General features: G+C 41.2%; 52 protein-coding genes (1 of these 52 cut by a window edge). 43 read left to right on the forward strand and 9 right to left on the reverse strand.

Going from position 1 to position 57,671, the window contains the following annotated elements; translation table 11 throughout:
* Positions 1–555 precede the first annotated feature (555 nt).
* Positions 556–1,509 (reverse strand): hypothetical protein, encoded by a 954-nt coding sequence (locus HMPREF2867_RS01620; RefSeq protein WP_070575313.1) that lies wholly within the window; start codon positions 1,507–1,509, stop codon positions 556–558.
* Between the two features lie 203 nt (positions 1,510–1,712).
* Between HMPREF2867_RS01620 and rpsF the strand changes: the two genes are divergently transcribed.
* Genes rpsF through rpsR form a run of 3 tightly spaced genes read left to right on the forward strand, consistent with a single transcriptional unit; the run spans position 1,713 to position 2,814 of the window.
* Positions 1,713–2,003: a 30S ribosomal protein S6 gene (rpsF, locus tag HMPREF2867_RS01625; RefSeq protein WP_003093185.1), complete on the forward strand. Its 291-nt coding sequence runs from the start codon at positions 1,713–1,715 to the stop codon at positions 2,001–2,003.
* A gap of 11 nt (positions 2,004–2,014) precedes the next feature.
* A complete protein-coding gene (locus HMPREF2867_RS01630; RefSeq protein WP_002891844.1) occupies positions 2,015–2,533 on the forward strand; it encodes a single-stranded DNA-binding protein in 519 nt (172 codons plus the stop codon).
* Positions 2,534–2,574: 41 nt separating this feature from the next.
* Positions 2,575–2,814, forward strand: a complete 240-nt coding sequence (rpsR, locus tag HMPREF2867_RS01635) for a 30S ribosomal protein S18 (protein WP_000068665.1) — start codon at positions 2,575–2,577, stop codon at positions 2,812–2,814.
* Between the two features lie 125 nt (positions 2,815–2,939).
* Here rpsR and HMPREF2867_RS01640 read toward each other — a convergent pair whose 3' ends face one another.
* The 3 genes from HMPREF2867_RS01640 to HMPREF2867_RS01650 form a co-directional block, all read right to left on the reverse strand.
* Complete coding sequence (locus HMPREF2867_RS01640) at positions 2,940–3,821, reverse strand: DUF4300 family protein (protein ID WP_070575316.1); 882 nt, start codon at positions 3,819–3,821, stop codon at positions 2,940–2,942.
* Between the two features lie 116 nt (positions 3,822–3,937).
* Positions 3,938–4,609 carry a DUF1129 domain-containing protein gene (locus HMPREF2867_RS01645; protein WP_070575319.1) on the reverse strand — a complete coding sequence of 224 codons (672 nt, stop codon included), beginning with the start codon at positions 4,607–4,609 and terminating at the stop codon, positions 3,938–3,940.
* 68 nt (positions 4,610–4,677) lie between these two features.
* Positions 4,678–5,622: a magnesium transporter CorA family protein gene (locus HMPREF2867_RS01650; protein WP_060972417.1), complete on the reverse strand. Its 945-nt coding sequence runs from the start codon at positions 5,620–5,622 to the stop codon at positions 4,678–4,680.
* A gap of 295 nt (positions 5,623–5,917) precedes the next feature.
* On the opposite strand from HMPREF2867_RS01650, the gene uvrA reads away from it, so the two are divergent.
* The 10 genes from uvrA (at position 5,918) to nusB (ending at position 14,311) form a co-directional block, all read left to right on the forward strand.
* A complete protein-coding gene (gene uvrA / locus HMPREF2867_RS01655) occupies positions 5,918–8,743 on the forward strand; it encodes an excinuclease ABC subunit UvrA (protein WP_070575484.1) in 2,826 nt (941 codons plus the stop codon).
* 95 nt (positions 8,744–8,838) lie between these two features.
* Positions 8,839–9,081 (forward strand): DUF3923 family protein, encoded by a 243-nt coding sequence (locus HMPREF2867_RS01660; RefSeq protein WP_037602605.1) that lies wholly within the window; start codon positions 8,839–8,841, stop codon positions 9,079–9,081.
* A gap of 174 nt (positions 9,082–9,255) precedes the next feature.
* Positions 9,256–9,405 (forward strand): hypothetical protein, encoded by a 150-nt coding sequence (locus tag HMPREF2867_RS11285; protein ID WP_171966959.1) that lies wholly within the window; start codon positions 9,256–9,258, stop codon positions 9,403–9,405.
* A 504-nt stretch (positions 9,406–9,909) separates the two neighbouring features.
* Positions 9,910–10,755 carry a thioredoxin family protein gene (locus HMPREF2867_RS01670; protein ID WP_070575321.1) on the forward strand — a complete coding sequence of 282 codons (846 nt, stop codon included), beginning with the start codon at positions 9,910–9,912 and terminating at the stop codon, positions 10,753–10,755.
* A gap of 43 nt (positions 10,756–10,798) precedes the next feature.
* The gene (locus HMPREF2867_RS01675; RefSeq protein ID WP_060971696.1) at positions 10,799–11,080 is read left to right on the forward strand and encodes a hypothetical protein; all 282 of its coding nucleotides are present in this window, start codon (positions 10,799–10,801) and stop codon (positions 11,078–11,080) included.
* 132 nt (positions 11,081–11,212) lie between these two features.
* Positions 11,213–12,274, forward strand: coding sequence for a M24 family metallopeptidase (locus HMPREF2867_RS01680; RefSeq protein WP_070575324.1), 1,062 nt, complete (start codon positions 11,213–11,215; stop codon positions 12,272–12,274).
* Positions 12,275–12,292: 18 nt separating this feature from the next.
* Complete coding sequence (locus tag HMPREF2867_RS01685; protein WP_002884736.1) at positions 12,293–12,748, forward strand: deoxycytidylate deaminase; 456 nt, start codon at positions 12,293–12,295, stop codon at positions 12,746–12,748.
* A 115-nt stretch (positions 12,749–12,863) separates the two neighbouring features.
* Entirely contained in the window at positions 12,864–13,424 is a 561-nt protein-coding gene (efp, locus tag HMPREF2867_RS01690; RefSeq protein ID WP_002891830.1) for an elongation factor P, read from the forward strand.
* Positions 13,425–13,494: 70 nt separating this feature from the next.
* The gene (locus HMPREF2867_RS01695; RefSeq protein ID WP_002884704.1) at positions 13,495–13,884 is read left to right on the forward strand and encodes an Asp23/Gls24 family envelope stress response protein; all 390 of its coding nucleotides are present in this window, start codon (positions 13,495–13,497) and stop codon (positions 13,882–13,884) included.
* On the forward strand, positions 13,877–14,311 hold the full coding sequence (gene nusB / locus HMPREF2867_RS01700) for a transcription antitermination factor NusB (RefSeq protein WP_002884506.1): 435 nt from the start codon (positions 13,877–13,879) through the stop codon (positions 14,309–14,311). The genes HMPREF2867_RS01695 and nusB overlap by 8 nt, the downstream gene beginning before the upstream one ends.
* A gap of 90 nt (positions 14,312–14,401) precedes the next feature.
* Here the strand turns inward: nusB and HMPREF2867_RS01705 are convergent, their stop codons facing one another.
* Together HMPREF2867_RS01705 and HMPREF2867_RS01710 are read right to left on the reverse strand one after the other, a co-directional pair.
* A complete protein-coding gene (locus HMPREF2867_RS01705) occupies positions 14,402–15,367 on the reverse strand; it encodes a LacI family DNA-binding transcriptional regulator (RefSeq protein ID WP_070575327.1) in 966 nt (321 codons plus the stop codon).
* Between the two features lie 8 nt (positions 15,368–15,375).
* On the reverse strand, positions 15,376–16,818 hold the full coding sequence (locus tag HMPREF2867_RS01710) for a sucrose-6-phosphate hydrolase (RefSeq protein ID WP_070575330.1): 1,443 nt from the start codon (positions 16,816–16,818) through the stop codon (positions 15,376–15,378).
* 189 nt (positions 16,819–17,007) lie between these two features.
* On the opposite strand from HMPREF2867_RS01710, the gene HMPREF2867_RS01715 reads away from it, so the two are divergent.
* The 14 genes from HMPREF2867_RS01715 to HMPREF2867_RS01780 all read left to right on the forward strand — a co-directional run bounded on the left by HMPREF2867_RS01715 (position 17,008) and on the right by HMPREF2867_RS01780 (position 32,480).
* On the forward strand, positions 17,008–18,909 hold the full coding sequence (locus HMPREF2867_RS01715; protein ID WP_038676753.1) for a sucrose-specific PTS transporter subunit IIBC: 1,902 nt from the start codon (positions 17,008–17,010) through the stop codon (positions 18,907–18,909).
* A gap of 182 nt (positions 18,910–19,091) precedes the next feature.
* A complete protein-coding gene (scrK, locus tag HMPREF2867_RS01720; protein WP_070575333.1) occupies positions 19,092–19,985 on the forward strand; it encodes a fructokinase ScrK in 894 nt (297 codons plus the stop codon).
* Positions 19,986–20,050: 65 nt separating this feature from the next.
* Positions 20,051–20,998: a mannose-6-phosphate isomerase, class I gene (manA, locus tag HMPREF2867_RS01725; RefSeq protein ID WP_070575335.1), complete on the forward strand. Its 948-nt coding sequence runs from the start codon at positions 20,051–20,053 to the stop codon at positions 20,996–20,998.
* A 2-nt stretch (positions 20,999–21,000) separates the two neighbouring features.
* Positions 21,001–21,345 (forward strand): hypothetical protein, encoded by a 345-nt coding sequence (locus tag HMPREF2867_RS01730; protein ID WP_083312367.1) that lies wholly within the window; start codon positions 21,001–21,003, stop codon positions 21,343–21,345.
* A gap of 182 nt (positions 21,346–21,527) precedes the next feature.
* Positions 21,528–24,077 (forward strand): preprotein translocase subunit SecA, encoded by a 2,550-nt coding sequence (gene secA / locus HMPREF2867_RS01735; RefSeq protein ID WP_070575338.1) that lies wholly within the window; start codon positions 21,528–21,530, stop codon positions 24,075–24,077.
* Positions 24,078–24,097: 20 nt separating this feature from the next.
* Positions 24,098–25,129, forward strand: a complete 1,032-nt coding sequence (locus tag HMPREF2867_RS01740) for a 3-deoxy-7-phosphoheptulonate synthase (protein WP_002891816.1) — start codon at positions 24,098–24,100, stop codon at positions 25,127–25,129.
* 84 nt (positions 25,130–25,213) lie between these two features.
* A complete protein-coding gene (locus tag HMPREF2867_RS01745; protein WP_070575341.1) occupies positions 25,214–26,245 on the forward strand; it encodes a 3-deoxy-7-phosphoheptulonate synthase in 1,032 nt (343 codons plus the stop codon).
* Positions 26,246–26,247: 2 nt separating this feature from the next.
* A complete protein-coding gene (gene acpS, locus HMPREF2867_RS01750; RefSeq protein WP_002891813.1) occupies positions 26,248–26,601 on the forward strand; it encodes a holo-ACP synthase in 354 nt (117 codons plus the stop codon).
* A 27-nt stretch (positions 26,602–26,628) separates the two neighbouring features.
* Positions 26,629–27,732 carry an alanine racemase gene (alr, locus tag HMPREF2867_RS01755; protein WP_070575344.1) on the forward strand — a complete coding sequence of 368 codons (1,104 nt, stop codon included), beginning with the start codon at positions 26,629–26,631 and terminating at the stop codon, positions 27,730–27,732.
* 132 nt (positions 27,733–27,864) lie between these two features.
* Positions 27,865–29,883: an ATP-dependent DNA helicase RecG gene (gene recG, locus HMPREF2867_RS01760; protein ID WP_070575487.1), complete on the forward strand. Its 2,019-nt coding sequence runs from the start codon at positions 27,865–27,867 to the stop codon at positions 29,881–29,883.
* An 11-nt stretch (positions 29,884–29,894) separates the two neighbouring features.
* Positions 29,895–30,401 carry a hypothetical protein gene (locus HMPREF2867_RS01765; RefSeq protein WP_070575347.1) on the forward strand — a complete coding sequence of 169 codons (507 nt, stop codon included), beginning with the start codon at positions 29,895–29,897 and terminating at the stop codon, positions 30,399–30,401.
* A 619-nt stretch (positions 30,402–31,020) separates the two neighbouring features.
* Positions 31,021–31,458, forward strand: a complete 438-nt coding sequence (locus HMPREF2867_RS01770; RefSeq protein WP_070575350.1) for a hypothetical protein — start codon at positions 31,021–31,023, stop codon at positions 31,456–31,458.
* A gap of 191 nt (positions 31,459–31,649) precedes the next feature.
* Positions 31,650–32,258, forward strand: coding sequence for a DUF2975 domain-containing protein (locus tag HMPREF2867_RS01775; RefSeq protein WP_070575353.1), 609 nt, complete (start codon positions 31,650–31,652; stop codon positions 32,256–32,258).
* A gap of 9 nt (positions 32,259–32,267) precedes the next feature.
* Entirely contained in the window at positions 32,268–32,480 is a 213-nt protein-coding gene (locus tag HMPREF2867_RS01780) for a helix-turn-helix domain-containing protein (protein ID WP_002884695.1), read from the forward strand.
* A gap of 51 nt (positions 32,481–32,531) precedes the next feature.
* Here the strand turns inward: HMPREF2867_RS01780 and HMPREF2867_RS11290 are convergent, their stop codons facing one another.
* Complete coding sequence (locus tag HMPREF2867_RS11290; RefSeq protein WP_002891800.1) at positions 32,532–32,675, reverse strand: hypothetical protein; 144 nt, start codon at positions 32,673–32,675, stop codon at positions 32,532–32,534.
* A 3-nt stretch (positions 32,676–32,678) separates the two neighbouring features.
* The gene (locus HMPREF2867_RS01785) at positions 32,679–33,647 is read right to left on the reverse strand and encodes an asparaginase (RefSeq protein ID WP_037599095.1); all 969 of its coding nucleotides are present in this window, start codon (positions 33,645–33,647) and stop codon (positions 32,679–32,681) included.
* Positions 33,648–33,717: 70 nt separating this feature from the next.
* On the opposite strand from HMPREF2867_RS01785, the gene HMPREF2867_RS01790 reads away from it, so the two are divergent.
* From HMPREF2867_RS01790 to addA, 16 genes are all read left to right on the forward strand, one after another.
* Positions 33,718–35,103 (forward strand): Cof-type HAD-IIB family hydrolase, encoded by a 1,386-nt coding sequence (locus HMPREF2867_RS01790; protein ID WP_070575356.1) that lies wholly within the window; start codon positions 33,718–33,720, stop codon positions 35,101–35,103.
* A 117-nt stretch (positions 35,104–35,220) separates the two neighbouring features.
* Positions 35,221–36,402 carry a DUF6574 domain-containing protein gene (locus HMPREF2867_RS01795; RefSeq protein WP_070575359.1) on the forward strand — a complete coding sequence of 394 codons (1,182 nt, stop codon included), beginning with the start codon at positions 35,221–35,223 and terminating at the stop codon, positions 36,400–36,402.
* Positions 36,403–36,448: 46 nt separating this feature from the next.
* The gene (locus tag HMPREF2867_RS01800; RefSeq protein WP_070575362.1) at positions 36,449–38,179 is read left to right on the forward strand and encodes a zinc ribbon domain-containing protein; all 1,731 of its coding nucleotides are present in this window, start codon (positions 36,449–36,451) and stop codon (positions 38,177–38,179) included.
* 212 nt (positions 38,180–38,391) lie between these two features.
* Positions 38,392–38,838 carry a LytTR family DNA-binding domain-containing protein gene (locus tag HMPREF2867_RS01805; protein WP_041817277.1) on the forward strand — a complete coding sequence of 149 codons (447 nt, stop codon included), beginning with the start codon at positions 38,392–38,394 and terminating at the stop codon, positions 38,836–38,838.
* Between the two features lie 4 nt (positions 38,839–38,842).
* Positions 38,843–39,538, forward strand: coding sequence for a LiaF transmembrane domain-containing protein (locus tag HMPREF2867_RS01810; RefSeq protein WP_013991155.1), 696 nt, complete (start codon positions 38,843–38,845; stop codon positions 39,536–39,538).
* A 96-nt stretch (positions 39,539–39,634) separates the two neighbouring features.
* A complete protein-coding gene (locus HMPREF2867_RS01815; protein WP_070575365.1) occupies positions 39,635–40,672 on the forward strand; it encodes a S66 family peptidase in 1,038 nt (345 codons plus the stop codon).
* A gap of 362 nt (positions 40,673–41,034) precedes the next feature.
* Positions 41,035–42,633 (forward strand): Hsp70 family protein, encoded by a 1,599-nt coding sequence (locus HMPREF2867_RS01820; RefSeq protein WP_070575368.1) that lies wholly within the window; start codon positions 41,035–41,037, stop codon positions 42,631–42,633.
* Positions 42,630–43,142 carry a hypothetical protein gene (locus tag HMPREF2867_RS01825; protein WP_064523942.1) on the forward strand — a complete coding sequence of 171 codons (513 nt, stop codon included), beginning with the start codon at positions 42,630–42,632 and terminating at the stop codon, positions 43,140–43,142. The genes HMPREF2867_RS01820 and HMPREF2867_RS01825 overlap by 4 nt, the downstream gene beginning before the upstream one ends.
* Positions 43,143–43,151: 9 nt before the next feature.
* A complete protein-coding gene (locus tag HMPREF2867_RS01830; RefSeq protein ID WP_070575371.1) occupies positions 43,152–43,937 on the forward strand; it encodes an ATP-binding cassette domain-containing protein in 786 nt (261 codons plus the stop codon).
* A gap of 8 nt (positions 43,938–43,945) precedes the next feature.
* Positions 43,946–44,761 (forward strand): ABC transporter permease, encoded by an 816-nt coding sequence (locus HMPREF2867_RS01835; RefSeq protein ID WP_070575374.1) that lies wholly within the window; start codon positions 43,946–43,948, stop codon positions 44,759–44,761.
* Positions 44,762–45,022, forward strand: a complete 261-nt coding sequence (locus HMPREF2867_RS01840; protein WP_002884593.1) for a hypothetical protein — start codon at positions 44,762–44,764, stop codon at positions 45,020–45,022.
* 9 nt (positions 45,023–45,031) lie between these two features.
* A complete protein-coding gene (locus tag HMPREF2867_RS01845; RefSeq protein ID WP_070575377.1) occupies positions 45,032–46,771 on the forward strand; it encodes a DUF6287 domain-containing protein in 1,740 nt (579 codons plus the stop codon).
* 279 nt (positions 46,772–47,050) lie between these two features.
* A complete protein-coding gene (locus HMPREF2867_RS01850; protein WP_070575379.1) occupies positions 47,051–48,361 on the forward strand; it encodes an ATP-binding protein in 1,311 nt (436 codons plus the stop codon).
* A 34-nt stretch (positions 48,362–48,395) separates the two neighbouring features.
* Positions 48,396–49,769, forward strand: coding sequence for a GHKL domain-containing protein (locus HMPREF2867_RS01855; RefSeq protein ID WP_070575385.1), 1,374 nt, complete (start codon positions 48,396–48,398; stop codon positions 49,767–49,769).
* Between the two features lie 245 nt (positions 49,770–50,014).
* Entirely contained in the window at positions 50,015–53,335 is a 3,321-nt protein-coding gene (rexB, locus tag HMPREF2867_RS01860; protein ID WP_070575386.1) for an ATP-dependent nuclease subunit B, read from the forward strand.
* Positions 53,325–56,978, forward strand: a complete 3,654-nt coding sequence (addA, locus tag HMPREF2867_RS01865; RefSeq protein ID WP_070575389.1) for a helicase-exonuclease AddAB subunit AddA — start codon at positions 53,325–53,327, stop codon at positions 56,976–56,978. The genes rexB and addA overlap by 11 nt, the downstream gene beginning before the upstream one ends.
* 351 nt (positions 56,979–57,329) lie before the next feature.
* Here addA and HMPREF2867_RS01870 read toward each other — a convergent pair whose 3' ends face one another.
* A protein-coding gene (locus HMPREF2867_RS01870; RefSeq protein ID WP_070575392.1) for a DUF554 domain-containing protein crosses the window boundary here: on the reverse strand, positions 57,330–57,671 show its 3' end. The gene runs 390 nt beyond the window's last position; only the last 342 of its 732 coding nucleotides appear in the window; its start codon lies beyond the right edge, outside the window; it ends in the stop codon at positions 57,330–57,332.

A 57,671-nucleotide genomic window follows, 5' to 3' on the forward strand; every position in this document is an offset into this window, starting at 1 on the left:
GAAATGTTAGTAGGTATAAAAATGGAGACACTTAAGCTGTTGCGTAAAATAGCTTAAGGAGTGATACCGATGCCAAATGAGTAAACTATCGACAAAAGTTAAATGCTTAAATCTTGTAACAAAGTACCGAGGTGACGCTTATGTTGATGTTTGATGTAAGTCGTTATAAGAACGGCGACAAGTAAAACTCATTGAGTGGTCAATGGGGAGATAGGTCTCAAATCATACGAATCAGAGGTGATTACTATGATGATGAATTTAGGACGTTATAAAAATGGAGACACTTCAAGTTATTGCATAAAATAGCTTAGGGAGTGATACCAATGTAATAGAGAATTTACAGTACATAAAAGTTATTTGTAAGTTGATGGAGGTAATCTATGATTGCTAGGTATAAAAATGGTGACACACAATGACTCCTCCTTATGAAAATATTTTTTACAAAATTCCAAAAGGATGTTCTAATGACAATTGAAGAATCTTAAAAGCTCATTCTAGCGTGTAAGAATGAGCTTTTTGATATGTTGAATATTAGTGGATTTTAGTGAGAGACTCTTAGTCCTTTTTGTTCAACCGAACCTTCCGTAGGAGAGCAAGCCTTTTTTGTTCTTTTACTAGAGTCGTAAAGATTTGGTATTGATTTTTAAGATGCGGTAGGAAACTCTTAGGAATTTTACTATCGAAGTTTAGGTTGTTCAGAAATATGGGGGCACTACTGTCTCTATAGATTTGTCCTTGGAAGAAGTAGTTGTCGGTCACGATATCAACTGAGATACGTGATGAGCGCCATCGACGTTTGCGCATGTACTTGGGTTTCCAACGAATCTTAAGTTGCTGGTCCTTGATATACCACCCCATGATGTCTATTTTAGCGGTCTGTTTCGTTTTGTCATCAAAGTAGGTTACTGGTACGCTTAAAACCTGCTGGCTTCTTGGTGAGGTTAAGAAGGGGTGAAAATCAGGAATGAAGTCGTAGTCCTTGCTAGACACTTCCGATAGACCGTCTTCTTCTCGTATTTTGCCACGGCTGACGTACTTGAAGAAGTCAAAACTCTTACCTTGTCTTTCTAGTCGTTCAGCCTCTAATTGATATCTTGTCACCTGATCACCGGTATTTTTAGTCGTCTTGAGGTAACGCATGATTTCTGCATCCTTGTAGTAAAGAGCAACGAGATTTTTTAGACGTTGACTAGGGTTCAGAGAGTGTAACTTGTCTGGAAAGGACAAGATTTGTATGTTTTGGACAGCGGCTAAAGGAACAGCAGCGATACCAGATAAGAGCTTGTCTAGTTCAAAGAGGGAGACGGTATCAAAATGACTGGTATGACCAAGCTGATGTGTTATGTCAACAACAAAGAGGTTATTGTCCTGTTTGAAAGTGATAATGTAGACGTCACTCGGACCTAAGTTTTTTAAATCATATTCTAGGGAAGTAATAGGAATATTATAGTAGTGGTTAAAGGTTGGAAGCCCTAGTTTTTCTCCTAATTTCTTTTTATGATAAAGCATTCTCTTATTTTAGCATGAAGTTTGGCCGGAGAAAAGACGACTCATAAGGCTTAATTTTTTTCTTAGCGATTCAAATTTCTATCTATTCACTTTTCCCTTGCATTATCCTTCAAACTTTGGTAGAATTATATCTTGTGAGTGCACCTCACTTACTCGTGGCGAAAGACCATGAGTCATTAGACCAAAAGAGGAGGAAAATATCAATGGCTAAATACGAAATTCTTTATATCATTCGTCCAAACATTGAAGAAGAAGCTAAAAACGCTTTGGTAGCACGTTTCGATTCTATCTTGACTGACAACGGTGCAACTGTTGTTGAATCAAAAGATTGGGAAAAACGTCGTCTTGCATACGAAATCCAAGATTTCCGTGAAGGACTTTACCACGTTGTTAACGTTGAAGCAAACGACGATGCAGCTCTTAACGAGTTTGACCGTCTTTCAAAAATCAACGGTGACATTCTTCGTCACATGATCGTTAAACTTGACGCGTAAGAAGGTAAATTATGATTAATAATGTCGTACTCGTTGGTCGCATGACCCGTGATGCGGAACTTCGTTATACACCAAGTAACGTTGCTGTTGCAACATTCAGCCTTGCGGTTAACCGTAACTTCAAGGGTGCTAATGGTGAACGTGAAACAGACTTTATTAACTGTGTTATCTGGCGCCAGCAAGCTGAAAATTTGGCTAACTGGGCTAAGAAAGGCGCATTGATTGGAATTACAGGTCGTATTCAGACTCGTAACTATGAAAATCAACAAGGTCAACGTGTTTACGTAACTGAAGTTGTCGCTGATAATTTCCAAATGTTGGAAAGCCGTGCGGCACGTGAAGGTCACAGTGGTGGTTCTTACAACGCTGGAGGATTTGATAATTCAAATTCATTCGGTGGTGGAGCTTCAACTGGTGGTTCATTTGGTGGATCACAACCTGCGCAATCTACACCAAACTTCGGTCGTGATGAGAGTCCATTTGGTAATTCAAATCCAATGGATATTTCAGATGACGATCTCCCATTCTAAGAATGGACAAAACGAATTAAATATATAAAGGAGAAATAAACATGGCTCAACAACGTCGTGGCGGATTCAAACGCCGTAAAAAAGTTGATTACATCGCAGCTAACAAAATCGAATATGTTGATTACAAAGATACTGAGCTTCTTAGCCGTTTCGTTTCAGAACGTGGTAAAATTCTTCCACGTCGTGTAACAGGAACTTCAGCTAAAAACCAACGTAAAGTAACAACAGCGATTAAACGCGCTCGCGTTATGGCACTTATGCCTTACGTAAACGAAGACTAAAAATAATACCCTCGACTGAGGGTGTTTTTTTATGCCTTGATTATGTAGGCTTTTGTCGTTTCTAGGGCTGACAGTGGAGAGTTTAATTTTATACTTTAGAGAAAAAGAAAAACCAACTGGTCTTCTCATTTATCTTGAGGAGCTAGTTGGTTGTTTTGTGGTATATAGAGTGTGTTTTCTAAGAAATCATCAAATTTTTGGTCGTTAACGAGGATATCGATATTGTCTTTGAAGACCTTGAAGCGGTTGGATAACCAGTGTGTTTTGATGTCTGCCCAATTGTTGAAGCGACTCCACCTGTAAGGAAGTGTAGGGTCCTGTTTTTCAAAGACATAGATACTGCCGTCTTTTTCGTAAGCTATAGCCGTGTGGAAATTGCTGACATCACCAGGGCTATTTTGAAAGACCGATAGGAGTTTAACCTTCTCTGGAAACTTGAGTCCAGCTTTTTTCCAAGCTTTAAGGAGATCGTCTGTAGACTGATAGCTAATATTATCACCAAAAAGGAGACTGTAGAGAGCTTGATCCTTGGCAGTTAACTCTTTGTGGTGTGACTTAAGATCTATAAATTCGTTTTGAAGGGGGAGTTCTAATTTGGTGAGGTCCTCTGAGCTTGTAATAAGGTCGTGAAGAAGGAGGAAAGATGTTCGTCGACAGTTTAAGTCGTCAGTAAAGTGTGATTTATTCTCTTCAAAAGTTTTTTCATTAAGGAAGGTGACGAATTGGTTTTGATCTTTGCCGATTTTACTTTTGGTCCATTTTTTGACAACTGGCTGAAGGTTTGTATTTTCCTGATTGTAACGAGTAATATAAGGGGCTAGATTGTTCCAGTCTTTTGTTGGAATGCCCTTGCTTTTTAAGGCTTTTGCTAGCTGTTTTTCCTGAGTGGAAGTCGTCACATTGTTAAAACTATAGTAAGCTTGATAGTTTTTCTGAGTATTCTTGTGGCTGCATGCCATAAGTAATAGGCAGCAAGCAATGATTAGTAGGGGGAATTTGATACGCATCTATGGGATTTCTTTCTTTTGTCTATTAACTTTAACATTTTAGTATAGAACAACCAACTGTGTCAAGATTTCTGACGTAAAAAAGCACCCTTCTGGGTGCTTAGGAATGAGATTGATTAAGATGCAGGTGCGTAAGTACTTTGAACGTTGTAGTGACGTTTGAAGAAGTATTTGGCAACACCAGCGATGACACCAATGATAAGGATTACAATTGGTGAAAGACCAGGGTTGAGGTAGCTTGGAAGAAGGGCTGTAAGACTAAATAGAGCAAACCATGCAATAAAAGAGAGAGTGATGATGGTCATGCTGAACCACCATTTTGGACGCTCTTCTTTTGGTTTGTTATTGTGACGGTAGATGTAGTGGTAAGGGGTATACATAGCAAGACCTCCAATGAATGACACTGAAAGCAGGGTTGTGAGGCCGTAACTAGTTTGTGTACCTGAGAAACCAAAGATTGCGTTCATGATTGCAACGATGGCTAGAAGGAGGAGTGAGGTATCAAGCCACATTTTCCAAGGTGTTTTGTCTGTTTCTGGTACTTCTTTGTTAGGCTTACCAGTTTCAGGTTGTTGGTGTTTTTCAGGAGAGAAACTAGCTGCCCAAACAGTTGGAGCACCAAGGAGTCCACGTCCTGTGATTCCTTTTTTCTGGTTTTCGATAAGTTCAGGAATAATATCGCCAAGAATGTCTTTGATTTCTTGGTCTGATTTTCCATCTTTGATGAGTTGGTTGGTTGCGATGTGGATAAATTCTTGGTTTTTCTTGGTGAGTTTTTGGATGTCCATGAGATGACCTTTCGATAAATAGTATTATTTTTTAGTTTTGTAGTTTAGGGAAAAGAAGAGGCTCTATGTTAGAACCATTTTTTCCTGATAAAGTAGATAACAACGCAGGATGACCCGAAGGCTGCGATGAAAAAGATAACCCAAAAGGCATTATCTAAATCGTTTAGAGGCATAGAATTATTTTTAAAGTTCATGCCGTAGGCAGAGAAGATAACGGTTGGAATGTCCAGAGCCATAGTCATGAGAGCGAGTGTCTTCATGATAGTGTTCTGGTTGTTGCCGATGATAGAAGCAGAGGTTTCAGCCATGGCATTCAAGACATTTTCATAGATGCCTGCCATCTCAATGGCCTGTTGGGTTTCGACCAGTGTATCTTCCAAGAGATCCTCGTCCTCGATATATTTCTTCAAGCTAGAGGCGTTACCTGTTAGCTTTTTGACAATTCGCTCATTCATCTTAAGTGAGGCTTTTAGATAGACAATGGATTTTTCCAATTCCATCATGTCAATCAAGTGCTCGTTTTTAGTCGCATTTTCCAACTGAGCTTCCAATTTATCGCTCTGACGGTCGATAGAACGTAGGGCGGTTAGGAAGAGTTGAGCATTGCGATAGAGAATCTGAAAGACAAAACGGGTCTTCATAAAGGTGTAGAAGTTACGTACACGGTGGTTGAGGAAGTTGTCCATGAGGCTGATGTCCTCGAGACAGGTTGTAACAACCACCTCATCGGTAACGATGATACCCAATGGAATAGTGACGTAGTAGCTTTTGTTATTACGCTCTTCTTGGGTTGGGACGTCGACCAGAATCAGGGTGTAGTCATCTTCGACATCGATACGTGATGTTTCTTCCACGTCCAGAGGGGCACGGAGGTCTTGAATATCAATGTTAAAACGTTCTGCGACCTTCATGGCTTCTTCTTGGGAAGGGTTCACCAAATGAATCCAAGCACCAGGCTCGAATGTTTCAATTTCTTTGAATTCTTTTCCGGTGGATAAGAACATTTGTTTCAATGGGAACCCCTCCTTTGTCATTAGGTAAGCGCTAGCGCCTTGATTATAAAAGGATTTGTAGAATCGCTTTTAAGTAAAATAAACACTGCTCTTAGCTTTTTTTAGTGATGTCAAATGAGGCTTGGGACGATGTTCCTTGCCTTTTTTAGACACTCCAATATTATACTACATTTGAAACATTTTTGGGCTGGATAAATTGAAATTTTGTTATAATATGAGAGAAAGTCGGGATGGATTTTCCCTCCGTCTGTAGAAAGGAGTGGCCGTAGCTTTTGGGCTAGGGCCTCTTAAAAATATGCAAGATAAGTTAGTGATTCATGGAGCAAGAGCTCACAATTTAAAAAATATCGATGTGGAGATTCCACGTGATAAACTGGTAGTGGTTACGGGTTTGTCAGGTTCTGGGAAGTCTTCCTTGGCCTTTGATACCATCTATGCAGAGGGGCAACGTCGTTATGTTGAAAGTCTCTCGGCTTATGCTCGTCAGTTTTTGGGTAATATGGAGAAACCTGATGTGGACTCGATTGATGGTTTGAGTCCTGCCATCTCTATTGATCAGAAAACAACAAGCAAAAACCCTCGTTCGACTGTAGGGACAGCGACGGAGATTAATGACTATCTTCGTCTCCTTTATGCGCGTGTGGGTGTCCCTTATTGTCCTAATGGTCATGGGGCCATTCAGTCGTCCTCTGTGGAGCAGATTGTGGACGAGGTTCTAGCTCTTCCTGAGCGTACGCGTATGCAGATTTTAGCGCCGATTGTTCGTCGTAGAAAAGGGCAACACAAGGCCGTTTTTGAGCGTGTACAAAAGGACGGTTATGTTCGTGTTCGTGTAGATGGTGAGATTTATGATGTCACAGAAGTGCCAGAGTTGTCCAAGTCTAAGATGCATAATATCGAAGTGGTTGTGGACCGCTTGGTGAATAAGGAGGGTATCCGTAGTCGTCTCTTTGATTCGGTGGAGGCGGCCCTTCGTTTAGCAGATGGCTACTTGATTGTGGATACCATGGATGATAATGAGTTGCTTTACTCAGAGCATTATTCTTGTCCAGTTTGTGGCTTCACAGTGCCAGAGTTGGAGCCGCGTCTCTTTTCATTCAATGCACCGTTTGGCTCTTGTCCGACCTGTGACGGTTTGGGTAATAAACTGGAAGTTGATATGGATTTGGTTATCCCTGATGCTAGTAAAACCTTGCGTGAAGGTGCTCTGGCGCCTTGGAATCCTATATCATCCAACTATTATCCAGCTATGCTTGAGCAGGCCATGGAGCAGTTCGGCGTGGATATGGATACACCATTTGAAAATCTGAAAAAAGAAGAACAGGATTTGATCCTCTATGGATCTGGGGACCGCGAATTCCACTTCCATTATGTTAATGATTTTGGTGGGGTGCGTGATATTGACATTCCTTTTGAAGGGGTTGTGACTAATATTAATCGTCGCTACCACGAGACCAATAGTGATTTCACTCGCAATGTCATGCGAGGTTATATGAATGAGTTGTCATGTCCAACTTGTCATGGCTATCGTCTTAACGAAGCAGCTCTCTCGGTTCGTGTTGGTGGTGAGAATGGCCTAAATATTGGTCAAATCTCTGATTTGTCTATTTCAGATCATCTTCAGGAAATTGATAACCTTGAATTGGGTGAAAATGAAGGAGTGATCGCTCGTCCAATTATCAAGGAAATCAAGGATCGCTTGACTTTCCTAAATAATGTAGGTCTTAATTATTTGACCCTCTCTCGTATGGCCGGAACCCTTTCAGGGGGTGAGAGTCAGCGTATCCGTTTGGCGACACAGATTGGCTCTAACCTTTCTGGAGTCCTATATGTTTTGGATGAGCCTTCTATTGGGCTTCATCAGCGTGACAATGATCGCTTGATATCAAGTCTTAAAAAGATGCGTGACTTGGGCAATACCCTGATTGTGGTGGAGCATGATGAAGATACCATGCGTGAGGCTGACTGGCTTATCGATGTGGGACCTGGTGCGGGTGCTTTTGGTGGTCAAATCATGGCCTCTGGGACCCCAGAGGAAGTTGCTAAGAACAAGAAATCAATCACCGGGCAATATCTGTCAGGTGCAAAATCAATTCCTGTTCCTCTGGAACGTCGTGTAGGTAATGGTCGTTTTATCGAGGTTAAAGGTGCTAGTGAAAATAACCTGAAGAATGTATCTGTCAAGTTTCCACTTGGAAAGTTGATTGCAGTCACTGGTGTTTCTGGTTCGGGAAAATCGACTTTGGTTAACGGAATTCTCAAGAAAAAAATTGCCCAAGAGCTTAATCGAAATAGTGAGAAACCTGGTAAACACAAATCAGTGACAGGAATCGAGCATATCGAGCGTTTGATTGATATTGACCAAAGTCCAATTGGGCGTACACCTCGTTCTAATCCAGCGACTTACACCGGTGTCTTTGACGATATTCGTGATCTGTTTGCCCAAACTAATGAGGCCAAGATTCGAGGTTACAAGAAGGGACGTTTCTCTTTCAATGTCAAGGGTGGCCGTTGTGAAGCCTGCTCTGGTGATGGTATTATCAAGATTGAGATGCATTTCTTGCCTGATGTTTATGTCCCTTGTGAGGTTTGTCATGGCACACGCTATAATTCTGAGACCTTAGAAGTTCGCTATAAGGGGAAAAATATTGCTGAAATTTTGGATATGACAGTTGATGACGCAGTTGACTTCTTTGCGGCTATTCCTAAGATTGCTCGTAAGGTGCAGACTATCAAAGATGTAGGACTTGGGTATGTGACCTTGGGACAACCAGCAACAACCCTATCAGGTGGTGAGGCTCAACGTATGAAACTAGCTAGTGAGTTGCACAAACGCTCTACTGGGAAGTCCTTCTACATTCTGGATGAACCGACGACGGGTCTCCATACAGATGACATTGCTCGTCTTTTGAAGGTGCTTCAGCGTTTTGCGGATGATGGCAACACTGTTCTCGTGATTGAGCACAATCTGGATGTTATCAAGACCGCAGACCATATCATCGATTTGGGTCCTGAAGGCGGTGTCGGTGGAGGTACTATCGTTGCTACAGGGACTCCAGAAGAGGTAGCAGCCGTTCCGGAAAGCTACACAGGACAATATTTGAAAGAAAAATTGACATAAAGGAAAAAGGGCTCTCTGAGTCTTTTTTTGCTTTAGGCTGGTTTAAGTTGAGTTTGCTATTCTATGGTTAAGAAAAAAGATACAGGAGCCAGACTATGGTTAAAAAGCGTTTTTTTATAGGATTTAATGGTATTCTTCTAGCCTTATTTCTAGATATTTGTCTTTTAATTAGTATTCGTACAGTGGATCATCACGGCCATTTTCAATCAGCAACAGATAAATGGGAAACTTTGCTTTATGTTTTAGGAATTTATTTTAGTTTTCTCCTTTTTGAAGTAATTTTTTATCTTATTCTGAAACACCGTAGAAATAAACAAGTTTTGGAACAGGTCTTATAAAGGCCTGTCTTTTTGTGTTCAGTGGTAGTGACATTTATGTCACTATTTTTTTGAAAAGGGAGAACTTATAATGACCTTATACCCAAATCCACTAGGTCTCCAAGACGACTAAATCTTTGTATAGTCCAAGTGGTTATTGCTGTATTTATTTTTGAAAAGAAAGGAGAAATAAGAATGCGAACTAAGGCATATGGTGAAGAGCTCAATGCTGAAACCTTAGAAAATGTTACAGGGGGTGGTTTTGTATCTAAACCTCAAACCTTACCTGAACGATTGGGTTGGAACAAATGGTGGTTGAAAAGAAGACCTCCTTATGGCGATTAGAAGTTACCATGAGCACCAGATATGGGAAAGAGGAGTATGGATAAACAGAAGAATAATCTTATTAGAAGTTTAAGCATTGTTATCGTGATTGTCTGGCTATTTATTGTGATCATAAATGCTACACTAAGTTTCACCGAAGGTGTTGCTTTTATTGACCATTGTCTCGTCTGGTCAACTTTTTCACTAGCTTTTTCTTTGTTTGCGCTTAGAGTAGCGAGTAAGGATAAGGAGAAATGATTGTCTCTGCTGATTATTATAGTCTTAGGTTGAGTTTATTTGCTTAGCCTTTTCTTTTTATCTTTAATCCTATGGAATAGTGACATCTATGTCACTATTTTTTATTTCGTTAAGCTCTTATAATGAAGTCATAGCTTGGACTTAGTGGCTAAAATATTAATATAAATAGAAAAAGGAGAGGAACATGGTAATTAGTGTCATGGTACCATTGCTTTTGTTAATTGGTAAAAAGTAAGATGTAACACAGTAAACAAATAAGGAGAATACATGAAGAAAATACAATTTATTTTGATGGCGAGTTTTGTTTTAGGTACTTGCCAGTTAGCGGTGCTTAGTGGAGCAGCGGATGAGTTAGATGTTAAGGAATCTACAGTCGAATTATCCAATAATTCTGTTGAGAATGTGGAAGTTTCTTCTGAAACAGCTTCTCAACAGGTAGCTAAGAAAGTTGAATCTATTAGTGAGACAAAGGAAAATTCTCTTCCTCAATCATCACAGACAGGAGTGGTTGAGACAGAAGTAAGGTCCGAAGAGGTCTCGGTTGAAACTTATGAAAAGAATCTTGAAAACCTGAAGCCAGTCTCTTATAGTGATGTCACAAATATGTTGACTGAAGATGGCGGGGACCATATCCTTTATGTTGGCCGGCCAACCTGCTACTATTGTCGTCAAAATTCTCCAGTTTTGAAGGATTTCAATACCCTGATTGATGGTCAGCTTCTTTATTACAATACAGATTCAGATCAGTTGGACCGTGAGTCTCGTAAACTACTATTTGATAAGCTAGGAATTCCAGGGACTCCAAGTGTCATTCGTCTCAAAAATGGTCAATTGGTTTCTGGCTATCTTGGCAGTGCTCCAGATGCCCAAGCTATTTATCAGGCTGTTTTCAAGGAAGATACTGAGAAAACAGAGACACCAGAGGGAACAGGAATAGTAGAGAAGGTGGAAAATCCCTTACCTGAGTCCTCTTCTGAAGATACTATCAAGGATAGTGATAAGGATGTAATTAATCATACTGAAGGGTCTGTTACTAGCCTAATGTCTCAAATTAAGCAAGTTTTTAGGAATCTAACAGATCTGCTTATAAGTCTTTTAGGGAAATTTATCTAACAGACTATTTTCTAAGTTGGAGAAATAAAAGAACTTATCAAATATGATTTCTTCTTTGCTTGTCTTGTTTGTGAAGAATACCTTAACGGCCTTTGTAACGGCTTATTTTGGAGTAACAGGAATGACTTTCTTCACGCTCTATTTGGCTAGTTTAGGGGATACCATGACTAAGCTGATGACTTATGTGCCATTTAGTTTTATGCGAGCAGTCTTTACTAGTGGTCAAGGGTTCTTTAATCTTCGCGAAGCCTTTGTTTTGTTTGTTTGGACTACGGTTTTGCTCATTTTTATGCCAACTATCTACGAAAAGCGAGCCTTTGTGTAATGCTAATAAAGTCAGAGTTTGATCTGGCTTTTTCTTTATGACCTCAAAAAAACAATCTAAAATGTCAATTTAATCCTTTAGAATCTGAAAATTTGGTATAATTAACCTAAAATACCAAAGGAGTAATTCATAATGCAACGTAGACTTGAACGATTTGATGCCAAACTTGCCCAATCAGGCCTTGATGCCTTGTTGGTGACAGGACAAAACAATATTTATTATTTGACAGATTTCTGGGGGACAAATGCGACTATCTTCATCACTAAGAATCGTCGCCTCTTCTTAACCGATTCACGTTATACCCTCATTGCCAAACAATCCGTGCATGGCTTTGATATTATCGAAAGTAAGGACCCACTTAAGGATATTGTTAAAATTATCGAGGCTGATAAACTGGAAACAATTGGATTTGATAATCAGGTATCATTTGCTTACTATCAAGGTCTTCAAGCGATCTTTGAAGGCTACACTTTATCACCACAAAGCAACTTCATGGAAGAGTTGCGTATGATCAAGGACGAAAAAGAATTGGCAACTATCCGTAAGGCTTGTTCTATCTCAGACCGTGCCTTTACAGATGTACTTGATTTTATTAAACCAGGTCAAACAACAGAACTACAAGTGGCAAACTTCCTAGATTTTCGTATGCGTGAGTACGGAGCTTCAGGGGTTTCCTTTGAGTCTATCATTGCTTCAGGTTACCGTTCTGCTATGCCTCATGGGGTTGCTTCAGAAAAGGTTATCCAATCTGGTGAAACCTTAACGATGGACTTTGGTTGCTACTACAACCACTACGTTAGCGATATGACTCGTACTATCCATATTGGTGACACCACTGATGAGGAGCGTGAAATTTATGATATCGTTCTACGTTCTAACCAGGCCTTGATTGACGCAGCTAAGGCTGGTATGACACGTCGTGACTATGATAAGGTTGCGCGTGATGTTATTGTCGAAGCGGGGTACGGTGACTACTTTACACATGGTATTGGACATGGTATTGGTCTTGACATTCACGAGATTCCTTACTTTGGTAACTCTGATGAAACTATCGAAGCTGGTATGGTCTTGACGGACGAGCCAGGTGTTTATTTGGCTGATAAATACGGTGTTCGTATCGAAGATGACATCATTATCACAGAAAATGGTTGTGAATTGATTACCCTTGCGCCTAAGGAATTGATTGTTCTCTAAGATTTGGAGGAGTACTTTATGCCAAACCGTTTATCTTGGCAAGATTATTTTATGGCTAATGCAGAGCTGATTTCTAAGCGTTCTACGTGTGACCGTGCCTTTGTTGGAGCTGTTTTAGTCAAGGACAAGCGTATTATCGCTACAGGTTATAACGGCGGAGTTTCTGAGACTGATAACTGTAACGAAGTAGGCCACTATATGGAAGATGGTCATTGTATTCGTACGGTACACGCAGAGATGAATGCCCTTATCCAATGTGCCAAAGAGGGGATTTCTACCAAAAATACAGAGATTTATGTGACTCATTTTCCTTGTATCAACTGCACCAAAGCCCTCTTGCAAGCTGGTATTGTTAAGATTACATACAAGGCCAATTATAGGCCCCATCCCTTTGCGATTGAATTGATGGAACAAAAAGGCGTTTCTTATTTGCAACATGATGTTCCAGAGGTTCACTTAGGAATGGATGACTAGTTTGTTCTTTGAAAAAAGCCTGAGGATTGGGCTTGAATCTATAAAACATTTGAGCCATGCTATCATTTATGGTAAAATAAACTGATAATAATTTTTTACAAAGAGGTATTTAATAATGATTGAAGCAAGTAAACTCCGTGCGGGTATGACTTTCGTAACTAACGATGGCAAATTGATCAAAGTTCTTGAAGCTAGCCACCACAAACCTGGTAAAGGTAACACAATCATGCGTATGAAATTGCGTGATGTTCGTTCAGGTTCAACTTTTGATACTAGCTATCGTCCAGAAGAAAAATTTGAACAAGCAATCATCGAAACAGTACCAGCACAATACTTGTACCAAATGGATGATACTGCATACTTCATGAACACTGAAACATATGACCAATATGAAATCCCAGTAGCCAACGTTCAAGAAGAATTGAAATTTATCCTTGAAAACTCAGACGTAAAAATCCAATTCTACGGAACAGAAGTTATTGGTGTTCAAGTTCCAACAACTGTTGAATTGACTGTTACTGAAACACAACCATCAATCAAAGGTGCAACAGTTACAGGTTCAGGTAAACCTGCAACACTTGAAACTGGTCTTGTGGTTAACGTTCCAGACTTTATCGAAGCTGGTCAAAAATTGGTTATCAACACAGCTGAAGGTACTTACGTATCACGTGCCTAAGCCCAACTAAGTCTTTCAAACCGCTGGTTTGAAGGCTTTATTTTCCAAACTAACGGAAAGGAAACATGCGATGACTACAGAAAATATCGGTGAAATTGTAATTGCCCCTCGCGTGCTCGAAGTGATTACAGGTATCGCTGCAACTAAAGTGGAAGGTGTTTACGCCCTTCAAAATAAAAATGTTACGGATAGTCTCAGCAAAACAAGCTTGGGACGTGGTGTTTACCTCCGAACAGAAGAAGATGGTACTGTAAATGCTGATATCTACGTCTCACTTCAGTATGGGGTTAACGTACCAGCGGTTTCAATTGAAATTCAAAAGGCTGTTAAAGCAGCTGTCTATGATATGGCAGAAGTGGCAATTTCAGAAGTCAATGTTCACGTTGAATCTATTGTTACTGAAAAGTCACAAAAACCAGACTTGGCTGAATTGTTTAACGAGGATTTTTTGAATGACTAATATCTTTAAAGATTCACGTCGTGACCTTCGTGAGCGTGCTTTTCAAACGCTTTTTGCCCTTGAATTTGGTGGAGAAGCTCTGGAACAAGCACATTTCGCTTACACTTATGACAAGCCAATTGACGAAGAAACTGAAGTTGATGTACCAGCCTTTCTCCTTAGCCTAGTAACAGGTGTCCGTGAAGAGTTGGCCCAACTTGATAGTCAAATTGAAGAAAAGTTGAAAGAGGGTTGGAGCCTCTCACGTTTGATTGTGACAGATCGTACTCTCCTTCGTTTGGGACTTTATGAAATCACGTCATTTGAAGAAACACCAGGACGTGTAGCTATTAACGAAATCATTGAAATCGCTAAAAAATATTCTGATGAAACATCTGCTAAGTTCATTAATGGTGTACTTAGTCAGTTTGTGACAGATGAGGCATAAGCAAAAGAAGTTGAGCGTTGTTTCAACTTCTTTTTTTCTACAAATGTAACAAGAAAAAAGTCGCAAGCGGAGATTTCTTGCGACTTTCATTTATATACTGCCACCAGCAATCAGACTCACTGGAAGTACATAATCACGATTAACTGTTTTGCCTTTAATTTTCTTGAGAAGAATTTCGACACAAAGCTTAGCAATTTCATCCAAAGGTTGTTGGATAGTTGCTAACTCTGGGTAGAAGTGACGGATAAAGGCGGTACCGTCATAACCGATGATTTTTAGGTCATCTGGGATAGAAAGTCCCAATTGTCTAGCTATCTTCATAACCAAGATAGCTGTTAAATCGTCCGAAACAAAGATGCCATCTGGTTTTTCACGAGAGAAAATAGATTTGATTTCTAATTCTCGTCGCATGAGAGACAAATCGTTTGGAACAGGACAAATAATACCTTTCTTGTCCAATTCATAATTAAAACCTAGTTGACGAAGTCCTGTTGGAGAATCCGAATTATCATAGCCTGTAATCATGACAATGCGTTGACAGCCAGCCTTGACCATAGCTCTTGCGGCTAACTTGCCACCTTCAAAGTTGTCAGACGAAACAATAGGAATCTTTGGGGCGAGATTACGGTCGAAGGCAACGATGGGAGCTTCAACCTTCTCATAATCCTCAATACCAAGATTGTGACTAGACGAGATGATGCCGTCACATTGGTTGGCGGCAAGCATCTCCAAATAGTCTCTCTCCTTGTTAGGATCATGCTCACTATTACAAATAATGGTTTTATAGCCTTGCTTAAAGAGTTCATCCTCAAGACGTTCAATAAGTTCGGCATAAAATACATTGGAAATATTTGGGAAAATCAAGCCAACGAGTTTGGCCGACTTTCCTTGGAGGCCTCGAGCCAAATTATTAGGCTTGTAATTTAGCTCTTGCATGGCAGCGTGGACTTTGTCAATGGTCTTCTGTGAGAGGTAGCCCTTTTTGTTTATGACGCGAGAAACTGTGGTTGGGCTCACACCAGCCAGTTCGGCAACGTCAGTAAGCTTTGCGACCATAAATCACCTTAGTATTTCAAGTCGAAGTAGTGTCCAGAAACGTTTCCTGACGTTACTTTGATACCAGTTTGTTCTGCACTTGGGAAAACACGACTAGTGAAGACTTTCTCACCTTTGTTGAAGTAAATTTCAACGATTGAGTTATCTACAAAGATGTTTGCGGTTGCAGCTTGACCGGCATCAAGTGTACATTCACGACTTGTTCCAAAGTCAGTAGCATATTGTTCACCAGCTTTAGAACGGTCAAGGATAACTTTTCCGTTCTCAGTATCAACAGTAAGTGACAAGCCATTTCCTTCTTGGTCTGCGAAGAGGACAAGTTCTGTTTGAGTGTTAGCTTCAAAGTTAAGTTCAAGCTCGTAAGTGTTAGTTGTTGCCGTTTTTTCAGAGAAATCTTCTTGACTAGCACGTAAGCTTGTAATAGCTTCTACTGGGTATTGGTAGAGTTTACCATCTTTGATAGATAATTCTTTAACCAAGCTCATAGCACCTTGGTAGTCGTATTTGTCAGTTGGATAGTCCACGTCTGGGAGACCAATCCAGCTAACAATAAGGGCACGACCATCAGGAGTGTTAAATCCTTGAGTAGCATAAGCTTCGAACCCGTAGTCCAAGTTAATAATTGGTGTGCCATCAACAAGGGCAGGTTTCTCAGGGTCGAAATCTTGGAAAATCTTATAAGTATTAGGGTAAATATTGCCATAGTCAAGTTCTTCTTTATCAAGACCTTGTGGGCTATAAAGAAGAACAGGTTTGGTATCTACAAAGACAAGGTTAGGACACTCAATCATGTATTCTGAGCCAGTACCACCAAAGTCTAGGTCTCCAACTTCAACCCAGTTTTCGACATCATTATCAATAGCTTTGTAAAGTTTGATAAAACCTTGTTTATCGTGGTTTTGAGCACCTACGATAGCGTAGAATTGTCCCTTGTAATCGAAGATTTGAGGGTCACGGAAGTGCTCAGTAGCGTCAGCAGGTTGTTTGATAAGAACCTTGTCGAATTTTTCGATTTTGCCGTCTTTATCCATCCAAGCGCCGATTTGACGTGGGTCACGAACCCAGTTTTCATCACGAACGTTCCCAGTATAGAAGATAAAGAGTTTATCACCGATTTGATAAGCAGAACCTGAGTAGGCACCGTGGCTATCATTTTCATGGTCTGGCAAGAGTTTGACACCAGTTTCTGTAAAGTGAACCAAATCTTCAGTTTCAGTATGCACCCATTGTTTCAAACCATGAGCAGCTCCAAATGGCCAACTTTGGTAGAAAAGTTGGAACTTACCATTAAAGTAAGAAAAACCGTTTGGATCATTAAGAAGCCCTGTTTCTGGTTCGATATGGTAGCTTGCACGCCAAGGTGATTTAGCGACATTTTCTTTAATTTTTGTTTTTTCTTCGTCTGTCCAATCTGCGTATGGACGGTAACGAACTTCTGTTGGTAGATTCATATTTAGTAATCTCCTAATCTATTTGTTAGTAATATAGTAAACGTTTTACCTAGAAAAATCAACGATTTATCACAAAAAATAAAAAAAATATGCTAAACGGTTGACATATGGCAGAAAGATGCTAAAATAGTTATCGTAAAGAAAAGCTAAACGCTTTCATACCAAATTTTATTAAGGAGAATTTTGCAAATGGATAACAAACAAATTGCAAAAGAAGTCATCGATGCCCTCGGTGGACGTGAAAACGTCAACAGTGTTGCTCACTGTGCGACTCGTCTACGTGTGATGGTTAAAGATGAAAACAAAATCAATAAAGAAAAGGCTGAGAACATTGAAAAAGTTCAAGGTGCTTTCTTCAACTCAGGTCAATACCAAATGATTTTTGGTACAGGTACTGTTAACAAGATTTACGACGAAGTCGTTGCTCAAGGTCTTCCAACAGCATCTAAAGACGAACAAAAAGCAGAAGCTGCTAAACAAGGGAACTGGTTCCAACGTGCTATCCGTTCATTCGGTGACGTTTTCGTTCCATTGCTTCCAGCAATCGTAGCGACTGGTCTTTTCATGGGTATCCGTGGAGCAATCAATAACGATACAGTTCTTGGTTTGTTCGGTACAACATCAAAAGCTTTTGCTGCTACAGATTTCTACACTTACACAGTTGTATTGACAGATACAGCCTTCGCCTTCTTCCCAGCCTTGATTTGTTGGTCAGCCTTTAACGTATTTGGTGGTTCACCACTTCTTGGTTTGGTTCTTGGTTTGATGATGGTTAACAACGCCCTTCCTAACGCTTGGGATGTTGCATCAGGTGCTGCTAAACCAATCTACTTCTTTGATTTTATTCCAGTAGTAGGTTACCAAAACTCAGTGCTTCCAGCCTTCTTCGTAGGTTTGCTTGGTGCTAAGTTCGAGCAATGGGTTCGTAAATGGGTTCCAGATGTTCTTGACCTTCTCTTACGTCCACTTATCGTCTTTGCAGTAATGTCAGCTTTGGCCCTCTTTATCATTGGTCCTGTCTTCCATACTGTTGAAAGCTATGTTCTTGCTGCTACAGAATGGATTCTTAACTTGCCATTTGGTCTTGCTGGTCTTGTTCTTGGTGGAGTTCACCAAGTTATCGTCGTTACAGGGGTTCACCACGTCTTTAACTTGCTTGAAGCTAACCTCATTGCTAATACTGGTAAAGATCCACTTAACGCTATCATCACAGCTGCTATGACTGCCCAAGCTGGTGCGACACTTGCAGTGGGTGTTAAAACTAAAGATGCTAAATTGAAAGCACTTGCTTTCCCTGCAACTCTTTCAGCGGTACTTGGTATCACTGAACCAGCTATCTTTGGGGTTAACCTTCGTTTCGGTAAGCCATTTATCATGGGTCTTATCGCTGGTGCTGCCGGTGGTTGGTTGGCATCAATCCTTAACCTTGCTGGTACAGGATTTGGTGTAACAATCGTTCCTGGTACTCTTCTATACCTTAACGGTCAAGTACTTAAGTATGTGATTATGGTACTTGTAACACTTGCTCTTGGTTTCGCTCTTACTTGGATCTTCGGTTACAAAGAGGAAGAAGTTGAAGCTCAAAAAGAAGTTGTTGCTGAAGATATTGCATCTGCAGAATCAGCTCCAGTTGCATTGCAAGCTGAAACAATCGCTGCACCACTTAAAGGTGAAGTTGTAGCTTTGGAAAATGTTAATGACCCAGTCTTCTCATCAGGAGCTATGGGTAAAGGTGCTGCTATCAAACCTTCAGGTAACCAAGTAGTTGCACCATTTGATGGTGAAGTGCAAATCGCCTTCCCAACAGGTCACGCTTACGGTCTTAAATCTGATAAAGGTGCTGAAGTGCTTATCCACATCGGTATCGACACTGTCTCACTTGAAGGTAAAGGATTTGATGCTAAAGTTCAAGCAAATCAACGTATTAAAAAAGGTGATGTCTTGGCTACCTTCGATAGCTCAGTAATCACTGAAGCAGGTCTTGACGATACAACTATGGTTATCGTTACAAACACTGCAGACTTCGAAGATGTTTCATCAGTAGCGACTGGTTCAGTTGCTGAAGGTGCAGACTTCATCGCAGTTAAATAATAAGCTAGAAAAGTCGAAGTCAATTCGGCTTTTTTAGTTAAAAGTCTCATAAAGAAAAGTATGAAGCAGAGTAGTCTGTACCTTGTCAAATAAGGCCTCATTTAGATTGTCTTTTATCCTGCTTTTCTTTATAATAGTATAAGATAGTTATTTATAGATCACAGAAGGAGATAGCTTTAGATATGGCTAAACTTTACGGAAGCTTGGAAGCTGGTGGTACAAAATTTGTCTGTGCTGTTGGTGATGAGAAATTCCAAGTCGTTGAAAAAACCCAATTCCCAACAACTACACCTTACGAAACAATTGACCGTACGATTGAATTTTTCAAACGTTATGAAGATCAATTGGCTGGAATTGCAATTGGTTCATTTGGACCAATTGATGTTGATCCAAACTCTGAAACATATGGTTTTGTGACTTCAACACCAAAACCACATTGGTCAAATGTCGACCTTCTTGGTTTGATTGCTAAAGAGTTTAATATTCCTTTCTACTTTACGACTGATGTTAACTCATCTGCTTATGGTGAGACACTTGTTCGTAAAAGTGTTAAGAGTCTTGTTTACTACACTATCGGAACTGGTATTGGAGCCGGTGCTATTCAAAATGGTGAGTTCATTGGTGGTATGGGTCACACTGAAGCTGGTCACGTATATGTACCTCTTCACCCAAATGATGTTTCCAATGAATTTAACGGAACTTGTCCATTCCACCGCGGATGTTTGGAAGGTTTGGCTGCTGGTCCATCACTTGAAGCCCGTACAGGTATTCGTGGCGAATTGATTGAGCAAAATTCTGAGGTTTGGGATGTTCAAGCTTACTACATTGCTCAAGCTGCTGTCCAGGCAACTGTGCTCTACCGTCCAGAAGTTATCGTCTTTGGTGGTGGTGTTATGGGGCAAGAACACATGCTTCGTCGTGTTCGTGAAAAATTCACAGCTCTTTTGAATGGTTACCTTCCAGTACCAGATGTAAATGAGTATATTGTGACACCCGCTGTTTCAGGTAATGGTTCTGCAACGCTTGGTAACTTCGCACTTGCTAAAGACGTAGCTGATAAGCATGCAAACAAATAAACAAAATATGTAAAATCGCTTTAAGAGATAATCTTAAGGCGTTTTGCTCTATACAGGAGGGTGTAATGGAACCTTTATTTTTAGATTCACCAATGCATGAGAAAATCTGGGGAGGTAATCGCCTCAAGACAGAGTTTGGTTACGATATTCCCAGTGAACACACTGGTGAATACTGGGCAATTTCTGCCCATCCTAATGGTGTATCCTATGTCAAAAACGGAAAGTATGCTGGTTTCCACCTGGCAGAGCTTTACAAGGATAAACCGGAACTTTTTGGAAATCCCAAGACTAGTGTTTTTCCTTTGTTGACAAAGATTTTGGACGCTAATGACTGGCTCTCAGTACAAGTACACCCTGATGATGCTTATGGACTAGAGCATGAAGGTGAGCTAGGAAAGACAGAATGTTGGTATATTATTGATGCTGAAGAGGGTGCAGAGATTATTTATGGTCACAAGGCTAAGACCAAGGAAGAATTGGCGTCCTTAATTGAAGCAGGTGATTGGGACGGACTTTTGTCGAAAACTTCTGTTAAGAAAGGTGACTTTTTCTTTGTACCAAGTGGTACCATGCATGCTATTGGTCCAGGTATCTTGATCTTAGAGACCCAACAATCTAGCGATACCACTTACCGTGTCTATGATTTTGATCGTAGGGATGATCAGGGCAATAAACGTGAGCTTCATATTCAACAGTCTCTCGATGTCTTGAATCTAGGGGACCCAGAAAATAGCGTCCCAGCAACTGTTAAGACCTTGCAATTAGAGTCGACTTGTTTGACATCAAACTCCTTCTTCACCGTATATAAATGGAAACTCAGTGGCTTGGTTGACTTCAAGCAATCAGCTCCTTATTTGCTTTGTTCGGTACTTTCTGGAAATGGGACTATGACTATCGATTCACGCATTTATTGTCTAAAAAAAGGTGATCACTTCATTCTTCCAAATGATGTGACAGATTGGGAAATTGATGGACAATTGGAGATGATTGTCAGTCACCCTAACGAGGCTTAAGTATGAGTAATGAAAAAGTTTTAGCTGCACTATTTGAGCGTATTGAAATCGGCAAATCTTATTATTTTGAGGGAGCTTACTATCGTCTGAAAGACTATGGAGATCACATTTATGGCTTACAACGGGCCATTCCTGGTATGTGCGGTGAAAAAACGGCATCCCCTAGCATTAAATTTTACTGGAAAAATGGTGTCTTGGACTATCAATTCTACGTTGATTTTGAAGCTAGCCCTATGATAATGAAGGCCTATAGCGGCACCGACCATGCCTTCTTTGAGCAGGCTTTTGAAAATCTCTTGCATGATTTTGAGGATATCCTAGAGAGCCAAGAGAACTCTAAGAAGTAGTTTTAAAGCATTATTGTCGATATTTTCAGTGAATCTAATAAAAAAGTTTTCGTTTATTTGCAAATCCATTGTGAAAGCCCTTAAACTAGGGCTTTTTTCTTTGTCAATCCTTGAGTGATTTCTTGTTTAAAGGGGGCTTTTGTGGTAAAATATGGAGATAAAGACTGTCGAAAGGAAAAAAGATGGCAAATATATTACGCAAAATCATTGAAAATGATAAAGGCGAAATTAAGAAACTAGAAAAAACTGCCAAGAAAGTCGAGAGCTATGCTGATGCAATGGCGGCTCTTTCAGATGAAGAACTTCAGGCAAAAACAGAAGAATTTAAAAAACGATATCAAAACGGAGAAAGCCTAGACCAACTCTTGCCAGAGGCATTTGCAGTTGTTCGTGAAGGGGCAAAACGTGTCCTTGGACTTTTCCCATATCGTGTGCAAATCATGGGTGGTATCGTTCTTCACCATGGTGACGTACCAGAGATGCGTACAGGGGAAGGGAAAACCCTGACTGCGACAATGCCTGTTTACCTAAATGCTATTTCAGGTGAAGGCGTGCACGTTATCACCGTTAACGAATACCTTTCAGAGCGTGATGCGACTGAAATGGGTGAGCTTTATAGTTGGCTTGGTTTGTCAGTAGGGATTAACCTTTCAGCCAAATCACCAGCTGAAAAACGTGAAGCTTATAACTGTGACATCACTTATTCAACCAACTCAGAGGTAGGTTTCGACTATCTTCGTGATAACATGGTTGTTCGTAAGGAAAACATGGTACAACGTCCATTGAACTATGCTTTGGTCGATGAAGTTGACTCAGTTCTTATCGACGAAGCTCGTACACCATTGATCGTATCAGGTCCTGTAAGTTCAGAAACTAATCAGTTGTATCATCGTGCGGATGCTTTTGTTAAGACATTAACAGAAGATGATTATGCTATTGATATTCCAACGAAAACGATTGGTTTGAATGACTCAGGTATTGACAAGGCTGAAGAATTCTTCAACTTGGATAACTTGTACGATATTGACAATGTTGCCTTGACTCACTATATTGACAACGCCCTTCGTGCCAACTACATCATGTTGCATGATATCGACTATGTGGTCAGTCCTGAGCAAGAAATCCTTATCGTTGACCAATTTACAGGTCGTACTATGGAAGGTCGTCGTTTCTCAGATGGACTCCACCAAGCCATTGAGGCAAAAGAAGGTGTGCCAGTTCAAGAAGAAACGAAGACATCTGCCTCAATCACTTACCAAAATATGTTCCGTATGTACAAGAAATTGTCAGGGATGACTGGTACTGGTAAAACTGAGGAAGATGAATTCCGTGAAATTTATAACATGCGAATCATTCCGATTCCAACCAACCGTCCAATTCAACGTATTGACCATGATGACCTTCTTTACCCTACCTTGGATGCTAAATTCCGCGCTGTGGTACAAGATGTTAAACGTCGTTATGAAAAGGGGCAACCAGTCCTTGTTGGTACGGTTGCCGTTGAAACATCTGACTTGATTTCTAAGATGTTGGTTGAAGCAGGTATTCCTCATGAAGTGCTTAATGCCAAGAACCACGAAAAAGAAGCGCATATTATCATGAATGCGGGTCAACGTGGTGCCGTTACGATTGCGACCAACATGGCCGGTCGTGGTACCGACATCAAACTTGGTGAAGGGGTTCTTGACCTTGGTGGACTCTGTGTCATTGGTACAGAGCGTCACGAAAGCCGTCGTATCGATAACCAGTTGCGTGGTCGTGCGGGACGTCAAGGGGACCCAGGAGAATCTCAATTCTATCTTTCACTTGAAGACGAATTGATGCGTCGCTTCGGTTCTGATCGTATCAAGCAAGTCTTGGAACGTTTGAATGCTGATGATGAGGATATTGTTATCAAATCACGTATGTTGACACGCCAAGTGGAAGCGGCTCAAAAACGTGTCGAAGGAAATAACTACGATACTCGTAAACAAGTCCTTCAGTACGATGACGTTATGCGTGAACAACGTGAAATCATCTACGCTGAGCGTTATGATGTTATCACAGCGGAACGTGACCTTGAACCTGAGATTAAGGCTATGATTAAGCGTACGATTAACCGTACGGTAGATGGTCACAGCCGCAATGATCAAGAGGAAGCTCTTAAAGGTATCTTGAACTTTGCTCGTCAGGCCTTGGTTCCTGAGAATGCCATCTCACTTGAAGATTTACAAGAAGTGGGAGAGGTAACGAAACGTAGTGTTAATTATGACGCTATTAAAGTTTACTTGAATGAGTTAGCAGATGATGTTTATGCTCGTCAAATCAAGAAATTGCGTTCAGAGGAAGCTATCCGTGAATTCCAAAAAGTCTTGATTTTGATGGTTGTTGATAACAAGTGGACGGACCACATCGATGCTCTAGATCAATTACGTAATGCCGTTGGTTTGCGTGGTTATGCACAAAACAACCCAATCGTTGAGTATCAATCTGAAGGGTTCAAGATGTTCCAAGATATGATTGGGGCAATTGAATATGATGTGACACGTACAATGATGAAAGCACAAATTCATGAGCAATCTCGTGAAAATGTGAATGAACGTGTTTCGACAACAGCAACAGGCAATATCCAGGCCCACCAAGCAGATGCTAATGGTCAAGAAATTGACTTTAGTAAGGTTGGTCGTAATGACTTCTGTCCATGTGGCTCTGGTAAGAAATTTAAAAATTGTCACGGTCGTAAACAATTTTAGGAAAAAAATAGGTAATTATTATGGTTTTTAAAGCAGTAAGTGAAAAAATTGATTTTGATGCAGTTAAAGAATCAACTACATTAACAGGTGAAGCCCTTGCCAAGAAACAAGCTCGTGATAAAGAGCTTGAAGCAATCATCAAGGGTGAAGATGACCGTACGCTTTTGGTTATTGGTCCATGTTCATCTGATAATGAAGAAGCTGTTCTTGATTATGCTCACCGTTTGGCTAAACTTCAAGAAGAAGTTAAAGATAAAGTCTTTATGGTTATGCGTGTCTATACAGCTAAACCTCGTACAAATGGTGATGGCTATAAAGGACTTGTACACCAACCTGATGCTGAAGGGAAACCAAACCTAATTAACGGTATCAAGGCTGTGCGTAACCTTCACTACCGTGTTATCACTGAAACTGGTATCACAACTGCTGACGAAATGCTTTACCCAGAAAATCTTCCTTTGGTAGATGACCTTGTGTCATACATTGCCGTTGGTGCACGTTCTGTAGAAGACCAACAACACCGTTTTGTTGCGTCAGGTATTGATGTTCCAACTGGTATGAAGAATCCAACATCAGGGAACCTTAACGTGATGTTTAACGGTATCTACGCCGCACAAAACAAACAAAACTTCCTCTTTAACGGTGAAGAAGTTGAAACTCCAGGGAACCCATTGGCACACGTTATTCTTCGTGGTTCAACGAATGAATATGGTAAAAACGTACCTAACTTCTACTATGATGATGTGCTTGAAACAATTGAACACTATGAACAAATGGGCCTTGAGAATCCATTCATCGTTATTGATACAAACCATGATAACTCAGGTAAACGTTACTTGGAACAAATCCGTATCGTTCGCCAAACCTTGATTAACCGTGACTGGAATGAAAAAATCAACAAAGTTGCACGTGGTTTCATGATTGAATCTTACCTTGAAGATGGTCGTCAAGATGCACCAGATGTCTATGGTAAATCAATCACTGACCCATGTCTTGGTTGGGATAAGACAGAAGAATTGATTCGTGAAATCCACGATACTTTGTCAAAATAATAAGGTAACAGAAACCATATATGGGGAGTGAACCGTTTGGATGACCAAGCGGTTCGCTCTCTTTTCACAAAGAGAGGGAAATAAATGGGAATTCATCAAAATAGTCCGCTGATTGATGTAGCGGAAGTAAGGAAATTACACGCTCTTACGGGAGACGCTTTAGTAACTAAACAAGCTAATGATGAGGCTTTGGCAAAAATCATCAAGGGTGAGGACAAACGTCTTCTCTTGGTTATTGGTCCATGTTCATCCGACAATGAAGAAGCGGTCCTTGATTATGCTCACCGTTTGGCCAAACTTCAGGAAGAAGTGAAGGACAAAATCTTTATTGTTATGCGTGTTTATACAGCTAAACCACGCACCAATGGGGATGGCTATAAGGGACTTATCCACCAACCGGATGCAGAGGGAGAAGTAGACCTTCTTGAGGGGGTTAAGGCAGTTCGCCACCTTCAGTCACGTATTATTACTGAAACAGGTCTCCCAATCGCTGACGAGATGCTTTATCCGTCAAATCTTTCCTTCTTTGATGATTTGCTTAGCTATCACGCTGTTGGAGCCCGTTCTGTTGAGGACCAAGAGCACCGCTTTGTAGCTTCAGGTATTGATGTGCCAATTGGCTTGAAGAACCCAACGTCAGGAAATTTGAATGTCATGTTTAATGGTATCTATGCTGCGCAGAATCAACAGCATTTCCTTTACAATGGCGCTGAAGTTAAAACAGATGGTAACCCACTAGCTCACGCTATCCTGCGTGGTGCCAATAATGAAAATGGGCAGAATATTGTTAACTACCATTACGAGGACCTGGTTAAGGCTTTGGACAAATATAGTGCATTTAATCTGGAAAATCCATTTATCCTTGTCGATACAAACCATGATAACTCTGGTAAAAACTTCATGGAACAAGTTCGTATTGTGCGTGAAGTCCTTCTTAACCGTGAGTGGGATGAGCGTATCTCGGATACCGTGCGTGGCTTTATGATTGAGTCTTACCTTGAGGATGGTCGTCAAGACACACCTGAAGTTTATGGTAAATCAATTACAGATCCATGTCTTGGTTGGGATAAGACAGATAGCCTTATTCGTGAAATCCACAATCGACTTTCGTTATAATTATGATTTTTGGACATGGTATAGACTTGCAGGAAATTTCAGCTGTAAAAAAGGCTTATGACCGCAATCCACGCTTTGCAAAAAAGGTATTGACACCAAAAGAGTGGGAGCGTTTTGAATCCCTTTCTGGTAATCGTCAGATGTCCTATTTAGCAGGGCGCTGGGCCGGTAAGGAAGCATTTTCAAAGGCTTGGGGTACTGGTATTGGAGCAGTCGGCTTTAAGGATATTGAAATATTGACCAATGACAAGGGAGCTCCAGTGGTGACCCAATCACCTTTTGAAGGCAAGGTTTTTATCTCGATTTCCCATAGCGGTGATTTTGTTCAGGCAAGTGTCATTTTAGAAAAAAACTAAGAGATAGATGTTGGAAGAGGATAGCTTATGATTTCAAGTTTACATCGACCAACCTTGGCAAAGGTTGATCTATCAGCAATTTCAGAAAATATTGAACAAGTGGTTAGTCACATCCCTAAACAGGTAAAGACTTTTGCAGTTGTTAAGGCCAATGCTTATGGTCATGGCACTGTCGAAGTGGCCAAGCATGTATCTAAGCAGGTGGATGGTTTTTGTGTTTCCAACCTAGACGAGGCGCTTGAACTTCGTCAAGCTGGCTTGGAACAACCGATACTTATTTTAGGAGTAGTCTTGCCAGACGAGGTTCCTTTGGCTATTCAAGAAAACATCACGCTGACGATAGCTTCCCTTGAGTGGTTGGAAATGACTAAGAATCAAGGGCTTGATTTGACTGGTTTAACCTGTCATATTAAGGTTGATTCAGGTATGGGCCGTATTGGGGTGCGTAGCCTAGAGGACGCAGATAACTTGATTGCTGGTCTGAAATCACTTGGTGCGGATGTCGAAGGTATTTTTACTCATTTTGCAACGGCTGATGAGGCAGATGATAGTAAATTCAAGCGTCAATTGGCCTTCTTCACGGATTTGGTTAATAACTTGGTGGACCGTCCTCGCTTGGTACACGCTAGCAACTCTGCGACAAGCATCTGGCATGCAGAAACAGTCTTTAATGCGGTGCGTCTGGGTGTCGTCATCTATGGTCTCAATCCTAGTGGCAGTGCTTTAGACCTTCCATATAGCATTCGTCCTGCCTTAAGTTTGGAGACTGCACTTGTTCATGTTAAGACCCTGCCAGTAGGTCAAGATGTGGGTTATGGTGCAACCTATACGACGACAGCTGATGAAGTTATTGGAACCATTCCGATTGGCTATGCGGATGGTTGGACCAGAAATTTACAAGGTTTCCATGTTATTGTGGATGGACAGCTTTGTCCTATTGTTGGGCGTGTGTCTATGGACCAGATTACAGTTCGTCTTCCTAAGGTTTATCCCCTAGGAACTCCTGTCACTCTTATGGGTGAAAATGGGGGAGCAAGCATCACTGCGACAGAGGTGGCTGAAAAACGTGGCACTATCAACTACGAAGTTCTTTGTTTACTTAGTGACCGTGTACCTCGTAGCTATGACTAATATCAATAAAAAGAGAAATCCAGTTTGATGCTGGATTTTTTGGTTTTAGTGAAGAGTATTTTCATGTGTTATAATAGCTGATAAGGCTTCCTTTTTCACGGGAAGAAGAACACGATAGAAATGATAGAGGATATGATTCAACTAGATTCACCAATTGCGGATTTGAAAGGCTTTGGGCCTAAGTCCGCTGAAAAATTTACCAAATTAGATTTATACACGGTTGGGGACCTCTTGCTTTATTTTCCTTTCCGATATGAGGATTTTAAGAGTAAGTCTATCTTTGAACTGATGGATGGCGAAAAGGCTGTTATTACGGGAACAGTGGTGACGCCTGCCAATGTGCAGTATTATGGCTTTAAACGGAATCGTCTGAGTTTTAAAATCAAGCAAGGAGAGGCTGTGATTGCCATTAGTTTCTTCAACCAACCTTATCTTGTGGACAAGATTGAGATGGGGGCAGAAGTGGCTATTTTTGGCAAATGGGACCAGAAGAAGTCTGCTGTGACTGGTATGAAAGTCCTGGCTCAAGTTGAGGACGATATGCAGCCAGTCTACCATGTGGCCCAGGGTGTTAGTCAGGCCCAACTGATAAAGGCCATAAAGGCAGCTTTTGATAGTGGGGCCCTTAATTTGTTGGAGGAAAATCTCCCTCAGGTGCTGCTGGACAAGTACCGTCTCATGAGACGTCAAGAGGCTGTGCGTGCCATGCATTTTCCGAAAGATTTGGCTGAATATAAGCAGGCTCTACGTAGGACCAAGTTTGAGGAGCTCTTTTATTTCCAGATGAATTTACAGGTGCTGAAGGCTGAAAATAAGTCCGAAACCAATGGTCTAGCAATTGCTTACGATGAAGCCAAAATCAAAGCCAAAATTGCAGCATTACCATTCCCCTTGACAGAAGCCCAACAGCGTAGTTTATCGGAAATCCTAGCTGATATGAAATCTGGGGCTCATATGAACCGTCTCTTGCAAGGAGATGTGGGCTCAGGGAAAACAGTTATCGCTAGCTTGGCTATGTATGGGGCCTATACGGCAGGATTTCAGTCTGCCCTCATGGTACCGACGGAAATCTTAGCAGAGCAGCATTATCAGAGTTTACAGGGGCTTTTTCCTGAGTTAGAGGTAGTGCTCCTAACTTCTGGAATGAAGGCGGCGGATAAGAAAGTAGCCCTTTCCAAAATTGAATCTGGAGAAGCTCAGATGATTGTGGGGACTCACTCACTGATTCAGGATGCTGTGACTTATCATAGGCTTGGCCTAGTCATTACTGATGAGCAGCATCGTTTTGGGGTTAATCAACGTCGTATTTTCCGTGAGAAAGGTGACAATCCTGATGTCCTTATGATGACAGCGACACCTATCCCTAGGACTTTGGCGATCACTGCCTTTGGGGAGATGGATGTGTCAATCATTGACCAGATGCCAGCTGGACGTAAGCCCATCATCACACGTTGGGTTAAACATGAGCAGTTAGATACTGTATTGACTTGGATTAAGGGGGAGTTGGAAAAAGACGCTCAGGTCTATTTTATTTCTCCTCTGATTGAAGAGTCTGAGGCTCTTGATTTGAAAAATGCGGTGGCCCTTCATCAGGAACTCACAGAGTTCTTTGGGGATTCAGCTACAGTAGCTCTGATGCACGGTCGTATGAAAAATGATGAAAAAGACCAAATTATGCAAGATTTCAAGGACAGAAAATCTCAGATTTTAGTATCAACTACAGTTATCGAAGTAGGTGTTAACGTGCCAAATGCTACAGTTATGGTCATTATGGATGCGGATCGTTTTGGACTTAGCCAGCTTCACCAGCTTCGAGGGCGTGTTGGTCGTGGCGATAAGCAGTCCTACTGTGTTTTGGTGGCTAATCCTAAAAATGATACTGGTAAAAAACGCATGCAGGCCATGTGTGAGACCACGGATGGCTTTGTTCTAGCTGAGGAGGATCTTAAAATGCGTGGCTCAGGTGAAATCTTTGGGACACGTCAGTCAGGTATTCCTGAATTTCAGGTGGCCGATATTGTGGAAGACTACAATATCTTAGAGGAAGCCAGACGGGTGGCTAGCCAAATTGTATCTGACCCTAACTGGCGTGAGAATCCTGATTGGCAGGTGCTTGGAGCTCATTTGAGAAGCCAAGGCGAGTTTGATTGAGGAGGAAAACCATGAAAAAGAAACGGTTAAAACTCGATTTTTTTGCAATCTTGCATCCCTTGTTTCTTATGATGTTAGGTCTTATATTTTATTTTTTCGCCTTCATCTTGATTTGGTTTATTACCGAATTGGAAAAGCTGATAGAAGGAAAGACAGACTTTCATACCCTATATCTTTATTCACTTCTTATCTCTCTACTGTGTTCAGTACTATTCATTATGTATGTAGCTGGTTTCATAGCTCAACTGATTATCCATATACAGCATCAAAAGGAAAGAACGCTTCTGCCAGTTTGGTGCATGCTTACAGCTGTACTGATGCTCGTGCCACTATTCGAAGATTTTAGTATCTTAGGCTCGTCCTGGAATTTTAAAGGGTATTTTCTTTCCATAGTTGCCTACATTGCCTATCTCTTTACAAAGCTACCCAAGGTTATTGAAAGTTACCGCTATCATGCGGCAATTCGCTATGCCGTTTGGGTCGCTCTGGTCTTGGGAATTATTTTATCCATGCTTTAGACAGAAAAACTCTCAGTAAACTCACTGAGAGTTTTAAGTTTCCTTCAAGCTTATTACAAGCTTTCTTTAAGTTAGAGACCCTATAATAAAACCATCAAAACGAGATAGGTTTTGATAATAAAACGTTTTGGCTAAGCCAAACCATTCCTACAAAGGAGGACATAACAATGACAGTAAAAATTAAAGTAACCTACAACCGAAATTTCCAGAAGCATCCTCAAGACTTTAAGGTTTATCAAAACTAGTATTGATGCTAGGAAGAGGCTAAATTTACCCATATTCTACAACTTTCATCCCTCATTTTCCAAAATCCCTTTTTCCTTTTTTTCATAACGTAGAATCCCTCTTCTTAAAATCATAAAAGTCTAGACGGAAGCATGACCAGTCTAGGTGATTAACATAAGTAAGCTAACCAGTTGAGATTTTCTTGACTGGTTTTTATTTTTTTTGATTTTTAGACAAAAAATATCGAAAAACGATAAAAATGTGTTGACAAGGAGAAATAAAGAGTGTAATATATAATTATCGAAAAACGATAATAAGTTTTCGATAAAGATAATCTTATTCGCGAAAAAGAGAAATTATATACTAAAACTATTTAACAAAGGAAAAACTTATCATGAAAACACTTAAACCAATCATCAACGCTCTTCTTACTCTTCTTATGGCAATCTACGGTCTTGCAATGCTTGCTTTACTTATCCTTCCTTTTGTGAATGTGGCCAATCTTTTCCCAGGTGCAGAGGTTCATTATCTTTCTGGATGGGGTTACTGGCTAGTCTCAGAGTTACAATTCGCCTTCTATCTTGCCTTGATTTGGTTCCTTCGTAAAGAACTTAAATCCTTTACTTGGAAGGCACTTTGGACAGAAGATTTCTCTCTTTTCTTGAAAAAGGCTGCCCTCTTAACCTTTGTGCCATCAGCCTTGAATATCTTCCTGCAGTTGGGAATGACTAATCACCTTGTAATGGATTTTAGTACATCAGTCTGGCTCTTCTTGGTCTCTCTAGCTTGTGATGCGATTCGTCTTCGTAAGGGACAAACAGCGGTCAAATAATGGAATCAATCTTATTTGAAAAGTAGTAAAATCTTATCTATAAACTAGTATTTTATATTGATGTTCGATATAATTGATACTGTTAATAGTTAGCTACTGATTTAGTATGAGGTCAAGGGCTCCTAGAGGCACCTTGGCTTTTTCTAGTCTATGCTCAAAGAAATCAAATGAATTTACAATCGAGGTAACACATGACAACTATCTTATTTTATTTTTTAATCATCCTAGCCTTGGCTGGCTCTAGTTATTATGGTTGGAGATCTGCCAAAAGTGCTAAAAATCGTCAAGAAACGCAAGAACAGAAACGTCTGCGTAGTGTTCTCCTGTTCGTTAATGTCCTCCTTTTTGCGGGCTTTTTAAGTCTTGTTATTACCATTCTTAATGATGCCTTCATCCTGACTGGTCATGAAGGACTCTTACAACAAGGTTTGCGTATGCTTCTCGGTTCGGGAGTTACCGTGAAAAGTAGTAGCACTAGTCTGACGCTTTTTGAAGCAACCATTGATTTCCTTCGTATGGTAGTCAACATAGGTTTCTTGTTGTGCCTACGTGCCTTTCTGATTAACCTTTATCGTTCTGATATTTTCATCGCTAAAAATGCTAAGTTGGTTCGTTGGTCAGGGCATTTGCTAGTTCTTGGGACCTTTATCAATAATGGTATTTTTACGTTTGGAACGGGCAACCATAGTTATAGTTTCTTTAACATCAGTTATTTGCTAGTTAGCTTTGTCCTCTATGCTGTCGCTATGATTTTGACCAAGGCTAATGCCATTGCTGAGGAAAATGAGTATACGATTTAGGAGGGGCTTATGATTATTGTCAATTTGGACGTTGAACTTGCCAAGAAGAAGATGCGCTCGGGTGAGCTGGCAGAACGGATTGGCATTACCCCAGCCAATCTCTCGGTTCTTAAGACAGGCAAGGCCAAGGCAATCCGTTTTACAACACTGGACGCCATTTGTAAGGAATTAGATTGCCAACCAGGAGATATTCTTGAATATAGACCTGACGAAGAAAACTAAAAGCCTGAAGCAGTTCAGTCACCTTTCTAGTGATGATGCTTCAAGCTTTTTTTATTTTTTCTTCAGCCATGTAATCAGGGCTAGACTGGCTAGCACGGTACCACAGACCATGGCGATATGTGTTTTTGAGACTGTTAGCTCATAGTGGAAATCTTTATTTTCCAATTTATCGGTTGCTTCAATACTAAGTTTCATGTTCTATCCCTCGATATAGTCTTTCAATTCTTGACCTTTGAGTCCGGCACTGAGTGCGATGAGGAGTTTGAGGCGAGCTTTTGGTGCATTGAGTTCTTTAACAAACATAACACCAGCTTCTTGGAGTTTGACCCCACCCCCTTCATAGGCGTAGACAGGTTCGGCGATACCGTTGAAACAGCGGGAGACGAGCACAACAGGGACTCCTTTGTCCATAAGCTTTGTGATTTCTCCTGCTGCTAGTGGTGGGAGGTTTCCAGCACCTAGTGCCTCGATAACTACCCCATCAATCTTTTCAGGGTCCAGGAGACTGATGATACCATCTCCAATCCCCATCCCTGCATAGGCTTTTATGATTGGTACTGTTCCTGTAATTTGTTCCAAGTCAAAGCGAACACGAGGCTCAGCAGTTTTGAACCAGAGGATATCATGCTTCATGATGATGCCTAGTGGACCATGGGTTGGCGTGTGGAAGGTTGCCACGTTTGTGGTATGGGTCTTAGTCACATACTTGGCTGCATGGATTTCATCATTCATCACGATCAGGATTCCTTTGTCAGCGGCCTTGTCGTCGCTAGCAACGCGTAGGGCTGATAGATAGTTATAGACACCGTCGCTTCCTAGCTCGTTTGACGAACGCATGGCACCAGTTAGAACGATTGGAATCTCAGGGACGGCCATGGTATCTAGGAAGTAGGCTGTTTCTTCCAAGGTATCTGTCCCATGAGTGATGACCACACCATCATATTGACCAGCTGTTTCCTTGATTTTTTTGTAAATATCCAGCATGTGGTAGGGTGTGATATGTGGGCTAGGGATATTAAGAAAATCGAGAATGGTTAGTTCTAAATTATCTAAATCAAGTCCCACATGGTTCATGGGATTATCAGCGTTTTGGCTGACCCTGCCATCATTATCCGCTGACATGGAAATGGTCCCTCCAGTGTGAAGGACTAGGATTTTTTTTGTCATTTATACTACTCACTATCATATTTATGTTATAATTTATTTTAGCATAAAATGTTAGAAGGAGGGGAGCTCGGTGGCCATTAAAGCAGTCTTTTTTGATATTGATGGGACTTTTCTAAATGACCGAAAACGCGTGTCTAGTTCAACCAAAAAAGCCATCAGTCAAATGAAGGAAGATGGTATCTTAGTTGGTTTGGCAACTGGTCGTGGTCCAGGATTTGTTCAGCCTTTCATGGACAATCTGGGTCTGGATTTTGCAGTGACTTATAATGGTCAGTATATCTTGACCCACGACAAGGTTCTCTATCAAAACCAGCTCCCTAAATCAACTATCTACAACTTGATCCGCTATGCTACCAAGCACCGTAGAGAGATTTCTCTGGGGACTAGCACAGGACTGGTTGGTTCCAATATCATCAGTATGGGGACGAGTAAGTTTGGGCAAATCGTTAGTCGCATTGTCCCTAAGTCCTGGGCTAAGATGGTGGAGCGTAGTTTCAAGTCTTTGATTCGTCGTTTCAAACCACAAAGTATTGAAACCCTTAAAACTATCATGCGTGAGCCTATTTATCAGGTAGTTATGGTAGCGACGGTGGGTGAAACACAAGATATTGAAGAGAAATTTCCTCATGTGAAGATTACCCGCTCAAGTCCTTACTCAGCCGATATTATTTCAGCGGATCAATCTAAGTTGAAAGGTATCGCTCATCTAGGTGAGGTTTTTGGTTTCGAACTCAGTGAGGTTATGGCCTTTGGGGATTCGGAAAATGATCTAGAAATGCTGTCTGGCGTCGGCGTTGGTGTTGCCATGGGAAATGGTGAAGATGAACTGAAAGACCAGGCTACCCATGTCACTGATACTAATAACCAGAATGGGATTGCCAAAGCCTTGTCACACTACGGTTTGATTCACTTTGAAACAGAGAATTCATTTACCAGTGATGATGACAATTTCAACAAGGTTAAGGATTTCCACCATTTGATGGATGGCTCAACTACCGATATGCCTCGTGTTTACGGTATTGAGGAAGCTAGTCACCGTTCGGACTTCAAGTTGGAAGAAATTGTCGAATTCCTCTATGCTTCATCAGGTGGGGACAAGCGTGTCTTTGGTCAGGCTGTTCTGGATTTGCATGCTGCTCTTGACAAGGCAGCGCTTAAAGTTAGTTCTAAAGAGCACTCAGAGTCAACTATGGTTGGTCAGGTGGATGCATTGACTGACTTGCTTTACTTGACCTATGGCTCATTTGTCCTTATGGGTGTGGATCCTAAGCCTTTCTTTGATACTGTTCATGAGGCTAATATGGGTAAAGTTTTCCCAGATGGCAAAGCTCACTTTGATCCTGTGACTCACAAAATTCTTAAACCAAGTGATTGGGAAGCGCGATTTGCACCAGAACCACACATTAAACGTGAGCTAGATCGTCAGATTCAAAAATCTCTGCAAAGAAGTAAATAAGAAGTTATAAAGGTTTGGACAGTTTGATCCGAACCTTTTTCTAATAAAAATGACATTTATTAATGACTTTATTTGTGATAAAATAAAGTCATTCTATGTATTTTTAAGGAGATTATTATGACTAAAGCAGATTGGTTAGACTTTTTTGAAGCCATCAATGGTCGTTCAGCGACTGAAGAAGAAATTGCAGCAGCACTTGCAGCTGGTGAGTTCCAAGATGACGCCCCAGCAGTAGAAACTGCTCCAGTACAAGAAGCGCCAGCGCAACCAGCTTTCGCTAGTGCCCAAGAAACACCAGCACAAGAGACGCAGCCACAGCCGACTTTCGCTGATGCACAAGAGGCGCAACAACAACCGACTTTCGCTGGTGCACAAGAAGCACAAGCGCAAGCTCCTTTTGCAAATGCTCAGGCTGCTCAAGCACAACCAACCTTTGCAGGGGCTCAAACTGCTCCAGTACAAGGAGTACCAAATCAAGCAGCGCAACCACAAGCTGGTTTTGTGAATGCTCAAGCTGGTCAACAAACAGCTTTTGCTAACGGTCAACCTCTTCAACCAGGTCAAAATGTTCAATTTATCAATGGCCAAGCTGTAGTTGTTCCAGCACAACCATCAGCATTTGCGACAACTTTCAAAAACTATTGGACATGGTTGCTTAATGCATGGAGTCGTCCAGCTGACATGACAGATTATGGTAAGCACAATGGTTGGCTTAACTACATCTTCTTGTCACTCTTGACTGGACTTGCATTCTTTGCAATTTTGAGCGCTGTGGCACGTAAAGTGGTTAGCTCAATTGTGTCAACCACAAATGTACTGTCTAGTATGTTTGGTTCTTATGGAACAGATGCTTACTCATCTCCAGTTTCAAGTCATACATCTAGCATTGGTTTTGGAGCCTTCTTCGCAAGTATCCTAGCTGCCTTTCTCTTTATCTTTGCCTTTATCTTGGCAGGTTTTGTGACACGTAAGGCCATCTTCCGTGACCCTGAGACTACTTTCTTGAATAGCTTTGACCGTTTTGGTCGCTTGACATCATTAGCCTTGCCAATCTTGCTTGTAACAATCTTGTTGGGAGCTATTGGACTTGTTGCCTTCCCAGGATTCTTGTTCTATGTTGTTTACTTCTTATTTGCAATTGCTAATCTATTTACAATTGTTCCTGTAACAACAGCGTGGAAGGCTGATAAGTTCTATCAAATGATTTTGGCAGCACTTTTGAATGGTGTGATTTTGTCAATCTTGTTTGCAATCGTATTTGCTATCATGTCATCATTTACAGTAGGTCTTCTATTCTAAGTAAACCTCTGACGATTTTTGAAAAAGCAAGTTTATAGGAGTCTTTATGGCAACAAAAGAAAAGTGGATTGATTTATTTGAAAAGGCAGTTGGTCGTCCGCCCCATGCTTTGGAGATTGAAGAAGGCCAGAAAGCAGACTTTGACTTAAAGGCTATTAAAGGCATTTCGGCAATGGGCTTGGACCAAGCAGCCACTCCTTCTGAACCAACAGAAGAAGTTGATGAGTATGACGTTGCCGAGGAAGTGTTTGAAGATGTACCGCTTGGTGATGAAGAGGAAACGACTCCTTTAGAAACTGAGGAGCTTGCACCAGTATCTCAAGCAGATCAAGGTCAAGCTGAAGAAAATTCAGAGGCTGCTTCTAAAGAAGCACAAGCCATCTGGATGAAGGCTTTTAAAACCTATGTTGGACGTCAGCCTCTCCCTGAGGAATTCTTACTTGGTAAGTCTTCAGGTTATGATGTGTCAACCATCCATCAGTTTATCTCAGATGGTAAGGCTGCGAAACCAGCCAAGCCAGCCATGGCTAAAGGGAAGAAAATCTTGATTATTGCTGGTGTTGTTGCAGCAGTCTTGGCACTTGCTGGTTACGGCTTTGGTTCTTATTACTACTCACGTGGTCAAGTAGCAGAGCGTTATGAAGCAGCAGCTAAGAAGAGTTTTAAAGATAGCTTGGAATACCAAGTATGGTCTGATACTAAAAAGGAAATTAAAACATCCGAAGTCAAGTACACAGACACTAAAAGTACACAAGCCTATAGCAAGAGCCAACTCCTGTCTGGCGAACGTATGCAAAAGGTTGGACGTCAGTTCCTTATTTTTCCTAAGTGGAGAGTCGTGGTAGATCCTGGAACGGTTGATTTAACCGTTAATACAGCTGATTTGAATGTGACTATTAACGGAGTTTCTTATGCTACTACAGATGGCAATAACTACACGGCTAAATTGAACCATCTCTATCCAGGAACTTACAATTTTGTGGCTTCTGGTAAGGTCAATGACCAAGATATCACTGTCTCATCTGAGGAAAATGTTACTTCTAAAACAGAAGTCAACCTTTCTGTAGAGTATCTTAGCTTTACTGTTAAGTCTAATCTTAAGGACGGAGACCTCTACGTTGGTGGTACCAAAGTTGGAACCCTTAACTCAGGGAAACTAGATGTTAACAAGGTAGCAGTAGCGGGTTCATCAGCTGTTTTTGTTAAGAAGAATTTCGAAGATGGTAGCTCTATTAAAACAGAGACATTGTCTATTAAGAAAATCTCTGAAGGCCAAACGGTGACTCTTGATGCTGATGGTGTTCTTGACCGTGATACGGCAGATCGTCTTTTGACCGCTGCTTACGGTAAATTTGGTAGCTACGCTTCTAATCACAACACGACACCAGATGGTGTATCCGACATTTTCCTTAATGGTACTGATGATACCATGTACAAGGATGTAACGGCTGATATTGATAGAAATACTACGGGTGCTAAAAACCGTGCCGCTGATAGTATTACCTTCTCGGACGTTGACGTCACAGAAGTCGTTCAGACTGGTGAGAAGACCTTCAAGGTGACCTTCACTGCAGTTTATGATTTCTACTATGGTTATAATTCGAAATTCAAGTCATCAGGAGATATCAAAGATAAAATCTCTTGGTCTTGTAATGTGGAATACGTTGGCGACGATGATAGTGATTCTAGCGGTAGCGGTTCTAACTACAGCGACTACCGTATCAATGGTAAGGCCGGTGAATCACAAAAAGTAAGTCGTGAAGATACTGTGAAATAACAGTTGCTTGCTCAGTTAGTTAGCATTGAACGGATTACGAATAGGAGGTTAGTCCTCCAGACTAAAAAATGAAGAACTTGGCAATTGCCAGGTTCTTTTGTTTGTCTGTTATTACCTCTTAGGGGCTAAACCGTGCCACTTACCTAAAAGGCCTTGTTTTGTGTAAAGTAGTTGTTATAATGGAAGCATCAAAAGGACAAGAAAGGAGTATTATGAAAGTTAGAATCGAATTGGACCCATCCATGGATGAGCCTGAAATCTTGATTCGAGCTCCTCGGTTAACACAGGAATTGGCCCAGCTCCAAGAATCTATTCTAAAGAAAAAGTTAGTTCCTTTAGCCTTTTACAAGAATCGAAGCGAATATTTTCTGGATTTGGCAAATATTCTCTTTTTTGAAACAGACGGGGAAAAGATTTTTGGACATACCAAGGATGAGGCCTATGAGGTGAAGCAAAAGCTCTACGAATTAGAAGAGTTGCTCCCGATTACCTTTTGTCGGATTTCCAAATCGACGATTGTTAATGCTAAGCAGATTTATTCTTTAGAGAAGTCTTTTTCGGGGACTAGTACGGTGAATTTCTATCAGACCCACAAGCAGGTCCATGTATCAAGACGCTACTATCAAGTTTTAAAAGAACGACTAAACGAAATGAGGTAAGATAATGAGAAAGAAATTAATTGGGATCCTCTTGATCCTTTTGGCAGCTTTGGTAATTGTACAAGACTATTTTATAAAATGGGAAATTAGTATTTGGATGTTGGCCTGGGTAGTCTTATTGGCAATTTTGTCCCTTTCTAGTCTTTTGAAGCGACATTTTGGTCTTGGTTTCGCCTATGGCATTGTGGCTCTATTTTCACTTAATGGACAGTTCCATTTTCTTCCAGTATCTAATTCGGTCCTTATCTTTTCTTCGATTCTTGCAGTTATTGGCTTGAACATTCTCTTCAATCCTTCTAGTAAAACAAAGAATCGCTTTGGACTGGGTTCTACTGGCTCAGACGCTAATAATGGTGGAAATGATATTGATGTCACTTTTTCAGTAGTGACCAAATATCTCAATGACCAGCAATTTACGCATGGGAGTGCGGATGTTAGTTTAGGACAGGCTTCCGTTTATTTGGATAATTGCCGTATTGAGGGGCCATCTGCTCAGTTTGATGTGGACGTTTCTCTTGGAAGTCTTAGCCTCTATGTGCCCAGTGATTGGCGGGTGCATGTGAATGTGGATAACTCTCTTTCAGCTGTACAGCATGAGGAAAATCCTAGTAACTTAACTAACAAGGATTTCTACATCAAAGGTGATGTTTCCTTGGGTAATTTAGAAATTATTTATGTTGGTGAGAATGCGATTGATTAAGTTAGTGGAGGGAACATCTGATTAATATAATACCTATTGTTTTATCTCATCTCCTGTGATAAGATAGGCTCAATCTATTTTCAGGAGGGACAAGACATGGTTTCTACTATTGGTATTATAAGTTTATCTAGTGGGATTATCGGTGAAGACTTTGTCAAGCACGAAGTGGACTTGGGTATTCAACGTCTCAAGGACCTCGGACTCAATCCTATCTTTTTACCTCATTCGCTAAAAGGCTTAGATTTTATCAAAGAACATCCTGAAGCTCGTGCAGAGGATTTGATTCATGCCTTTTCTGATGATAGCATCGACATGATCCTATGTGCCATTGGTGGAGACGATACCTATCGCTTGCTACCCTACCTCTTTGAAAATGACCAACTACAAAAGGTTATCAAACCAAAGATTTTTCTCGGTTTCTCGGATACAACCATGAACCACCTCATGTTGCATAAGCTAGGGGTCAAGACTTTTTACGGCCAATCATTTTTAGCAGACATTTGTGAGTTAGACAAAGAAATGTTGCCATATAGCCTCCACTACTTCAAGGAATTGATTGAGACGGGAAGAATCTCGGAAATTCGCCCTAGTGACGTTTGGTATGAGGAAAGAACTGACTTCAGTCCCAAAGCCTTGGGAACTCCTCGTGTCAGCCATGCAAATACAGGTTTTGACTTGTTACAAGGCAATGCTAAGTTCGAGGGGGAAATCCTCGGCGGTTGCCTCGAATCCCTCTACGATATTTTTGACAACTCTCTACACGCAGATAGCACAGACCTCTGCCAAAAATACAAACTTTTCCCTGACTTATCCGACTGGGAAGGAAAGATTCTATTGCTAGAAACAAGTGAAGAAAAGCCTGAACCTGATGATTTCAAAAAAATGTTGCAAACTTTAAAAGAAACTGGGATATTTGAGGTCGTCAGTGGACTCTTGGTCGGGAAACCTATGGATGAAACCTTCTATGACGACTATAAAGAGGCACTATTGGATATCATTGATAGCAATATCCCAATTGTCTATAATCTGAATGTCGGACACGCAACTCCAAGAGCGATTGTTCCCTTTGGAGTCCACGCCCATGTAGATGCAAAGAAGCAAGTCATTCGCTTTGACTATAACAAAGAAAGCTGAGATAAGACTCTCAGCTTTTTTTAGAAAGTAGGAGTATCTTAGTTGCTATAAAGCATGACACTTTAAGTGGATAATACTCCTGTATTTCTAAGTTCATCCAGTCTATCAGATTGATTGAGACTCAAGGGAGTGGGACAAGGAACAATTTTTAAAAAGTTGTTCGGTCCTACTCCCTTTTTTCCTATTTTATAGTCTCTTTATTTGTGATAATATAGTATAGTGAAAAAAACTAGACTGGAATAACTTTACTCTTTTGGAGTTTTATGTGACAGCGATGAATAGAGACAATCTAAGCGGATGCCTGCTTGGAGCTATAGTCAAGAAAACTCAAAATGAGGAATGAGGCTAGAAGGGAAATTGTTATGAGAAAAAAAGCGATTGGTATTGATTTAGGGACAACGAATTCCGTTATGGCTGTTGTTCGTGAAGATGTGCCAGAGATTATTCCGATGGGGACGAATGACGATCAGGTCTTACGTTCAGCGGTTTACTTCTCAAATATTAGTGGCCAAAACCATGTATCTTTTGGTAAAGAAGCCATCGAGCGTGGGACAGAAATCGGAAGTACAGAAAACTTTAAATTTGACTTCAAACGTGACATCGGGCGTCCGATTGCTAGTGATACACCAGACCACACACGTGTCAATTCTATTATTCTTTCGGCCTTGGTTTTGAACGAATTCCGTAAACGCGCCTATGTCGTTGGTCAGGAGATGGGACAAGCAGACGGTATCAAGGATGCTGTCATCACCGTGCCTGCCTACTTTACGTCAGATCAACGTGCGGCAACGAAGAATGCTGGTCGTATCGCAGGATTTAACGTCTTGCGTATTATCAATGAGCCTACAGCTGCGGCCATTGCCTATGCCCACACTAAAAGTGCCCAAGGAAATGTCTTGGTCTTTGACCTTGGTGGAGGAACTTTTGATGTTACCATCATGCGCGTGGCTGATCATGCCTATGATATTTTAGCGACTGACGGGAATTCACGCCTTGGTGGGATTGACTTTGATAAGCGTCTTGTGGGCTACATCATGCAGGAGTTGGAAAAACAAGGGGTCAATATGACTAACCTTTCCGAGAAGGAAAAAATTCAACTTCAATATAAGGCTGAGCAAATTAAGACTAGTCTATCTGTGAATGACCAAGCTCTCTATGAGCATTATGTCAATGGTCAAGGTTACGGTGTCTTGATTACTCAAGCAATTTTCAATGAAATTACCTTGGACCTCCTCAAAGATACTGAAATCAAGGTACAATCTACCCTTCAAGCGTCTGGCTTGAAATGGGAAGAGATTGACCATATCCTGCTTGTGGGTGGTTCAACACGTATGCCAATGATTCGTCAAATGATTCGTTTGATGAGTGGTTTGGAACCTAAGTTTGACCTTAATCCAGACACTATCGTGGCACAGGGGGCATCTATTTTGGCGGACCTTATCGTCAATAACGAGGTTAGCTTCTCTGAGCACCAGGATGGTAAGACAACTGAGACAGACAGAGTAGTTGTCAAGGATGTGACCTCTCAGGGAATAGGTCTGCTCTTCAAGAAAAATCCAAACAAGAACTACAGCTTTGTGGGTGACTACTATAATAGTGTCGTGGTTCCACGTAACTCGGTCTTGCCTTTGGCAGTGACCAAGGACCTCTTTGCGGTCGTGGATGGACAGAGTAAGTTCAAGCTTCGTATCACAGAAGGAAATTATGAAAATCCATTTGCTGTGAAGATTTTGGGACAAGTGGAAGGACAAGTGCCACAACCTCGTCAGAAAGGCGAGCTTTTGGCACAAGTCACCTATGCCTTCGATTCAGAACAAATTGTTACCGTAACAGTGTCTGATACTCGAAGCAATACTGTTGTGGCACGCTTTTCAGTCAACGCACAAGTCAACCAAACCCAAGAAGTGGTTAAGGAAGACTTGTCAGAACTTCAAGCTATTTTTGCTAAATTCATCTCATGATAGACTACTACAAAGCAATTGATACAGAGACAGGACAGGAAGTATCTTATTTAAGAGAGGTCAGTAACCGTATCTCTCCAGAGATGTCGGCTCAAGATTGTTTCGTGGCACTTTCCTTTTTACGTGAAGAGCTGGAGGAACTCTGGACAAATGGTACCTTGGATAAAGAGGGAGAGCGTTTGCGTAGTGAGCTCTACACGATTCGCTCAATCTTTTTCTCAGACCATGAGAAGTTACAATACGACCGAAAACTCAGACAGGCTCAGAGAAAGGCATTGGAAGCTGAAAAGGGGACGACCACTGATACTAGCAATGTAACAGGTAAAAAGGAAATCCCTTTTGAACCTGTTGCGGTGACTCAGACTAAAGAGTCGTCTCTTAAAAATTACCTCTTTGGGGCCTTCGCCTTTGTGATTCTACTAAGCTTGATTCTCTTCTTCAATATCAATGTCATCGTTCTTATTATCGGAGCCATTCTAATTGTGGCTTTGATGTTACTTATGTCTTAGGAGATATTAATGGAAACCAATCAATTAACATTTGAACATATCTGTTTCAAATATAAGGGAAATGATAACCAGCTCTTTACAGATTTGGATGTTACTATGGAGACTGGCCAAGTTGTCGGTATCTTGGGTGCCTCTGGTTCAGGGAAAACAACTTTAACTGAGATTCTCCTTGGCCAGCTTAAACCAACCTGCCAACAATTTCGTATTTTAGAAAATGGCAAACCTGTGACTGCTGGTTCACACTCTTGGTCCTATGTGCCCCAACAAAATCTTCTACGTGAGTACCTCAAGGTATCTGAGACCTTTGATTTTTATGCGGACCATCATCTGAAAGGAAGTGGTAAGCTGACTAAAAAGCATCGCATTGCAGGGATTATGGATGATTTAGGGTTGACGGAATTTGCAAACAAGAAGATTTCAGAGCTTTCTGGTGGGCAAAAACGCCGTGTCTCCATTGGTATCGAGCTTCTTAGCCCTAGTCCCTACTTTATCCTTGATGAGCCGTCTTCAGGCTTGGATGCTCTTAGTGACCGTAATCTCTTACGTACCTTGAAAATCTTGGCTAAATCAGCTAACAAGTCTATTGTGGTTATTACCCACAACACAGAAAATTTGGCTATTTTTGACAAGATTATCTTCTTGTCTAAGGGACGTCCGACATTTGCAGGGACCTATGAAGAGTTGCTTTTGGAATACAAGACTAGCGATCCTTATATGATTCGTAAATATATGGATATGAATATCGCAGATGTCTACCAAGAGCTCAATGCTTCAACACGTATTTACAAGATTTAGGGAGACTTATGAACGCAGCATTACGATTAAGTTGGTATAAATTTAAACATCACTACATGGATTTTGTTAAGGTTCTTCTGGGCATTGTCGCTTTCGAAGGCTTAATCCTCTATATTCAGGACAAGGGATTTTTGAAAGATTTCGAAACAACTCGAATGACCCTCTTTCTCTTGCTTTTTTCAACAAGTCTCTTGATTGTGGTTCAAAACAGTATTTATATTTCTAAGGAACGTTCGGTCCTCAACCGTGACTTTTTCTCAGGTTTGAGTCGTTCGGCCTTTGCCTTGGCTAGTATGGGGATTCACGCCTTCTTTGCCGTTTTGGAAACTATTGTCTTTATCCTATCTTACTCTGTTTTTAGTAAGTTATTTGACAAAGAATTTCCGGACGCTGGTCATATTTTTGGTTCCTACCGTTGGGAAGTTGGGATTACAGTGCTTCTGGTTTTCTTGGCTTCGCATTTTATTGCCCTCTTTATCTCAGCCTTGGTTGGCAAATCTGAGATTACCTCTGTTATCCTAGCAGTCGTTGTGGGTATCATGCAATTTTCATTGTCGGGAACTATCCTGTCTTTGCCCAAAGCCATTGATTGGGTACAAAAATTTGTCTATCTAGGTTATGGCCACAAGCTTTTTGGGATTTCTAGTGACTTGTCAGACTTGCCATCTAGTTTGGCTAAGTACCATGTTCCTGTCCCTAAGAGCCAGTTGGAGGCTTTTCAAGGTTCTACAGGCGAATTCTGGGGACAATGGTGGGCCTTGGTGCTTCATTGCCTCGTTTATGCCCTACTCTTTTTCGTCACACTTCAGAAGAAGGAGAAATAAATGCAACAATATGATGAATGGCTGATTGACTTCCAAGTTCAGCATGGTCGCAAGCCAAGTGATAAGGAAGTCGCAGAAGCTGCTAAGACTGGTTTTGCTCTTTCTAGTGGCTTGAGCAGACAGAAAAATTCTAAATTCAGACAAGTTTTGTCTAAGGTTGGTTTGGGTGATCTCAAGTTTAGCTGGTTTTTAGTTTTGGAAATTTTGCTCTTGATTTGTATTGCTCTCTTTGGCTATGTTGTTGGCTATCTATTTATCTAGGAGGACCTCATGAAACAGTTTAAACATAAAAAGTTTATCGGTTTAGCCTTGATTGTCTTTTTGGTCTTCATGGTACTTGGAAAATACACTCAGAGCACGGCTTTTACATCGTCTTCAAGAGTTTATGCCACAACCGTTGTCGATAAGAATACCGGGAACAAGGTGCGTTTTGAAGTTCGTAAGATCAAGGGAGACAAATACGAAGTCAAAAATACGGAGACCGGGGATACTTATCAGGCTAATGCCCAAGCCGGCGAAGACCGTTCTTTGAGCTTTAAGTTGGCTGGAACTAACGGCAACTCAGACGGCACTATCCGTATCACACCAAGTATGGTGCCTGGAGGAGATGCAAAGGTTGAAATGACTGACTCAAACACCTATACTCAGGTTGAGGGAGGTTCTGAAGTCGTTGAGTCTAGCGAGGCTTCGTCTAGTTCTTCAAGTAGCCAAGTTAAAAGCATTATTAAGGATATTTTGGAATCAAGTAGTTCATCCTCTGGTAGTGACGCAAGCTCAGAGTCGTCTTCTAACGATCCAAATAAGCCAAATGCAGATATCAAGACTAAGACCGATGTCAATGGTGATAAGGAAACCACTTATATTGCAGACTATTCGACTGAGGACATTAAGTCTATCACGGAAGCTTTTGGGAAATGGCTCTATCAGTCTGATTATGCCAAGGATGCTGTTTTAGTTCAAAGTAGCTTTGACAGTATTACCAAGGTCAATGATGGTAGTCCAACCTTCCTTTCATTTAAGGCACCTAAGGAAAAAGATAGCAGCCAAACGATTACCATCCTTGCTAATCTCATCAATGCGGATGGCTATGAACATATTACTGGTGTTCCGAGTGGTATCATCAATGGTAAGGAAGTCTCAAACTATGATTTCAAGGACTATAAAAACACGGTTGATTCCTTTGCTTTAGGGATTAATGACAATAGTGGTAAGACCGCAGACTATAGCCCAACATCATCTTTCCGTCTTTATACCTTGAAGGATAAGAAACATGCTATGTATGAAGACGATGCCGCTGAACAAAAAGCCCTCTTTAAGGACTTTTCAGCTGATGATAAAACTGGTGGCAATTATAATGGCTATAACAAGCTTTATAAGGATTTGGTTGACCAAGATAAGGATTCTTACCAAATCGTTCTCGGATCTAATGGTACTGTTTATTATGTGACGAACTACTGGAAGGGCAATTACGATAAGAAGGCTGTTCAGACCTATAAGGTAGCACCAGATGACATGCAAGAGGCTTACCAAGAGCTGCTCAAGCATTACTCTAGTGCTAGCACGTCTGATAGCTCAGAATCTTCAAGTTCTTCACAATCATCAGAGTCATCATCAAGCTCATCAGAGGCCAAAACAGAATCAAAAACAGAAACTAAGACCGAACAAACAGGCATGGATGTTAATGCTATCAAGGATAATAACTTCCAAAGCCTCGAAGGGACTTGGAAGAATGGGAATGGTAGTAGTTTGACATTTTCTAAGGACAATTTAACAGCTCCTGAAAATTATGTTGTTGAAAATTCGAATGTTAAACTTGAGAATGGCTATGTCACATCAAGTTTAAGAATGGGTATTTCTGGAGCAGCAATTCTCTTTATTCCAAAGGGAGTTACACTTCCGACAGTTCAGGGATTTGTGGATGGTTCAGATAATACTAAAGACCGTATTTTGGTCACTCAGTCAGCATCGCCACAATCTGACGCTAAACAATTCTACTATAAGGCTGACTAGACCTGACAAGGGTGAAAGTCTTAAAAAAAGTAATGTTATAACCTAAAAGTTGAGATAAAATTGTCTCAACTTTTTATGTTACATTTGTAACTTTAATTTAATAGTAAGTCCATCTTCTATAAATAAATGGATTCTTAGAGGTATTATAGACTTTATTAGAAAATTAATTATTGTGAAAACTTACAAAAAGCTATATAATGAGTAGTGTTGTAAAAAGGGCTTCCTAGGGGATTTTTGAGGAAGTTTCTTAAATCAGATTAAAGGGAGAGGGGGAAAAGAATGACTTCTATTATTGAATCGCTATTTGCTGTTTTTAAAGATTTTCATTGGCTAGTATCTATAGACACACTCTTGATTTTCTTTGTCAATTATCTGATGTTTCATGCAGCTGGTAGGGTCAAGATTTCTTGGAGGCTACTTTTATTAGGTGGTCTTTTGTCAGTTGTTTTGACTCCCCTTCTTCCTATGGGATTCAAATTTTTACTTAATCCTCTCATATTATTTTGTTTTAGTTATTACAAACGTCCAGACTTGCCATGGATAGAGCCGGTATTTAATAGCTTTTATGCCTGGGGAACAACTAATATCATTATACGGGGCTTGTCATTAATCGTCTTTCCTTTACTTTTGGGAGCCGACTTGACTAGCCGTATTCCAGAATCTTTAACGGAGTTTATCTGTGTGGTAGTTGCCTATCCTATTTACCTCTTGGTTCACCGTTTTATTGGTTATGAATATTTGCAGGTCGAGGAAAAGGAGCGCTTGCGCATACACTTCACCCCTATTGTTATTGGGGTTAGCTTTGCCTTTCTTTCATATGGGCTTTTAAATGAATTCCTGCCTTACTTTGCTAGTATCTGGCCTGTGGAAGTGGTTAACAATTATGCTAAGTTGGTCGTTCTATTGGCAACAGGCGCCTTCTTTATCGTTGTTTCCTATGCCAATCAGTGGATAAAGGATGAACTTTTTCTGGAGTTGAAAGAGGAGCAGGAACGTCATTTCCAGAGCTTACAGGAATCTAGTAGGCATATCCTCCATCTTTATCAGGAGTTATACCGTGATGGAGTGCCTAAGGTAGTTGTACCTAAGAAGGCTAAGACTGTTCTGGCTACTAGTCAAGAGGGAGACAGTCAAAACCTATCTGAGGAGGAAGTTCCCTTCAGCAAGGTTATGCCAGATATTTCCAACCTGCTTTCTCAATTGTTACGTTCCGTCATTGAGAGTAAGTATATGGAGTTTAATGCTGTTGGAATTGATTTTATCATGGAGGTTCCAGACCCTATATCCCCATCCCATATTGATATAGTGGATTTATCAGCTGTCCTAACGACTTTCTTGGACAATGCCTTGTTGAGAGCTCATGGTCAAGAAAATAGCTTAGTTCGTCTGTCTTATTACCAAAGTGGTGAGGTTCAGGTTCTCTCTGTAGAGACAACCCTTTCGCAAGACAGTGCTGATGCACCTCACAAGGCGTACGAGAATCATCTGTCAATCAATGAACAGCTCGAAGATATTATGGAGCGTTACCCTCAGTCTAAACTTAGCTTTAAGAATGATAAGTTCATCTATAGACAGCAATTTGAATGCTAAACAACTTGTAAAAAATATATAGAAAGGAGATTCGATGTTTGAATCGTTTTTGGGAATAAATTTTTTAAATCTCTATAATACAGATGCCTTTCTAGCCATTCAGATTATTATAACGCTGACGATAAACTGTGCTATTTTCAAACGAATGACAGACATTCGTATCTCCTGGACGGTGTTTCTGACCTTAGCCCTGCTAGATGTGGTCCTTCAGTATAATATTAAGAGTATGAACATGATTGCTGATGTCTTTATTCTGATGGTTTTGGCTATTCTGGCTAAAGGAAAGACTTGGACGGTAACGCAGTATGCTTTTCATACCTTGTTTCCAGTGGTGACATCAGATTTGCTTTATCGTTTATTGGGACTCTTCTTTATTCCCCTTCTCTTAAATCTCCCTGTAGCTGAGGTGGGGTCTAATGCACTTTTCTATCTCTTATCTTACGGTTTGATTTTGCCACTTTATTTTGTTTTTGACCGTTTCTTGGGCTTGGATTTGAAGCGTTGGAAGGTCTATAGTGATGACTCTTTCCATAACCTCCAGATTTCTAGAAGAGCTGCCTTAGCCATGGCTACTTATTTATTGGGAATCTTTCTCAGTATGAATTTAGATGACTGGTTACCTGGTTATTCTTTAGATTTGGAATTGAGACTTCGTATGTTAGGGGTTCTCTTGTCTGCAGTGGCCTTTATTTTCCTAGTTGCTCATCTTAATCAACTGTCTAGGCAGTATTTGGAAGAGAGTTTGGCCATGGAGGAAAAACGGCATTTGAATAGTTTGACCAAGGCCAACCAAAAGATTGATCTTCTCTACAATGAATTGTTACAATACAGACAGTCTTATCAGACGGTTGTGGAACAATTTTCAGAGGAAGTGCGTGACCAGGAAGAGGCCCTTGCTGAACAGGTGTATCAGAATGTTCTTAGAGAGAGTGCCAAGGAGTTTGAACGTTTCCGTGTCATTGATAATCCTAAGCTAGAAAATATTCAATCCTTGCCCTTACGTAGTCTTCTTTCGGCTCGTATAATGGAGGCTAAACGTAGTAATATTCCAGTGACTTGTGATATTCCTGAGGAGATTTCAGGCTTTACCATGAACGTGGTTGACTTGACCTTGCTGGTGTCCATTTTCTTTAGTAATGCGATTGATGAGAGTAAGCAGGTGCCTGCCAGTCAAATCAATTTTAGTTTTCATCGTCATGATAAGGATGGGAGTTACCATTTCGTCATGGAAAATAGGACGCAAGAAGAAAAAGTTGACCTTGATGCCATTATGCAGGAAGAAAATCAGAAGAAGACCTCTGGTCTTAACCTTCACTCAGCCAAGGATATTCTTAGGAAGTATAGTGATGCCAATCTGATTACAAGCAGTGGTGATTACCTCTTCAAACAGGAATTGATTTTTAAATAAATATATAGAGCTAAATCAAAGGATTTGGCTCTTTTTTTCGTTACAGATCCATAAAGTAGGGCTCTTTGCTGTTGAGCTTACGCTTATGTCTGAAGCTTAGGACATCGGAGGAGGAAGGGGTGAGGGAGGAGTCTGATTGTTGCTTCATTCTGTGTTATAATAGCAAGGATTAGTGGTTCTTAGAGCTAGGTGAATGGCGATTGCTTAGCCTAACGACTGGTGTAGAGACAAGAAAGGGACGTCTTATGAAATTACTTTATACGGATATGTCTCAGGATTTAACTGAAATTCTGACGGAGCAGGCGACTAGCTATGCTCAAAAGGGAAAGAGGGTCTTTTATATTGCCCCTAATGCCCTATCATTTGAGAAGGAGCGTAAGGTCTTGGAATACCTGCCTCAGTCAGCGTCCTTTGAGATTACGGTGACTCGTTTTACTCAGATGGCTAGGTACTTTATTCTCAATACGAGTAACCCGAAAACTCAGCTGGATGATACTGGTCTGGCCATGATTTTTTATAAGGTCTTGTCACATATGGGCGATGATGAGCTCAAGGTTTATGGTCGTTTACGCAAGGATAGTAACTTTATTAATCAATTGGTGGACCTTTACAAAGAGTTGCAGCAGGCTAATATGACAGTTCTGGATTTGCAGCATTTGGATCAGGCGGAGAAACAAGAGGATTTGGTAAGGATTTTCAGTGCGGCTCAGGATCTCTTGTTGGCGGGAGATTTCGACAATCAATCCAAACTCAGCGCCTTCTTCAAGGAGATTACCTCAGGCCACCTAGATAAGGCCTTGAGTAACACGGTTTTGGTCATTGATGGCTTTACGCGTTTCTCTGCCGAGGAGGAAGCACTGGTTGCACTCTTGAAAGATAAGTGCCACCAGATTGTCATTGGGACTTACGCCAGTCAAAAAGCTTATAAGGCTAACTTTGTTTATGGCAATGTTTATCAGTCTTCAGTGGATTTTCTGAAGACTTTGGCTCAGACCTATAAGGTGACACCTGACTACGTGACGACAGACAAAGAGGGCAATCCTTCTTTTGCACGTATTAGTCGTCATTTGGAGAGCCGTCATGATTTTAGTACGGTAGATGAGAAGGTTACTGATCAAGACAAGCAAGCCTTGCAGGTCTGGGAAGTGTTCAACCAAAAGGAAGAAGTGGCTCAGGTTGCCAAGAGTATTCGTCAGTTACTGGCGGATGGCAAGCGCTACAAGGATATCTTGGTCCTGCTTGGTGATGAGGAGAGTTATAAGCTTCAGGTGGGTCAGATTTTCCGAAAATTTGATATTCCCTATTATTTTGGTAAGGAAGAAGCCATGTCTAGCCATCCTTTGGTGCAGTTTGTGGATTCGCTAGAGCGTATCAAGCGCTATAATTATCGTGCCGAGGATTTGCTTAATCTCGTAAAATCAGGTCTCTATGGCGGTTTTACTCAAGAGGACTTAGACCTTTTTGAGTATTATGTCAATTTTGCAGATATCAAGGGGCGTCACAAGTTCTTGTCTGATTTTACGGCCAATAGTCGTGATAAGTATGATTTAGACCAGCTTAATGCCTTGCGCTCACAACTGGTAGAGCCTTTGGACAAGTTACTTAACAGTCGCAAACAAAAGGGTTCTAGTCTGCTTAAGAAACTTGCGGTCTTTTTAGGGACTGTACAAGTGCCAAATCAGATGGCTGCTTTGACTGTCAAGGCCAGTGAAGCTGAAAAAGAACAGAATGAACAGGTCTGGAAGTCTTTCACCCAACTCTTGGAGCAGGTTGAGACTATTTTTGGAGAAGAAACACTGTCAGTGGACGACTTTTTGTCCATTTTGCGTTCGGGAATGTTGGCCTGTGATTACCGTACGGTTCCAGCCACTGTTGATGTGGTCAATGTGAAGAAATACGATTTGATTCAACCACATTCAGCTCCTTATGTTTTTGCCTTAGGCATGACTCAGTCGCATTTTCCAAAGGTTGGGCAAAATAAGAGTCTCCTGTCTGACGAGGAACGCAGTCGTATCAATGAGGCGACGGATGAGCATAGAAGTTTGGATATTGTCACACAGAGCAATAGTCAGCGGGGGCATTTTGTGGCTATGTCGCTTTTCAATGCGGCTAGTGAACAATTGGTGCTTAGTCAGCCACAAATTCTCAATGAGACGCAGGATGACATGTCGGTTTATTTGAAGGAACTTCTTGACCTTGGTCTTCCTTTGGTTGAAAAGGGACGTAATCGTTTCGAGGCTAAGGGTGACCAGATTGGGAACTACAAGGACCTCCTATCGACTGTCATTGCTCTTAACAGTAGTCATCTAGATGCTGATTTGGACAAGGAAACGCAGACGTTCTGGTCAGTTGCTGTGCGTTATCTCCGTAAGCGACTTGATAAAGACCAAGTCTTGATTCCAAATGTGATTGACGATGTGACGACGACCAAGGTGGATAATCAGGTCATGCAGCTGGTCTTTCCGGGGGAAGAACCACTAAAATTATCAGCTTCGGCTCTGACGACCTTCTATAACAACCAATATCTTTATTTCTTGCGTTATGTTTTGGGACTTGAAGAGTTGGAGTCCATCCATCCAGATGCCCGACACCACGGGACTTATTTACACCGTGTCTTTGAGCGTGTGATGGGTGATTCTTCGTCAGAAAACTTCGATGATAAATTGGAAAAGGCTATTGCTCAGACCAATCAGGAACAACCCTTTGAAATTCTCTATACCGAGGACCAAGAGAGTCGCTTGTCTCGTCAAATCTTGGAAGATATCGCCCGTTCAACTGCCAGTGTTTTGCGTGACAATGCGGCCGTTAAGGTTGAGCGTGAGGAAGCTAAGTTTGACTTGCTTTTAGCAAATAGCATCAAGATTACAGGGATTATTGACCGTGTGGACCGTTTAACGGATGGGGCTCTGGGTGTCGTTGACTACAAATCAGGTAAAAATGTCTTTGACATTCAGAAATTCTACAATGGCCTCAGTCCGCAATTGGTGACCTATCTGGAGGCCCTTCGACAAACCTATAAGGTCGATGCTGACCAGCTATTTGGTGCCATGTATCTTCACATGCAGGACCCACAACTTAACCTAGCCCAGTTTGGTCTGGATAAGCTAGCAGCTCAGGCTCATAAGGAATTGACCTATAAGGGGCTCTTTGTGGCTTCAGAAACAGAGCATCTGGCTGGTGGAAACTATGATTTACAAAAGACTGTCACCTATGACAAGGAGGACCTAGAAACCTTGTTAGAATATAATATTAAACTCTTTACAGATGCTTCTGAGATTATTCGAAGTGGGAATTTTGCGGTCAATCCTTATACCGAGGATGGCAAGTCTGTTCAAGGGGATCAAATCAAGGCTATTACTCATTTTGAGGCCGACCGCCACATGGGACAGGCTCGTAAACTCTTGCGTTTACCAAGTAAGGGCAAGAAGGAAGCCTATTTGGAGCTGATGACAAAAGACGAGGACAATAATCAGATGCAAGTTGCTGAAAATATCATCCCCTTTCTTGTCACCAATCAAGCTGTGACAGCAGACAAAAAAGATCAGGAGGACAACCATGTTGACTAAAGATTTTTTAAGTCCAACAGAGATTAAGGAACGCATTGCCCAAGAAGCAGCTTCTGACAAGGAACGCAAGTTAACACCTGAGCAGATTGAGGCCATTTACAGTAATGGTAGCAATATTCTTGTGTCAGCTTCGGCCGGATCAGGAAAAACCTTTGTCATGGTTGAGCGTATCCTTGATATGATTGGACGTGGCGTTGGCATTGACCAACTCTTTATCTCAACCTTTACGGTAAAGGCTGCAGGTGAGTTGAAAGAGCGTCTTGAAAAGCGTCTGACAGAGCAGTTGGGACAAGTTGAGACGGATGAAGAGCGTGCCTTTCTTTCAGACCAGATAGCCAAGATTGGGACGGCTGATATTGGAACCATGGATGCCTTCACCCAGAAATTGGTTAATCAGTATGGCTATCTCCTGGGTGTGTCACCTATTTTCCGCATCATGACAGACCCTGCTGAGCAGACACTCATGAAAAATGAGGTTTATGCCGATCTCTTCAACGATTACATGCAAGGGAAGGATGCCCAACTTTTCCAAAAATTGGTCCGCAACTTCGCTGGAAATGGTAAGACTAGTAAGGCCTTCCGTGATCTAGTTTACGATGTCTATAACTTTTCTCAGGCTACTGCAGGTCCTGAAAAATGGCTACGTCAGAATCTCTTAAAAGGGCAGACGGATGCCAAGCCAGACAAGGCTAAAGTTGAGCTTTTAGAGGGTCTCAAAGATGGCTTGTTGGCTGATTTCTTAGCCTTCTTAAGAGACCATTTAGGTCTAGCTCAGCGTGAATTTGCCAAGGCCAAGTATCTGAATAATGTGTCAGATGCCATTAGCCTTCTGGAGGGAGCCTTGGCCAATGACCAAACCGATATGGAGGACTTGCTCAAACAACTCTTGACTCTGTCAGGAGGGACTGGCTTGACAAATATGACCCGTCCTAAAGACGAGGAACTCAAGGCCTACAAGGAGGCTTACAACAAGACCAAAAATGAGTTTGTGGCCCAGTTGCGTGAGATTGATACCCAACTAACGGTTCTCGAGATTTTGACCAAGCATAATGATGACATCCTACCTCTGTTAGAGCTGCTTCAGGCCTTTGTACTTGATTTTTCAGACCAGTATTTACAGGCCAAGGTTCAGGAAAATGCCTTTGAATTCTCAGATATTGCCCACTTTGCCATCCGTATTTTGGAGGAAAATCCAGAGGTGGCAGCCAGCTATCGTGACCGTTACCATGAAGTAATGGTAGACGAGTATCAAGACAATAGCCATACCCAAGAACGCATGTTGGAGCTCCTCTCTAACGGTCACAACCGATTCATGGTGGGAGATATCAAGCAATCCATCTATCGTTTCCGTCAGGCGGATCCTCAGATTTTTAATGGCAAGTTCCAGCTCTTCCTTGAAAATCCAGATGCAGGTAAGTTGATTCTCCTTAAAGAGAACTTCCGTAGCCAATCTGAAGTTCTTGATGCGACCAATGGTGTTTTTAGCCACCTCATGGACCAGGAAATCGGGGACATCCTCTATGACAAGACACACATGTTGGTAGCGGGTAGCGAGAAGCAAAAAGAACCCCATCCTGAAAATGAGACTGAGGTTCTGATTTACAATAGTGATGAAGCAAGTGTGACTCCTGACGAGGAAGGTTCTGATCAACCTATCAGTAGTGGTGAGATTTCCTTGGTTATCAAAGAAATTATCAGTCTTCATAAGCAAGGTGTACGTTTTGAGGACATTACCCTCCTAGCACCAACCCGCAACACCTATCTGGACTTGATGGCAAGCTTCGAGGAGCACGGAATTCCTTTGGTTCCTGACGAGTACAAGTCAAGCTACCTAGAGTCGCTAGAAGTTATGATTATGTTGGATACCCTTCGTGCCATCAATAATCCTCTTAATGACTATGCCCTCGTTGCCCTCCTTCGTTCACCGATGTTTAATTTCAACGAGGATGATTTGGCTCGTATTGCTGTCCAGGCCGACGAAGGACAATTCTATGACAAGCTTCTTGTAGCTTGCACTAAAACAGGGCTTCATCCGGAAGTTGTCACACAAGGACTTGATGCCAAGTTGACTCTTTTCACTGAGACTCTGGCAGATTGGCGTGATTACAGTAAGTGGCACTCGCTCTACGACCTCATTTGGAAGATTTACGACGATCGTTTCTATTATGATTATGTTGGAAGTCTCCCTCGAGCTGAGCAACGTCAGGCAAATCTCTACGCCCTTGCCTTGCGTGCCAATGCTTATGAAAAGACTGGTTTTAAGGGACTTTCTCGTTTTATTGGTATGATTGATAAGATCATTTCTAGCGGTAACGACCTAGAGGAAGTGACAGACTTGGTTCCTAAAAATGCCGTTAGCCTTATGACGATTCACAAGTCCAAGGGGCTAGAATTCAAGTATGTTTTTGTCTTGCAGATGAATCGCAAGTTCATTGGTCACAGTAGGGATGGACTAAGTGGTAAGTATATTATCAACCGTGAAAAAGGACTTGGCATTAAGTACCTAGCTGACCTTAAAGACCAGATAAACACCAATTTGCCCAAGTTAAATGTTGTTCTAGAGACCCTAACCTTCCAGGAAAATCGTAGGGAAGAGCGTCGAGCAAGTATCTCAGAAGAGATGCGTCTGCTCTATGTTGCAATGACACGTGCAGAGAAAAAACTCTATCTGGTTGGTAAGGGTAGTAAGGAAAAATTAACCCAGCAATTTGGCACGGATGTCGAAAATAATCGCCTACCAGTAGCTCTCCGTGACCAAATCGCTTTTTATCAGGATTGGGTTATGGCTTTGGATACCGCCTTTATGAGAAAGGATCTCAAGTTTACTGTTCGCTTTGTTGAGGCTGAGGAGTTGACGCCAGAGGCTATTGGTCAGGTTGAAGTTCAAGTGGCAGTAAATGCTGATGATTTATCTAACAATCGCCAGACGGAAGACATTAAGCGTGCTCTAACCGTCTTAGAAAGTGTTGAAAAACTCAACCAGCTTTATGCACCAGCGATTGACCTACCATCTGTGCGTACGCCGAGCCAGCTCAAAGCCTTCTACGAACCTGTTATGGATACCGAAGGGGTGGATATTATGGACAAGAAAGAGGAAGTGCAACCTCTTGAGACTACTACTACCTTTGAACTTCCAGACTTTGGGCAAAAAACTAAGGTCACTGGAGCTGCAGTTGGTTCAGCCACCCATGAACTCATGCAACGCTTGATTCTTTCTGACAAGGTGACCCTCCAAGATTTGACACAGGCGTTGAGTCAGGTATCGGCAGATGATCAAGTTAAGGCGCGTGTGCAGTTAGAAAAGCTACTAGGCTTCTTTGACACCGAACTTGGGAAGCTCATTCTAGCTAAACGTGGTAAGTTGCGTCGTGAAGCACCATTTGCTATGTTGGCAGAAGATCCCACTAGTAAAGAAGATTTTGTCGTCCGTGGTATCATCGATGGATACCTTCTTCTTGAAGACCGTATTGTCCTCTTTGACTATAAGACGGACCGCTTCACTCATCCTAGTGAACTTAAGGAACGTTACAAAGGGCAAATGAGCCTCTATGCTAAAGCACTCAGCCAAGCCTATCAAATAAATAAGATTGATAAATACCTTATTCTCCTAGGTGGAAAAGACTTGGAAGTCGTAGAAGTATAAGCTATAGCCTAACCATTCTTTCATAGTGAAAGAGTGGTTTTTTTGTGTCTTAATCCCACCAAAAAAGACCGGTGTGCACACACCAGTCTTTTCGATAGATTTCCATCAGTATTATAAGTTCGTTAAAATATTAGAGGATGGAAATAGTTATGAAAAAAAGTATCTTGTAGGTTGCTTAGGCCTACAAGGGCTATTATAACAAACTCATATTAGTCTAAACAAGGTTAGAAAAATTAGAATTAATTGCCACAAACATTACTAGTTTTTAATAGTTAGAATCCATAATAGCAATAAATAGAGACAAAAACCGTCACATGAGACTGACGGTTTTAGTTTATTTTAATCCTAATATCAACTAATCAAAGGAACCACCCAATTGACCCAGGCCCAGGAAATAGGCATAACCAGAATCATGGCTGGAATCATATCTGCTGTTGGGAATTGACGCAGTTTCATAATACGAAAACCGGTCGCAATCATGAGGAAGCCCCCGCAAGCCTTAAAGTCTCCAATCATGGCTTTTGTTGTTAGAGGGAGAATGAAACCAGCACTCACAAAGAGGAGGAAGAAAACGATAAATTGTGGAATGGCAATCATGGAGACGATGTAGCCTAGACTACAAGAGAAAATCATAGCCGTAAAGAAATCTAGGATAGATTTAGAAATTAAAATAGAATCATCGCCTGTCATCCC

Origin of the sequence: Streptococcus sp. HMSC064H09, from assembly GCF_001812625.1 — a bacterium.
In the GTDB taxonomy this organism is placed as follows: domain Bacteria; phylum Bacillota; class Bacilli; order Lactobacillales; family Streptococcaceae; genus Streptococcus.

Excerpts from the sequence above, each read along its gene's own strand:
- HMPREF2867_RS01620 (WP_070575313.1), bottom strand. The coding sequence starts at position 1,509 with ATGCTTTATCATAAAAAGAAATTAGGAGAAAAACTAGGGCTTCCAACC.
- rpsF (WP_003093185.1), top strand. The coding sequence starts at position 1,713 with ATGGCTAAATACGAAATTCTTTATATCATTCGTCCAAACATTGAAGAA.
- HMPREF2867_RS01630 (WP_002891844.1), top strand. The coding sequence starts at position 2,015 with ATGATTAATAATGTCGTACTCGTTGGTCGCATGACCCGTGATGCGGAA.
- rpsR (WP_000068665.1), top strand. The coding sequence starts at position 2,575 with ATGGCTCAACAACGTCGTGGCGGATTCAAACGCCGTAAAAAAGTTGAT.
- HMPREF2867_RS01640 (WP_070575316.1), bottom strand. The coding sequence starts at position 3,821 with ATGCGTATCAAATTCCCCCTACTAATCATTGCTTGCTGCCTATTACTT.
- HMPREF2867_RS01645 (WP_070575319.1), bottom strand. The coding sequence starts at position 4,609 with ATGGACATCCAAAAACTCACCAAGAAAAACCAAGAATTTATCCACATC.
- uvrA (WP_070575484.1), top strand. The coding sequence starts at position 5,918 with ATGCAAGATAAGTTAGTGATTCATGGAGCAAGAGCTCACAATTTAAAA.
- HMPREF2867_RS01660 (WP_037602605.1), top strand. The coding sequence starts at position 8,839 with ATGGTTAAAAAGCGTTTTTTTATAGGATTTAATGGTATTCTTCTAGCC.
- HMPREF2867_RS11285 (WP_171966959.1), top strand. The coding sequence starts at position 9,256 with ATGCGAACTAAGGCATATGGTGAAGAGCTCAATGCTGAAACCTTAGAA.
- HMPREF2867_RS01670 (WP_070575321.1), top strand. The coding sequence starts at position 9,910 with ATGAAGAAAATACAATTTATTTTGATGGCGAGTTTTGTTTTAGGTACT.
- HMPREF2867_RS01675 (WP_060971696.1), top strand. The coding sequence starts at position 10,799 with ATGATTTCTTCTTTGCTTGTCTTGTTTGTGAAGAATACCTTAACGGCC.
- HMPREF2867_RS01680 (WP_070575324.1), top strand. The coding sequence starts at position 11,213 with ATGCAACGTAGACTTGAACGATTTGATGCCAAACTTGCCCAATCAGGC.
- HMPREF2867_RS01685 (WP_002884736.1), top strand. The coding sequence starts at position 12,293 with ATGCCAAACCGTTTATCTTGGCAAGATTATTTTATGGCTAATGCAGAG.
- efp (WP_002891830.1), top strand. The coding sequence starts at position 12,864 with ATGATTGAAGCAAGTAAACTCCGTGCGGGTATGACTTTCGTAACTAAC.
- HMPREF2867_RS01695 (WP_002884704.1), top strand. The coding sequence starts at position 13,495 with ATGACTACAGAAAATATCGGTGAAATTGTAATTGCCCCTCGCGTGCTC.
- nusB (WP_002884506.1), top strand. The coding sequence starts at position 13,877 with ATGACTAATATCTTTAAAGATTCACGTCGTGACCTTCGTGAGCGTGCT.
- HMPREF2867_RS01705 (WP_070575327.1), bottom strand. The coding sequence starts at position 15,367 with ATGGTCGCAAAGCTTACTGACGTTGCCGAACTGGCTGGTGTGAGCCCA.
- HMPREF2867_RS01710 (WP_070575330.1), bottom strand. The coding sequence starts at position 16,818 with ATGAATCTACCAACAGAAGTTCGTTACCGTCCATACGCAGATTGGACA.
- HMPREF2867_RS01715 (WP_038676753.1), top strand. The coding sequence starts at position 17,008 with ATGGATAACAAACAAATTGCAAAAGAAGTCATCGATGCCCTCGGTGGA.
- scrK (WP_070575333.1), top strand. The coding sequence starts at position 19,092 with ATGGCTAAACTTTACGGAAGCTTGGAAGCTGGTGGTACAAAATTTGTC.
- manA (WP_070575335.1), top strand. The coding sequence starts at position 20,051 with ATGGAACCTTTATTTTTAGATTCACCAATGCATGAGAAAATCTGGGGA.
- HMPREF2867_RS01730 (WP_083312367.1), top strand. The coding sequence starts at position 21,001 with ATGAGTAATGAAAAAGTTTTAGCTGCACTATTTGAGCGTATTGAAATC.
- secA (WP_070575338.1), top strand. The coding sequence starts at position 21,528 with ATGGCAAATATATTACGCAAAATCATTGAAAATGATAAAGGCGAAATT.
- HMPREF2867_RS01740 (WP_002891816.1), top strand. The coding sequence starts at position 24,098 with ATGGTTTTTAAAGCAGTAAGTGAAAAAATTGATTTTGATGCAGTTAAA.
- HMPREF2867_RS01745 (WP_070575341.1), top strand. The coding sequence starts at position 25,214 with ATGGGAATTCATCAAAATAGTCCGCTGATTGATGTAGCGGAAGTAAGG.
- acpS (WP_002891813.1), top strand. The coding sequence starts at position 26,248 with ATGATTTTTGGACATGGTATAGACTTGCAGGAAATTTCAGCTGTAAAA.
- alr (WP_070575344.1), top strand. The coding sequence starts at position 26,629 with ATGATTTCAAGTTTACATCGACCAACCTTGGCAAAGGTTGATCTATCA.
- recG (WP_070575487.1), top strand. The coding sequence starts at position 27,865 with ATGATTCAACTAGATTCACCAATTGCGGATTTGAAAGGCTTTGGGCCT.
- HMPREF2867_RS01765 (WP_070575347.1), top strand. The coding sequence starts at position 29,895 with ATGAAAAAGAAACGGTTAAAACTCGATTTTTTTGCAATCTTGCATCCC.
- HMPREF2867_RS01770 (WP_070575350.1), top strand. The coding sequence starts at position 31,021 with ATGAAAACACTTAAACCAATCATCAACGCTCTTCTTACTCTTCTTATG.
- HMPREF2867_RS01775 (WP_070575353.1), top strand. The coding sequence starts at position 31,650 with ATGACAACTATCTTATTTTATTTTTTAATCATCCTAGCCTTGGCTGGC.
- HMPREF2867_RS01780 (WP_002884695.1), top strand. The coding sequence starts at position 32,268 with ATGATTATTGTCAATTTGGACGTTGAACTTGCCAAGAAGAAGATGCGC.
- HMPREF2867_RS11290 (WP_002891800.1), bottom strand. The coding sequence starts at position 32,675 with ATGAAACTTAGTATTGAAGCAACCGATAAATTGGAAAATAAAGATTTC.
- HMPREF2867_RS01785 (WP_037599095.1), bottom strand. The coding sequence starts at position 33,647 with ATGACAAAAAAAATCCTAGTCCTTCACACTGGAGGGACCATTTCCATG.
- HMPREF2867_RS01795 (WP_070575359.1), top strand. The coding sequence starts at position 35,221 with ATGACTAAAGCAGATTGGTTAGACTTTTTTGAAGCCATCAATGGTCGT.
- HMPREF2867_RS01800 (WP_070575362.1), top strand. The coding sequence starts at position 36,449 with ATGGCAACAAAAGAAAAGTGGATTGATTTATTTGAAAAGGCAGTTGGT.
- HMPREF2867_RS01805 (WP_041817277.1), top strand. The coding sequence starts at position 38,392 with ATGAAAGTTAGAATCGAATTGGACCCATCCATGGATGAGCCTGAAATC.
- HMPREF2867_RS01810 (WP_013991155.1), top strand. The coding sequence starts at position 38,843 with ATGAGAAAGAAATTAATTGGGATCCTCTTGATCCTTTTGGCAGCTTTG.
- HMPREF2867_RS01815 (WP_070575365.1), top strand. The coding sequence starts at position 39,635 with ATGGTTTCTACTATTGGTATTATAAGTTTATCTAGTGGGATTATCGGT.
- HMPREF2867_RS01820 (WP_070575368.1), top strand. The coding sequence starts at position 41,035 with ATGAGAAAAAAAGCGATTGGTATTGATTTAGGGACAACGAATTCCGTT.
- HMPREF2867_RS01825 (WP_064523942.1), top strand. The coding sequence starts at position 42,630 with ATGATAGACTACTACAAAGCAATTGATACAGAGACAGGACAGGAAGTA.
- HMPREF2867_RS01830 (WP_070575371.1), top strand. The coding sequence starts at position 43,152 with ATGGAAACCAATCAATTAACATTTGAACATATCTGTTTCAAATATAAG.
- HMPREF2867_RS01835 (WP_070575374.1), top strand. The coding sequence starts at position 43,946 with ATGAACGCAGCATTACGATTAAGTTGGTATAAATTTAAACATCACTAC.
- HMPREF2867_RS01840 (WP_002884593.1), top strand. The coding sequence starts at position 44,762 with ATGCAACAATATGATGAATGGCTGATTGACTTCCAAGTTCAGCATGGT.
- HMPREF2867_RS01845 (WP_070575377.1), top strand. The coding sequence starts at position 45,032 with ATGAAACAGTTTAAACATAAAAAGTTTATCGGTTTAGCCTTGATTGTC.
- HMPREF2867_RS01850 (WP_070575379.1), top strand. The coding sequence starts at position 47,051 with ATGACTTCTATTATTGAATCGCTATTTGCTGTTTTTAAAGATTTTCAT.
- HMPREF2867_RS01855 (WP_070575385.1), top strand. The coding sequence starts at position 48,396 with ATGTTTGAATCGTTTTTGGGAATAAATTTTTTAAATCTCTATAATACA.
- rexB (WP_070575386.1), top strand. The coding sequence starts at position 50,015 with ATGAAATTACTTTATACGGATATGTCTCAGGATTTAACTGAAATTCTG.
- addA (WP_070575389.1), top strand. The coding sequence starts at position 53,325 with ATGTTGACTAAAGATTTTTTAAGTCCAACAGAGATTAAGGAACGCATT.